This window comes from Xanthomonas sp. NCPPB 2922 (genome assembly GCF_041520885.1).
Taxonomy (GTDB): Bacteria; Pseudomonadota; Gammaproteobacteria; order Xanthomonadales; family Xanthomonadaceae; genus Xanthomonas; species Xanthomonas campestris.
In genome coordinates, this window is sequence record NZ_JBGOFY010000004.1 from 56,979 (window position 1) to 113,093 (window position 56,115).

Here is a 56,115-nt window from a genome sequence, read left to right on the forward strand (position 1 = left end):
GCCGCCGGCGTTGACGATTCCCATGTCCATGCCGGCCTTGATTGCATGGAACAGGAACACCGAGTGGATCGCCTGACGCACGCTTTCATTACCGCGGAACGAGAACGACACATTGGAGACGCCGCCGGAGATATGGCAATGCGGCAGGGTGCGTTTGATCTCGCGCGTGGCCTCGATGAAGTCCACCGCGTAATTGTCGTGCTCCTCGATGCCGGTGGCCACCGCAAAGATGTTCGGGTCGAAGATGATGTCTTCCGGCGGGAAGCCAACTTTTTCAGTCAGCACCTTGTAGGCGCGTGTGCAGATCTCCACCTTGCGCGCGCAGGTGTCGGCCTGGCCCACTTCATCGAAGGCCATCACCACCGCGGCGGCGCCGTAGCGCAGCACCTTGCGCGCCTGTTCGATGAACACCGCTTCGCCTTCCTTCAGCGAGATCGAGTTGACGATGCTCTTGCCTTGCAGGCACTTCAGGCCCGCTTCGATCACGGTCCATTTGGACGAATCCACCATCACCGGGATGCGCGCGATATCAGGCTCGGACATGATCAGGTTGAGAAAGCGCGTCATTGCCTTCTCGGAATCGATCAGGCCCTCGTCCATGTTGACGTCGAGAATCTGCGCGCCGTTGGCAACCTGTTGGCGCGCCACCTCCACCGCTTCCTCGTAGCGCTCTTCCTTGATCAGCTTGCGGAACTGCGCGCTGCCGGTGACGTTGGTGCGCTCGCCCACGTTGACGAACAGCAGGTCCGGGGTGATGACCAGCGGTTCCAGGCCGGACAGACGGGTGTAGCGGGGCTGTGCGTTCATGCGGGCATCTGCAAGGTGACGGGTCGGCCAGAGCACGCGTGCGTGTCAGGCCAGCAACGAAGACGGCGTGCGCAGGCCTGCATCATGCGGCTTGCTCCAGCGCGTTGGGCAGCTGGCGCGGCGGCAGGTCGGCCACGGCCTCGGCAATCGCACGGATATGGTCCGGCGTGGTGCCGCAGCAACCGCCCACCAGGTTGAGCAGGCCGGATTTGGCGAACTCGCGCAGCGTTTCGGCCATTTCTTCCGGCGTCTCGTCGTATTCGCCGAACGCATTGGGCAGCCCGGCATTGGGATGCGCGCTGACGTAGGCATCGGCGATTTGCGAGAGCGTCTCCACATGTGGGCGCAACTCCTTGGCGCCCAGCGCGCAGTTCAGGCCCACCGATAACGGCTTGCCGTGTGCGACCGAGGCGTAGAACGCTTCGGCGGTCTGCCCGGACAGCGTGCGCCCGGAGGCATCGGTGATGGTGCCGGAGATCATCACCGGCAGGCGGCCGCCACGCGCTTCGAACACTTCTTCGATCGCATACAGCGCAGCTTTGGCGTTGAGGGTGTCGAAGATGGTTTCCACCATCAAGGTATCGGCGCCGCCATCGATCAGGCCGTCGATGGCTTCGCGATAGGTTTCGCGCAGCGCATCGAAGCTGGTATTGCGGTAACCGGGGTCGTTGACGTCCGGGCTGATCGATGCGGTGCGGCTGGTGGGGCCGAGCACGCCGATCACAAAGCGCGGCTTGTGCGGTGTCAGCGCTTCGACGGCATCGCAACAGGCGCGTGCGACCTGGGCACCGGCCTTGTTCAACTCGTACACCAGATGTTCGAGGTGATAGTCGGCCTGACTGACCGAGGTGGCGTTGAAGGTATTGGTTTCCAGCAGATCCGCACCGGCATCCAGGTAGGCGCGATGAATGCCGGCGATGATCTCCGGGCTGGACAGCAGCAGCAGATCGTTATTGCCCTTCAGGTCATGCCCTTGCGGCGCGTGATCGCAGCCGGCGCCGTGCACGTGCCCCTGTGCGCTGTCGTACCCCTCGGCAAACCGCGTGCCGCGGTAATCGGATTCCTGCAGGTCGTGGCGCTGGATCATGGTGCCCATCGCACCGTCGATGATGAGGATGCGCTCGCGCAGCGCCGCGGTGAGCTTGGCCGCGCGCTCCGGGTGCAGCCATGGCAGGGAAAACGGGATGGAGGATTCGGCACTGGGGATTGGCAGGTATGTCATGCGCTGGCTCTCCGCGACGCGTTGCTCTTGCCTTCAACCAATCCCGACTCTCGATTCCCAATTCCCGGCTTCATCGCAATCAGCGAGATCACTTCGAAATGCGGTGGACGCTTTTCGCGCGTCACCGACTCCAGGCTGGACACGTCCAAGCCGGCTTTCTCAACGAACTTGCGCAGTTCCTTGGCCGCAAAGCCCAGGTTGACGTGGCCGTAGGCCTGCACCGCTGCGCGGTGCTCGTGCTTGGCCAGGCTGCACAGCAACAGCCGGCCGCCGGGACGCAGTACGCGCGCCGACTCGGCCACCGCCTGCGCAGGCTTAGCCGCATAGGTGAGGGCATGCATCAGCACCACCAGGTCGAAGCTGGCATCGGGGAAGGGCAGTGCATGCATGTCGCCTTCGCGCACTTCCACATTGCGCAGCTTGCGCAGGCGCTCGCTGGCCGCAGCGACCACGCGTGCGCTGGTGTCGATGCAGATGTAGCGGGTGGCGTGCGGCGCCACCAGCTCGGCGAGTACGCCATCGCCGGAGGCGATATCGAGCACGTCGCCGGTTTCCAGCAGCGGCAGCGCGGTGCGTGCCAGCGCTTCCCAGGTGCGCCCCGGGGAGTAATGCCGCTCCATGTCGCCCGCCACCGAATCGGCCCAGTTCTGGTCGGCAGCACGGTTGGCGAGCACGGCAGCCACGCGCTCGGCGTCCTGGCGCAGCAGCGGGTCGTCGCTGCCGGTGCTCAGCGCCAGCCACAGCGCACGCTGGGCCGGGTCCAGTGACACTTCGTCGAAGCGGTAATACGCCGACACGCCGGCGCGGCGGTCGCGCACCAGGCCGGCCTCCTTGAGCTTGGCCAGATGGGTGGACACGCGCGGCTGGGCGAGGCGGGTGATGGCCGACAGCTCGGCCACGGTGAGTTCTTCCTGTTCCAGCAAGGCCAGCAGGCGTACCCGGGTGGCGTCGGCAAACACTTTCAGGCGGGCCGACCAGTCTTCCAGATCCATGAATATCTCTATATCGCGATATGGAGATATTTTCGGCCGGGCGGGGTGTGGGGTCAACTACATACGCATGCGAATGGTTGTGGCTACAATGGCCGCTCAGCCAATACCCGGGAGGGGTCGAACGTGGATTTCAGCTTTACCGAAGAACAACTGATGATCCAGGACGTGGCCCGCCGGATCGCGCAGGAAAAGATCGCCCCCAGCGCCGAGCAGTTCGACCGCAGCGGCGAGTTTCCGCTGGAGAACATCCAGCTGCTGGGCGAGAACGGCCTGATGGGCATCGAGGTGCCGGCCGAGTACGGCGGCGCCGGCATGGACCCGATCAGCTATGCGCTGGCGATGATCGAGATCGCCGCCGCCGATGGCGCGCATTCCACCATCATGTCGGTCAACAACTCGCTGTTCTGCACCGGCATCCTGAAGAACGGCACCGAGGCGCAGAAGCAGCTGTACGTGCGCGCAATCGCCGAAGGCACGCACATCGGCGCATTTGCACTGACCGAGCCGCAGTCTGGTTCGGATGCCTCGGCCATGCGTTGCCGTGCGATCAAGCAGGGCGATGGCAGCTTCGTCATCAACGGCAAGAAGAGCTGGATCACCTCCGGCCCGGTGGCCAAGTACATCGTGTTGTTCGCGGTGACCGAGCCGGACAAGGGCTCGCGCGGCATCACAGCCTTCATGGTCGACACCGCGCGCGCCGGCTTCCATCGCGGCAAGACCGAGCCCAAGCTCGGCATCCGCGCCTCGGCCACCTGCGAGATTGAGTTCGCCGATTACGTAGCGCAGCCGGACGAGGTGCTGGGCGCGGAAGGCGAGGGCTTCAAGACTGCGATGAGCGTGCTCGATGCAGGCCGGATCGGCATTGCCTCGCAGGCAGTGGGCATTGCGCGTGCGGCCTATGAGGCCACGCTGGCGTATGTGAAGGAGCGCAAGGCGTTTGGCGCGGCGATCGGTACCTTCCAGATGACCCAGGCCAAGATCGCCGACATGAAGTGCAAGCTCGACGCGGCTTTGCTGCTCACTTTGCGCGCTGCCTGGCTGAAGGGGCAGGGGCAGAAGTTCGGCACCGAAGCGGCGGTGGCCAAGCTCACCGCCTCGGAAGCGGCGATGTGGATCACCCATCAGGCCGTGCAAATCCACGGCGGCATGGGCTATTCCAAGGAAATGCCGCTGGAGCGCTACTTCCGCGATGCCAAGATCACCGAGATCTACGAAGGTACCTCAGAGATTCAACGCCTGGTGATCGCGCGGGGCGAAACCGGCCTGCGCTGAGGTCGGCCGCGCTCCAGCGCTGCCGCGTGTGCGGCAACGCTGGAACGCTCTCCGCGATGCCAAGATCACCGAGATCTACGAAGGCACCTCGGAGATTCAACGCCTGGTGATCGCGCGTGGTGAAACCGGGCTGCGCTGAGGTCGGCCGCGCTCCAGCGCTGCCGCGTGTGCGGCAACGCTGGAACGCTCTCCGCGATGCCAAGATCACCGAAATCTACGAAGGCACCTCGGAGATTCAACGCCTGGTGATCGCGCGGGGCGAAACCGGCCTGCGCTGAGGTCGGCCGCGCTCCAGCGCTGCCGCGTGTGCGGCAACGCTGGAACGCTCTCCGTGATGCCAAGATCACCGAGATCTACGAAGGCACCTCGGAGATTCAACACCTGGTGATCGCGCGCGGCGAAACCGGGCTGCGCTGAGGTCGGCCGCAATCCAGCGCTGCCGCGTGTGCGGCAACGCTGGAACGCTCTCCGTGATGCCAAGATCACCGAGATCTACGAAGGCACCTCGGAGATTCAACACCTGGTGATCGCGCGTGGCGAAACCGGGCTGCGCTGAGGTCGGCCGCGTTTCGTCACGTGCCACCGGTCGAGGCCTATCCACATCAGGCGCGTAATAGTTTTGCTGGAATCGTGGTGTATCCGATCGCGATCAGGCTCCTCGTAGGAGCGCGCTCGCGCGCGATGAAGCGTTACCGAGAACGCCGCATCGCGCGCAAGCGCGCTCCTACAACGTCTGGGCTTGCAAGCCTGCATTTAGGCTTGAGCCGTTTCGGCTGCCGAGCCAAGACCACGTGCCACCTCTGATTGGTCATGTACCTATCGGAATCAGGCGCGCGATGGCCTTGCCGGTAGCGCGGCGTATCCGGTTGCGATACCCCGCCTCGTAGGAGCGCGCTTGCGCGCGATGAAGCGTTACCGATAACGCCACATCGCGCGCAAGCGCGCTCCTACGATGTCTAGGCTGCTCAGCCTGCACGGCGTCAGGCGCCGAGCCACCACCACAGCAGCGCCAAACCGCAGCCTCGCTGCGTACACGCTTGTCGTACGCCGCGCGCGCAGACCACAATCGCCGCATCTCCTGTCTCTGGTGCGCGCATGTTCCGGTCTTTGCACGCGGTGGTTTCCCGCCTTCCGCTGTCTGCCATTGCGCCCGCGCTGGTGTGCTGTGGGCTATTGCTGGTCTGCACTGCGGCCACTGCGCAGACGCCGCCACCGTCGATCGTGCCGACCGACCGGCTGCAGGAGCCTTGGTGGGCGCAACGGCATGCGCGGGTGCTGGAGCAGGCGAAGCAACACGCCGACACGCCGCTGCTGCTGATCGGCGATTCGATCACCCAGAACTACGACAAGGCCCAGGCGCCCGACGAGAATTTCCAGCCCACCTGGCAGACCTTTTACGGCAGCCGTGGTGCGCTCAACCTAGGCTTCAGCGGCGATGGCACCGAGCACGTGCTGTGGCGCCTGGCCAACGGTGAAGTGGATGGCCTGCATCCCAAGGTGGCCGTGGTGTTGATCGGCACCAACAACACCGGGCACCTGCAGCACACCGCCGAGCAGACCCAGCTGGGCATCGATGCGGTGGTCGCGGCGATCGAACAGAAGCTGCCACGCACGCACATCCTGTTGCTGGGTGTGCTGCCAAGTGCGGTCTCGGCCGAAAAGTCGCGCCGCGACGCGCAGGTCAACCAGGCCCTGGCGATGCGCTATGGCGATAATCCGCGCGTGACCTACCTGGATGTGGGGTCGATCCTCCTGCGCGACGGCGCGCTGCGCACCGAGCTGTTCTACGACACCCGCTTCCGCCCGCCGGCCGGTGCCCTGCATCCGGACACGCAGGGCCAGCGCATGCTGGCGGAAGCCATCGAGCCGACCCTGGCGAAGCTGCTGGGCGAGCCACCGGTCAAGCCGGTCGCCGAGCTCGGCCGCGACGTGGCAACCTCGCTGATCCCGGTCGATTGGCTGGAGCAGGACTCCTACGACTGGTACGCGCGCCACCACGCCGCACTGGCCACCGCACGCATCCTCAAGCCGGAAGTAGTGATGATCGGTGATTCGATCACGCATTTCTGGGCCGGCCCGCCGCAGGCCACGCGCGTCAGCGGGCCGGCGTCCTGGGCCTGGCTGTATGGCAAGCGGCCGGTGTTGAATCTGGGCTTTGGCTGGGACCGCACCCAGAACGTGCTGTGGCGCATTCGCCAGGGCGAACTCGATGGGCTCGATCCGCGCTGGGTGGTGCTGCATATCGGCACCAACAATCTCACCGGCACCGCGCAATCGCGCGCCAGTACACCCGCCGAGACCGCGCAGGGCGTGGAAGCGGTGGTTGCCGAAGTGCGCCAGCGCCTGCCCAACAGCAAGTTGATCCTGATGGCGATCATGCCCCGCGGCCATCACCCCGACAGCCCGCAGCGAGCGCCGATCGCCGAAACCAACCGCCTGCTTGCTGCACGCTTTGCCGGTGACCCGGCGGTGCGGCTGGTGGATATCGGGCCGCAAATGCTGCAACCCGACGGCGCCTTGCCCGAGGCGCTGATGCCCGACGGTACCCACCCCAGCGAGGCCGGCTATCGGATCTGGGCACAAGCCCTGCGCGCGGCAGGCATTACTGCCGCGCCTTGAGCTGCGGTGTTCAGGGGCGGCGTCGCCTGCGCCTGTGATCGTCGCTGCGATGCGCTGCGATGCAGTGCGGTCGCGATAAGGTGGGTCGAGTTGCGTAGGTCGAGTTGCTGTTGCGTCGCAGCTGGCGCACGGCGCGTCCGGTTTCGTCGACGCCAATCGCATGACGTCTATCGCCCTGATGCTTGACCCTTGCGATTGAGCAGCACTTCTACGCGCGCGGCGCACACATGAGTTCGTTCGGAAAGGCTGGGAGCAAGCAAGCCGTGGGGCAGGGCAGAAACCACGCAGTTGCCGTGCTTGTCAGAGTCCGTTGAACTGCACGGCCATGCAATAAACAGAGCAGGCTGAGGCTGCCTGCATCGAGGGCGCAAGCGGCAACGCATCGAGCAGGAAAAAACAGGGCTGGTTAGGCGCTTTCGCCACAAGCCGAGCGCAGCCGCGCGCCTCTGGCGCAAGGCCTGCATCACCGATCTCGCGCAGCGTGCAGTGCCCACGTCGCAGCATCTACCCGAAAAACCCAACCCCAGAAACCAGAAGACCCCCGATCGCTCGGAGGTCTTTTTAAACTGGTGCCCAGAAGAGGACTCGAACCTCCACGAAGTTGCCCCCGCTAGCACCTGAAGCTAGTGCGTCTACCAATTCCGCCACCTGGGCAGGTGAGCCGCGAATTTTGCAGACTCCTGGCGGGCTTGTCAACGGGTGATGTGAAGCAATTGCCAAGGGCCTGGCTGGCATTGCCGCCCACGTCAGGACCGCAAGGGGTACCATTAGGGTAATGACAAAGAAAAATACCCCCGATTCCGACCGGCCCAGCCGCCGCAAATCCGCCAGCCCGGGCGAGTCCAGCACCGCCGAGCAACAGAAACTGCCGGGCTGGATGCCGGACTTCCTGGTCCGCGCTGCGGCAGGTGCGTCCACCAATTCCGCCAACAAGCGCGCTGCGGCAAAGGCGTCGTCCGATCAGCCGGCACCTCCCGTCGAGCCTGCTGCGCTCCGCGCACCGCATCCTCGCAAGAGCGGCCCGCCTGCGCCGCCGCCGGAACGATTCCAGAAAGACCCCGTCCAGGCTGTTGCGGACGCCGGATTCAAGGACCCGCACGCCGACCGCGAAGCGCTGCGCTACGCCGAGCCGATTGCCAGCCGCGAAGCCATCCTGCAGTTGCTGGAAGACTGCGACGGCCCGCAGACGGCCGAAGAGATTGCCGAACAGCTGGGCTTGAGCGATCGCATCGATGCGCTGGGCAAGCGCCTGGCCGCGATGGTGCGCGAAGCGCAGCTGGTGCAGAACCGCCGTGGCGGCTATGCACCGGTGCAGCAGACCAGCCTGATTGCCGGCGTGGTGATCGCCAATCCGGAAGGCTTCGGGTTCCTCAAGCCGGACGAAGGTGGCGACGACCTGTTCCTGCCGCCGTTCGAAATGCGCAAGGTCATGCACGGTGATCGCGCACTGGCCAACGTCACCGGCATTGACCGCCGTGGCCGCCGCGAAGGCGCCATTGCGCGTGTGCTGGAACGGCGCATGTCGCGCATGATCGGGCGCTTCTTCTACGAGCACGGTGTGGCCTACGTCGACCCCGACGACAAGCGCGTGCAGCGCAATGTGCAGATCGCCCCGGACGGCATCGGCGAGGCCCGCGAAGGCCAGCTGGTGGTGTGCGAGCTGATCGCACCCCCGGACGCGCGCCGTCCGGCGATCGGCAAGATCATCGCGGTGCTGGGCGACAAGCTGACGCCGTCGCTGGTGGTGGAAATGGCCATCCATGGCCACGAGTTGCCGCATGAATTCCCGCAGGAAGTGCTCGACGAAGCCGCGGCGGTGCCGCTGGTGGTCGAGCCGCAGATGATCGGCGGGCGCGTGGATCTGCGGCAGATGCCGCTGGTCACCATCGATGGCGAAGACGCCAAGGATTTCGACGACGCGGTGTATTGCGAGCCCAATGCGGACGGTTTCCGTCTGGTGGTGGCGATCGCCGACGTGTCCAACTATGTGCGTCCCGGCACGCCGCTGGACGACGAAGCGCAAAAGCGCGCCACCTCGGTGTATTTCCCCGGGTTCGTGGTGCCGATGCTGCCGGAGACCTTGTCCAACGGCATCTGTTCGCTGATGCCCAAGGTCGACCGCATGTGTTTCGTCTGCGACATGCAGGTCGGGCGCGATGGCGAAGTGACCGGCTCGCGTTTCTACGAAGCGGTGATGAATTCGCATGCGCGCCTGACCTACAACCAGGTCTGGAAGGCGGTTGGCGAAGACGATGCCGATACCAAGGCGTTTATCGGCCCGTTGTTGCCGCAGGTGCAGCGTCTGCATCAGCTGTACAACGTGTTGTCGAAGGCGCGCACGCATCGCGGCGCGATCGAATTCGAAACCTCCGAAGTGCGCTTCGTGCTCGACAATACCGGCGAGGTCACCCAGGCCGGCATGCTGGTGCGTAACGACGCGCACAAGCTGATCGAGGAATGCATGATCGCCGCCAACGTCGAGGCAGCGCGTTATTTGTTGAGCATGCATGTGCCTGCGCCGTACCGCGTGCACGAGCGGCCGCCGGAGAGCAAGTTCGAAGACCTGCTGGAGTTCCTCAAGGAATTCCAGCTGAGCCTGCCGGCGTGGAGCAAGGTGCGCCCAGGTGACTACACCAAGTTGCTGAAGAAGGTGCGTGCGCGTCCGGATGCCGCGCTACTGGAATCGGTGCTGCTGCGCAGCCAGAGCCTGGCGGTGTATTCGCCGGAAAACAACGGTCACTTCGGTCTGGCACTGGAGGCGTACGCGCACTTCACCTCGCCGATCCGCCGTTATCCCGATCTGCTGGTGCACCGTGCGATCAAGCACGCGCTGACCGGCGCCAGCCCGGAAAAATACATCTACACCCCGCGCCAGATGGCCGCGTTGTCGCTGCAGTGTTCCGAGCGTGGCAGGCGTGCCGACGAGGCCGAGCGCGAAGTGGACGAGCGTTATCGCGCCGCCTGGATGGAAAAGCATGTCGGCGGCCAGTTCGACGGCGTGATCAGCGGTGTGACCAGCTTCGGCTTGTTCGTGGAATTGACCCAATCCAAGGTCAACGGCCTGGTGCACGTCACCCAGCTGCCGCAGGACTATTACCAGTTCGATCCGATCCGCAAGACGATGACCGGCGAACGCCGCGGTCGCGAATTCCGTCTGGGCGACCCGGTACGCGTGTTGGTGCTCAAGGCGAGCATGGAAGAACGCAAGATCGACTTCCGTCTGGCCGAAGATGGTGCGCCTGCAGAAGCACCGCTGCCGCCGCGTGAGAAGCCGGCCAAGCGCAAGAAAAAACCGTATTGATGCTGCGCGGCAGTGCGGGTGGCCGGCATGGCGGCCCGCACTGCTGAGCCGGAAAGTGCGGAGTGAGTGCCACCGCGCCGTGATGACGCGGTGGTTTGCCTAACACGCCGATCTGCGAGGCAAACGATGAGCGCATCTTCCGAATACAGCGGTGGCTGCCAATGCGGCGCGGTGCGCTTTCATGTGCGCGGCGTGCTGGACCACGCATCGATCTGTCACTGCCGCATGTGTCAGAAAGCGTTTGGGGCGTATTACGCGCCGCTGGTGTCGGTACGTGGCGCCGCGTTCCGCTAGACCCGCGGTGAGCCCAAGCGCTTCGCGTCGTCGACGCTGGTGCAGCGCGGTTTTTGCGCCGAGTGCGGCACGCCGTTGACCTATGAAGCACCCGATGGCGTGGCGATTGCCGCTGGTGCATTCGATACGCCAGAGCGGTTGCCCCCACATATTCAGTACGGGCTGGAGCGCAAGTTGCCGTTCGTCGATACCCTGACGCAGCTGCCGACACGCCCGAGCGAGGACGACGCGGCGGCATTGGCATTCCAGGCTGCGCTGGTATCGCATCAGCATCCGGATCACGACACCGGGCGGTGGCCGGTGTAAGCAGCGATCGGGCCTCGCCTTGCAGGTCCTCGCTGTGGTCAATCAGGCTGATGTCGGTCCACTACGGTTTGTTGCTGACGTCGGTGCGACTAGCGTTCAAGCGCTTGTCCACAGCGGTTCACCTTGCGCGGAAACAGTCCGGCGCACGGCTGCCGTTGCGGCATGCGCGCGGCGGCGAGCGGCGCATGACTCCCGCAGGTGCCAGCGGCGGCGCTGCAATCGTTTACCTGCATTGTCAGGCGATCGATGCCCCGGCCGTGACGTAGCAGGCCGCAAGCCCTACCATTCCCCCTCATTTCTTCGTATGCCCGCGCAATGAGCAAGCAGAACCAGTGGATCGTCGGCGTCAATGCTGTCGCCTCGTCCGTCGAGAACGACGCCGACAACGTGCGCGAGGTCCTGATCGAGGCCGGTAGCAAGAACCCGCGCCTGACCGAGATCGAAGAACAGGCGCGCCGCAAGGGCATCGACGTGCGCCGGGTCAACACCCAGGCGCTGGACGGCGTGGGCGGCCAGGTACGCCATCAGGGCGTGGCTGCGCGCTACGCCGCGGCGCGGCTCTGGGCAGAGAACGAACTGGAAGGCCTGGTGGAGGCTGCACAAGGGCGCGCGCTGGTGCTGATCCTGGACGGCGTGCAGGACCCGCACAACCTGGGGGCATGCCTGCGCAGCGCCGCTGCTGCCGGCGTCACCGCGGTGGTAATTCCCAAGGACAAGTCCGCCACGGTCAACGCCACCGTGCGCAAGACCTCGGCCGGCGCGGCCGACCGCATCCCCGTGGTGGCGGTGACCAACCTGGCGCGCTGCCTGCGTGATCTGCAGAAGCAGGGCGTGTGGCTGTATGGCCTGGCCGGCGAAGCAGAGGCTTCGCTGTACAGCGTGGACCTGCGCGACAATGTCGGCCTGGTTCTGGGCGGCGAGGGCGATGGCTTGCGTCGGCTCACCCGCGAGCATTGCGATGGCCTGGTCAAGATCCCGATGCCCGGCGACATCGAAAGCCTTAATGTCTCGGTGGCCACCGGCGTGACCTTGTTCGAGGCCGTGCGCCAGCGTCTGGGCGCCTGAGTCATGCGGTGCGCCGGCGCCGCAGTGCGCGGGCCGGGTACTGCCGCAGCGAGTTTATAAGCGCGCAGCGCCCATCGGTGGCTGCCGGCAACTCCGTACTCCTGCGCAATTGCAGCGCATCGCGCGGTGCGCTGGCCTTGTCCATGCACCGGCAAGCCCATTACACCAGGCCCTGGCATCGCGGCAGCGGCACTGGCGCGCGTTTTTGCCTACCATATCCGCAGCGAACGGCGTGTCGTGTGGGTGATGAAGCTTGGGGTGGGCGCTCGCAGCGCGGGCGATAGTGGGGATGGCGCAACGGCGTCGACACGAGGGTGGGGGCAGTGGCAATGCTGGCTCGCGGCCTGCGCGTGCGCGCTGTTGTGGATGTGCTCGCTTGTGGCACATGCTGACCCGGGCACGAGCGCACGCCTGCGCGACTACGCCATCGACAGCTGGAGTTCGCGCAACGGACTGCCGCATAACTCGCTGCGCGACATCGCCCAGACCGCCGATGGCTACCTGTGGTTCGCCACATGGGAGGGCCTGGTCCGCTACAACGGCCTGGAATTCACCGTCATCGATCGCAGCACGCGGCCCGGCCTGCCCGACAACGGCGTCGGCGCGCTGTACGTGGATCACGACGACGCCCTGTGGCTGAGTGATGCACGCGGCAATCTGGTGCGCCACGGTGCCGATGGTCACTGGCGGCAGTGGCCGCGCCGTGCCGATTGGCCACAGGCGCTGATCCACGGCATGACCATGGATGCCGATGGCCGGATGTGGCTGTTGTTCGAAGGCCATGGCCTGGGCTGCCTGTGGCCGGATGGGCGCTTCGACTATTTCCCGCCGCAGGCCGGCGTGCCGTTGCAAAGCAGCTTCCCGCGGATGGTGTTCGACGGCCGGGGACGGCTGCTGATCGGCACCTTGGATGGGCTGATCTACCGCGAGCCGGATGGCCGCATGCATCGCGCACCCGCAGCGTTCGGCCTGCCGCCGGGTCTGGCCTGGCCGTATCGGGCACCGGACGGCACGGTGTGGGTGGTCGCCGGCGAGCAGCTGTATCGCCTGCAGGGCGAACGTGCGCAGCTGGTGCACCAGGTGCCGGGGCAGGGCCACTTCACTGCGATGCTGCAGGATCGCCATGGCGACCTGTGGCTGGGCAGCGAGAGCCAGGGCCTGCTGCGCATCGGCAGCCACGGCGTGGAGCATCTGGAGGCTGGCCGTGCGCTGCCCACCGGGCGCATCGTCAGCCTGCGCGAGGATGCCGAAGGCAGCATCTGGGTGGGCGCCAACGGTGGGCTGTTCCGCCTGCGCGAAACCTTGTTCAGCAGCTACAGCCAGCGCGACGGGCTCAGTGGCGACTACGCGCGCGCGCTGCTGGAAGACCGCGACGGCAGCCTGTGGGTGGCCACCACCGCAGGCCTGGACCGCCTGCTGCCCGACGGCCGCATCGTGCCGGTGCCGGTGGCCACGCCGTCCGGGCGGCGGTTGTCGGTGCTTAGCCTGGCGCTGGATCGGCGCGGCGACCTGTGGGTGGGCACCTATGCCGATGGCGTGTTCGTGCTGCGCAACGGGCGTGTGCTGCGCCACTTCGGTGAGGCCGACGGCATTCCCAACGGGCACATTCGCGCAATCGTGATCGACGATGCCGACACCGTCTGGCTGGCGACCCAGCGTGGGGTGGTGCATCTGGTCGATGGGCGGCGTGCGCCGCTGGCCATCAACGGCCTGCCCGATGGTGTGGTGACTGCGCTGGCCAGCATCGATGGTGCGCTGTGGATCGGTTCGGTCGATGGCGCGGCCGTGGTCCGTGACGGTGTGCTGCAGCAACTGCCGCTGGAGCGGTTGGGCGGTGCGCGCAGCGTGTTTGGTTTCCAGCGCATTGGCGAAGATGTCTGGATCTCCACCGATCGTGGGCTGTACCGGGCACGTCATGGCGCGCTGGCACGCGTGGGGCTGGAGCAGGGCATGCCGGTGGACACCGTGTTCCAGCTGGTCGCCGATCGCCTGGGCAATGCCTGGATCAGCAGCAACCGCGGCGTGCTGCGAACTGAACTCAACACACTCAATGCAGTGGCCGAGGGGCGCGGCCGGCTCGGCATCGAACGCTACGGCGAAATCGATGGCATGGGCAACGCGCAGGCCAATGGCAGCTCTGGCCCGAGCATGATCGAACGTGCCGATGGCAGCGTGTGGGTGGTGACTGCCGGCGGCGTGAGCACCGTGGACCCGGCACGCCTGCAGCGCTTCCGCGAACGCCCCGCGCCGCCGCCGTTGATCGAAAACGTGCAGCAAGGCGGCCGGCCGGTGCCATGGCGGCAGCAGACCAAGCTGCCGGGCGGGCAGCGGCTGACGGTGTCCTATGTCGGCATGAGCTTCCTGCTGCCCGAACGCATTGAATACCGCACGCGCCTGGATGGTCTGGACAACACCTGGATCGAGCGCGGCCGGCAGCGCAGCGTGGAATTCATCGGCCTGCCGCCGGGGCGTTACAGCTTGCGCGTGGCCGCGCGCCACCCAGGTGGTGCCTGGAGTGCGCACGAAGCGGTCTGGGCGTTCGAGGTGCTGCCGCTGTGGTGGCAACGCCAGGACGTGCGGCTGGCCGGCGTGCTGGGCGCGCTGCTGTTGCTGGCGTTGCTGTATCGCTTTCTGTTGCGGCGCTACAAGACCCACAATGCGCGGCTGGCCGAACTGGTGCGCAAGCGCACCGAAGATCTGCAGCGGCAGGCGCAACGGCTGTTGCAGGCCAACCAGGAAAAGAGCGAGCTGCTGACGCGCTTGCGCATCAAGTCCGACGCGTTCGAACGCCAGGCCCACGAAGATGCGTTGACCGGCTTGCCGAACCGGCGGCATTTCGACGAGGCGCTGGCACGTGATTTAAGCCGGGCCCGCCGCAGTGGACGGCCGCTGGTGCTGGCGATTCTGGACATCGATCATTTCAAACGCATCAACGACCAGTATTCGCATGCCAGCGGCGATGCGGTGCTGCATGACGTGGGCGTGCTGCTCACGGCGGCGGCGCGTGCCTCGGACCTGCCCGCGCGCCTGGGTGGTGAGGAATTTGCGCTGCTGCTCAGCGACACCACGCTTGAGCAGGCGCACGCCTTGTGCCTGCGCATCCGCGCGCAGTTTCATGCACGGCACGACTGGGGCGGCGTAGAAGGCCTGCAGGTGACCTTCAGTGCTGGGCTGGCCGAACTGGGTGAGGAAGAGTCGGGTTCATCGCTGATGCAACGCGCCGACCATGCGCTCTACGAAGCCAAGAGCGCCGGGCGCGACCGGATCTGTATTGGTTAGGACGGGATTTGGGATTGGGGATTGGGGATTCGCAAGAGCGCGCTGTTTGGCGCTTTGCTGGTTACAACAAACGGCGTGGGATTTGATCGCGTCGTATGCAACGGTGTCGCCGACCAACGTCGTCTCAGAAACCGGGAACGCCGCTTTTGCGAATCCCCAATCCCGACTGCCCAATCCCGACTGCCCAATCCCCACCCACTCACCCCGCGCTGGCTGGCCCCGGCCACGCGTTGGCAATCTTGCAGAACAGGCGCGCGGTCTGTTCGGTGTCGTACACCGCGCTGTGCGCATCGGCGCTGTTCCAGTCCAGGCCGGCGGCCTGGGCGGCGCGCGCCAACACGGTCTGGCCGTATGCCACGCCGGCCAGGGTCACCGTGTCGAACACGCTGAACGGATGGAAGGGGTTGCGCTTGTGGCCAACGCGGGCAACTGCGGCGTTGAGGAAATTCAGATCGAAATGCGCGTTGTGGCCCACCAGGATCGCGCGCTGGCAGCCGTACTTCTTGACCGCTGCGCGCACCGGTGCGAACACATGGTCCAGCGCGTCCTTTTCCTGCTTGGCGAAACGGAACGGATGGTCGAGCACGATGCCGGTGATTTCCAGCGACTTCGGGTCGATCTCCAGCCCCGGCGCCGGCACTAGATGCGCACTGGCGGTTTCGCCCGGGAAGAAATGCCCCTGCGCGTCCATCTCGATCGGCACGCAGGCAATTTCCAGCAACGCGTGCTTGTTCCAGTCGAACCCGCCGGTTTCCACGTCCACCACCACCGGCAGATAGCCGCGAAAACGCCGCGACATGGGCAGCAGGGAGGGGGAGGGTTGCAGGTCGACCGGTTCGTTCATCGGCGTAGCCTAGCAGGTCGCATGGCCGGCCCGATCGGTCGCACAGCCGCCGTCCGTGCGCATGAGAAAGACGGCCAGACACGAAAAGGCCCGACCTGTGCTTGCACGGATCGGGCCTGCTGACGTCAGCTGCGGGGCGCAGATATCAGCGGCCGGCGACCACGCTGGCAATCAGGCCGGTCGCAACCGCGATCAACACGTAGGTGTTGTCCACACGGCGCCACTCGTGGCCACGCGGCGGCGTGTTCAGATGATGCTTGCGGTAGTCGGCCACGCGGTTGCCGCGATGGTCCGGTGCCAGCCGTTCGCCGCGGCGGTAGGGCGGGCCGTGGCGTTTGTTGCGGTGGTCGTTGGCGCGGCATTGCGGTGATCGTCGCGGCTGTCGTCGTGACGGTCAAGGCCACGGTTGTCATGACGTTGTGCAGACCGGTTGCGATCGTCGTCGTGGCCGCGGTTGTCGTGCTGCTGAGGTGCGGCAAACGCGCCGCCAGACGCCAGCAGCAACAGGGCCATGAAGGAACCAATGATGCGTTTCATCTGCGCGACTCCTGAGGTCACAGGGACTGCCTGTGTGATTTCACCCTAGGAGTCTAAAGATGAATACGTAATTAAATAAGGCTTTGCGGGCGATCTCCCGGCCATCCGCGGCGCCGCTGGGGGCAGGCGCTGGCCTCAGATGACGCCGGTAGTGCTGGTCTCGTCGCGCTTCAGTCGCGGCGGCAGCGGCTGCTCGCCATGCACCAGGAACCAGACGTTCTCGGCGATGTTGGTGGCGTGGTCGCCGATCCGTTCCAGGTTCTTGGCCATGAACAGCAGATGCGTGCACGGGGTGATATTGCGCGGGTCTTCCATCATGTAGGTGAGCAACTCGCGGAACAACGCGGTGTACTGCGCGTCCAGACGTGCATCTTCGTCGCGCACACGGATGGCCGCCTCGGCGTCCTTGTTGCGGTAGGCCTGCACGGCTTCGCGTACCGCATCGGCCGCCATCTGGCCGAGTGCACGCAAGCCCACCGTCTGCGGCAGCGGCGGCGCGGAATTGAGTGCGATCGAGCGCTTGGCCACGTTGGCGGCGTAATCGCCGATGCGCTCGATATCTGCAGGAATCCGCAGGCCGGCCAGGATCTCGCGCAGGTCGCGCGCCATCGGCCCGCGCAATGCCAGCCGCATCACGTCGTGGCTGATCGCATGTTCCAGCGCGTCGATGGCTTCGTCGTTGACCACGATACGGTGCGCGGCATTGTCATCACGGCGTTCCACCACATCCAGCGCCGCTTCCAGCTGCGCCACTGCGGTATCACCCATGCGCACGATTTCGGCGACAAGACGGTGCTGCTCCTCGTCGTAGCTTTTGACGATGTGGTCGTTGAGGTGCTGGTTCATCGTGTTCTCGATTCGTGGCAGTGGTGGATGTCCGTCCCTGCCCAGGCATGCGCATGCAGGTGGCGTCGCACGCGGCGGGGTGGCGGAGCTGCTTCAATGCGGTGATACGGCAGGCCTACATCAGCCGAAGCGGCCGGTGATGTAGTCCTCGGTCTGCTGCTTGGACGGCTGCGAGAAAATGGTTTCGGTGCGATCGTGTTCGATCAGGTCGCCCAGATACATGAAGGCGGTGTAATCGGACACGCGCGCGGCCTGCTGCATGTTGTGGGTCACGATCACGATGGTGTAATCGCGCTTGAGTTCTTCCACCAGTTGCTCGATACGGCTGGTGGAAATGGGATCCAGCGCGGAGGTCGGTTCGTCCAGCAACAGCACGTCCGGCCGCAGCGCCACCGCACGCGCGATACACAGGCGCTGCTGCTGGCCACCGGACAGACCCAGTGCGCTTTGGCCAAGCTTGTCCTTGACCTCGTCCCACAGCGCGCCCTGGCGCAGCGCGTGCTCGACGCGGTTCTGCATGTCGGCCTTGGACAGTTTCTCGTGGTGACGGATGCCGTAGGCCACGTTTTCGAAGATGGTCATCGGAAACGGCACCGGCTTCTGGAACACCATGCCCACCTTGCTGCGCAGGCGGTTCATCGGATATTTCGGCGAGAGGATATTTTCGCCATCCAGCAGCACTTCGCCACGCGCTTCCAGTTTCGGGTACAGCGCATAGATGCGGTTGAAGATGCGCAGCAGCGTGGACTTGCCGCAACCGGATGGCCCGATCAGCGCGGTGACGCGCTTTTCCGGGATTTCGATATTGATGCCCTTGAGCGCGTGGTACTTGTCGTAATAGAAGTCCAGATTGCGTGCGGCCACCTTCACCGGCGCCTGCGCCGTCGGCGCCCCCTTGGCGGCCGGAACAGCGATGCGATGCATCGGCTTGGCGTTTTGGAGATCGTTCATGTCGGGCGTCCGGAAAGAAAGGTCAGTCATTGGAAATCTTGTTACGCAACAGCAGCGCACGTGCGCCCAGGCTCACCAACAAGACGAACACGGTCAGTACCAGTGCACCCGACCAGGCCAGGGTCTGCCACGACTCATACGGGCTGCCGGCAAACTGGTTCATGATCACCGGCACGCTGGCCATCGGCTGGAAGATGTTGCTGTTCCAGTACTGGTTGCCGAAGGCAGTGAACAGCAGTGGTGCGGTTTCGCCGCTGATACGCGCCAGCGCCAGCAGCACGCCGGTGACGATGCCTGCAGACGCGCTGCGATACAGCACCTGCACGGTCACCTTCCAATGCGGAATGCCCAGCGACAGCGCGGCTTCGCGCATTTGCGAAGGCACCAGGCGCAGCATTTCATCGGTGGTGCGCACCACCACCGGCAGCACGATGAAGGCCAGCGACAGCGCACCGGCAAACGCGGAGAAGCGCCCGCCGGTCTGCATCACGTACAGCGTGTACACGAACAGGCCCAGCACGATGGACGGTGCCGACAACAGGATGTCGTTGACGAAGCGCACCACCACGCCGGTCTTGCGCGTATTGCCGTATTCGGCCAGCCAGGTACCGGCCGCCACGCCCAGCGGCGTGCCGATCGCGATTGCCAGGCCACACATCACCGCGCTGCCGAAGAAGGCATTGAGCAAGCCGCCTTCCTGCATCGGCGGCGGGGTCATCTTGGTAAACAGGTTGACGTCGATGCCGGGCACGCCCTTGGACAGCAACGTCCACAGGATCCAGCCGAGGAAGAACAGGCCGAACAATGCCGTGACGCAGGACAGCAGCAGCGCCACCACATTGGTGATGCGGCGCCGCGTGTAGAGGTGTTGCGAGACCGACGACATCAGTTGCCCTCCCGGCGCGACAGCTGCATCAGCATGAAGCGCGCAATGGCCAGCACGATGAAGGTCACGATGAACAACACGAAGCCCAGCAACAGCAGCGCGGAGCGATAGGTTTCGGTTGCCTCACCGAAATCGTTGGCGATCAATGCCGCAATCGTGGTGCCGGGTTCGAGCAGCGACGGCGACAGCCGCACCGTGTTGCCGACCACGAAGGCCACCGCCATGGTTTCACCCAGTGCGCGGCCCAAGCCCAGGAACACGCCCCCAATCACCGCAGACCGCGTGTAGGGCAGCACGATGTCCCAGCTGACTTCCCACTTGGTCGATCCCAGCGCGTACGCCGATTCCTTCAGGCGCGTCGGCACGGTCAGGAACACTTCGCGCATCACCGAGGAAATGAACGGGATCACCATGATCGCCAGCACAAAGCCGGCGGTCAGCAGGCCGATGCCCAGCGGCGGGCCCTGAAACAACTTGCCGATCAGCGGCAGCGTGCCCAGGTTGTCGTTGAGCCATGGCGTCACGTGCTCGGTCATCACCGGCACCAGCACGAACAGGCCCCACATGCCGTAGATGATCGAAGGAATGCCGGCGAGCAACTCGATTGCCGTGCCGACCGGGCCGCGCAACCAGCGCGGCGCCACTTCGGTGAGGAAGAAGGCGATTCCGAAACTCACCGGCACTGCAATCACCATCGCGATCAGCGCAGTGACCAAGGTGCCGTAGATCGGTGCCAGCGCACCGTATTTGTTCTCGACCGGATTCCAGTCGGCGGAATAGAAGAAGCTCAGGCCCTGCATCTGCAGCGCGTGGCGTCCGCCCCACAACATCGACAGCGCAGCGCTGCCCAGGGCCAGCAGGACGAAGACGACGGTTGCCGCCAATGCCAGTTTGAACAGGCGATCGGCACGCGCATCGCGCAGATCGCGGCCGCGCGGTGCGGTCATCGCTTCGGGAATGGCGGTGGCATTCATTCGATTGGGCTCGTCACCCGCGCAATCGCGGGAGCGTGAGATAGCAGGATCGACGCGGCGCCCTCAGGCACCGCGTCGCAGCGCAACCCGCCACAGCGGCGGGAGGCGAACATCACTTGAACTCGCTGCCCCAGTAGGCTTCGATCTGCTTCACCAGCTCCGGCGGCAGCGGCACGTAGTGCAGTTCGCTGGCCTGGGCCTGGCCGTTTTCCAGTGCCCACTTGAAGAAGTCCAGCGTGGCCTTGCTGCGGGCCGCATCCTTGGGCTGCTTGTGCATCAGCATGAAGTTGGTCGCGGTGATCGGCCAGGCCTTCTCGCCCGGTGCATTGGTGATCACCAGGTTGAAGTCCTTGGCATTGGTCCAGTCGGCGCTGGCCGCTGCGGCGCCGAAGCTTTCAGCGTTCGGCTCCACCCACTGGCCGGCAGCGTTCTGCATCGACGCGTACGGCATCTTGTTCTGCAGCGCGTAGGCCAGTTCGACATAGCCGATCGAGCCCTTGATCTGCTGCACGTACGAGGCCACGCCTTCGTTGCCCTTGCCGCCCACGCCGCCCGGCCACTGCACCGAGGTGCCTTCGCCGACCTTGGTCTTCCACTCCGGGCTGACCTTGGACAGGTAGTTGGAGAAGTTGAACGTGGTGCCCGAACCGTCGGAGCGATGCACCAGGTTGATCTTGGTCGCCGGCAGGGTCACGCCCGGGTTGGCCGCAGCAATCGCCGCGTCGTTCCACATGGTGACCTTGCCCAGGAAGATGTCGCCGAGCAGGGCGCCGGTCAGGCGCAGCTTGCCGGGCGCCATGCCTTCGATGTTCACCACCGGCACCACGCCGCCGATGGCCGAGGGGAACTGGCCCAGGCCGGCCTGCTGCAGCTCGGCGCTATCGAGCGGCTTGTCGGAGGAGCCGAAATCCACGGTGCCGGCCTTGATCTGCGCAATGCCGCCGCCCGAACCGATCGACTGGTAATTGACCTTGTTGCCGGTGGCGGCGTTGTAGTCGGCCGACCACTTGGACACCAGCGGGTAGATGAAGGACGCACCGGCGCCGGCGATCTCCGCACTCTTGCTCTCGCCGGCCGCCGCGCCTGCGTTGGCACCGCCTTGTGCGGGATCGCCGGACTGCGCGTCCTTGCCGGGCGAGCAGGCCGCCAGGGCAAGGGCGATGGTGAGGGACAGGGCGGTCAGGCTGGCCGACTGCAGTTTCATGGTGGCTCCGAGGCAGGATTGGCCGGGTGTCCGGCAGACGCAGCTATGAAATGATGTTTTTGTTACACGTGCATGACAGCGCCGTCCGGGCACTGGCATCACAAAAAAAGACGCGGACCCGAAAGTCCGCGTCCCGGTCCGGACGCCGGGAGAGAGACGGCGTCGGTCCTGTGCACTTAGCGGGGCAGGGTCTTGGCCCAGTAGGCTTCGATCTGGCTGACCAGCGTGTCCGGCAGCGGCACGTAGTCCAGCGCCTTGGCCTGCGCATCGCCCTTGCTATAGACCCAGCGGAAGAACTCCAGGGTGTTCTTCAGGCCGGCCGGATTCTTCGGCTTCTTCTGCACCAGGATGAAATTGGTGGCGGTGATCGGCCAGGCGTTGTCGCCGGCGGCATTGGTCATCACCAGGTAGAAGTCCTTGCTGCTGCCCCAGTCGGCACTGTTGGCGGCCGCGGCGAAGGTCTCATCGGACGGCTGCACGAACTTGCCGGCCGCATTCTTCATCGCGGTGTAGGCCATCTTGTTCTGCAGCGCATACGACAGCTCGACATAGCCGATGCCGCCCTTGATCTGCTTCACGTAGGCGGCCACGCCTTCGTTGCCCTTGCCGCCGATGCCGGTCGGCCACTGCACCGCGGTGCCTTCGCCGACCTTGCTCTTCCAGTCCGGATTGACCTTGGACAGGTAGTTGGTGAAGTTGAAGCTGGTGCCCGAACCGTCGGAGCGATGCACCACGGTGATCTTGCTGTCGGGCAGCTTCACGCCCGGGTTCAGCGCAACGATGGCCGCATCGTTCCAGGTGGTGACCTTGCCCAGGAAGATATCGCCCAGGGTCTTGCCGTCCAGCTTGAACGCACCGGCAGCGATGCCCGGCACGTTGATCACCGGCACCACGCCGCCGATCACCGAGGGAAACTGCGCCAGCCCGGCGGCAGCCAACTCTTCGGGCTTGAGCGGGGCATCGGAAGAACCGAAATCCACGCTGGCGGCCTTGATCTGCGCAATGCCACCGCCGGAGCCGATCGATTGGTAGTTGACCTGCTTCTTGGTGGCGGTGTTGTAGTCGGCCGACCACTTCGACATGACCGGGTAAATGAACGATGCGCCGGCGCCGGTGACATCGGCAGCCTGGGCGCCCATGGCCAGTGCGGCAGCGAGCACGCAGACAGCCAGACGGGATTTGATGGAAGAGATCACGGAACAGCTCCTTGTAGCGATAGGGATGACGTCCCGCAGGGCGCCATTGCAGGGCAACGGCGTGACTGCGCAATGTCGGGGAGATGACACGAAGATGACGGGACGGAAGTGGCGCCTGTCACAGCGACGCACAGGGCCACGTGCCGTCAATGCCGGCGGCAGGCGTCCGCAGACGCCGGCCGCTGCGATGGCTTACCAATAGAACTGCGCGCGTGCCTCGATGATCGACGGGTTGTCGTCGACCAGCCCGCGGGTGGCGCTGTTGTAGCGGGTGCTTTCGACCTTGGCGTAGTCGAGTGCGAACTTGAAGTTGGAGCGCCAGTACCAGTTGGCGCCGATGGTCCACACATCCATCTTGCCGCCCAGCACGCCATCGACGAACGGCGTGTTGCCGTTGGCGACCAGATGGCCGTCGTTGAGGTCCAGGGTGTCGTAGCGCACTGCCAGCTGCCACATGCCCGATGCCGGTTCGTTGGGCAGCGGGGTGGTCGGCACGCCGGCCTTGTAGCCCCAGGTCTCGCCGGTGATGTTCCAGACCCCGCTGACGTACCAGCCGTCACTCTTATAGTCGTTTGCGTTGGCACCGATGCGGTTGGCGTTTTCCTGGAAGTACTCGCTCTGCAGCTTGAACGGCCCGGTGATCCACATCGCTTCAGCGCCGGCCACGCCCACGTTGTCGACATTGGTGATGGCACCGCTGTCGATCAGGCGCACGGTGGTGAGGTCGGCGTCGGGGCGCGCGCGCAGGCGCAGGGTGTCGTCGTCGGTGTCGTAGGCCAGATAGCTGAGGCCGAAGTGCAGCACACTGCCGGTCTCATTGATCGGCGCCCAGGTGCCGCGTGCGCCGTAGCCGCTGCCGTGGGCCTGGTTGCGGGTCAGTTCGCGGCCGAACGCGCTGGCGGTCAGGCTCCAGTTGTTGTCGCCCATGCCGTACGCCACACCGAGCCGGCGCGAGATGCCGTAGGTATTGGTGACCGCGGCCTTGGACACGAAGTCATTGTTCTTGGTGCTGGACAGCTCTTCCAGGCTGTTGGGCTGCTTGAACTGGCCAAACTGCAGGTAGTTGTTGGCGTTGCCGCCGAACTTGTACTTGATGTTGTTGTCCAGGAAGCGCCCGGTGCTGCGGATGGTGGTGCCGCGCACAGTGACTTCCTTCAGCACGCTGGGGTCGTAGCCGGCGACCCATTCAAAGTTGCCCGGCCCCTTGCCCTTGAGCACCAGCTCGGCGCGGCGAATGCTGAATTCGGAATTGTCGCCGTTGGCGCCGATCGGGCCGTTGAGATCCTGCACGTCGTTGTGGAACCAGTTGCCATCGGCCTGGACCAGGCCTTCCAGCGACATTTCCGAGCCGCCGATCACATCGATGGCGATTTCGGCGTGGGCTGCCGGCGCGGCGAGCGCCATCAGCAATGCGGAGCCGAGCAGGGTAGGAGAAAGTTTCATGGTGCCTTGCGACCTGACGAGAAAGTGGGCGCAGGCTAGGCCGTGAAAGTTGCGTTAATGTGACAATTCCGCAACCGCTCGTCGGAACACTTTTTGTCAATCAAGACAAAGATTTACGCGTGTTTTGTCTTTGTCATTGTGTGTCATGAGTCTGAACGAAGTCGCGTTTATGACAGTTCTGTTGGGCGCTGAAACAGGGCGATTTGCGTGACTTAGTTAATGGCGAGCTGAACCGCAGTCTGCAAGTGGCGCGTTCCATCGCACTTTGTGCATCGCACCACTTGCGCTGCCGGGTTCTAAATTGTTAGTTTCGAGACCATGTTTCCGCGATTCCTCCAATTGCTGTTGGTTTGTCTGCTCGCGCTCACCGCGTGGTCGGCAGCCAATGCGCACACCCGCATCCAGAATGCGGTGGTGGGCGACGGCTTGGCGGTGATGGTGGATGCTGGCGAAGAACGCGATGCCCCCGAAGATCCGCAGGACGATGGGGACTCCCAGACCCAAGTCGATACACAGCCTGCAGACGATATCCCCTTGCTCTCCCAAGCATGGCCGGTGCTGGCGCGGTATTCACCCTCTTGGTACGCGCATCACGCGCCGGCAAATCACAAACGCGACCTGATCCCGCAACTGCGTCCTCCAAACGCCCTGCGCGCCTGATCCCAGCTGTCGCTGTACCCGGCGTTTCCGCCGGATTCTCTTTGATTTGTTCAATTTCGCAATTCGCGGTTTGCGCCGCGGATCGCTATCCGTTGCCTAGAGGTTATCTCCCATGGAAAGTTTGCTTGAAGGTTTTCGTCATTTCCGTAAGGAAGTGTATCCGCGCCAGAGTGCGCGCTTTCATGAACTCGCTGCCGGCCAGAAGCCGCACACGCTGTTCATCACCTGCGCCGACTCGCGCGTCATGCCGGAGCTGATCTTCTCCGCGCAGCCCGGCGAATTGTTCGTCTACCGCAACATCGGCAATGTGGTGCCGCCTTACTCGCAGCACGTCAGTGGTGTGGTTGCGGCGATCGAATACGCCATCGCTGTGTTGGGTGTGCGCCACATCGTGGTCTGCGGCCATACCGACTGCGGCGCCATGAAGGCCGTGCTCAAGCCCGAGTCGCTGGAAGATGTGCCGTCCGTGGCTGCCTGGTTGAAGCACACCGACGCAGCGCGTCACGTCACCGCCCACCATGGCCATGATCCGGCCAGCCAGGAGGCGCTGAGCTGCATGACCGAAGAGAACGTGGTCTCGCAGCTGGACCATCTGCGGACGCAACCGGTCGTGGCAGCACGCCTGGCGGCAGGCACGTTGCGGATCCATGGCTGGATCTACGATATCGCCCACGGAGAGATCCGCGCCTTCGATGCCGAAAAGGGGGGCTTCCGCCCGCTCCTGGGCGAGACGACTCCCGAAGCCACTCCTCGCCCGCGCTTGCAGCAAGCGGTGCGGGCTGAACTCGTCTGACGGAGCACACTCATGAACACAGCAGGTATCGGCGGATATTTCCGTCAGGGGCTGTTCGGGCGTGATTTGCTCGCGTCAGTGGTGGTCTTCCTTGTCGCGTTGCCCTTGTGTATGGGCATCGCGATCGCATCCGGCATGCCGCCGGCAACGGGTCTGATCACCGGCATCATCGGCGGACTGGTTGTTGGTTTTCTGGCGGGCTCACCGTTGCAGGTGAGCGGCCCGGCCGCCGGCCTGGCTGTGTTGGTGTTCGAACTGGTGCGCGAGCATGGCGCTGCCGCGCTCGGCCCGGTGATTCTGGTGGCTGGCGCGATCCAGCTGGTTGCCGGTCTGTGCCGGGCAGGGGTGTGGTTCCGGATGACGTCGCCGGCCGTGGTGGCCGGTATGTTGTCGGGCATCGGCATCCTGATCGTGGCTTCGCAGGCGCACGTATTGATGGATGCAGCGCCCAAGGCGCGTGGTCTGGAGAACTTCGCTGCACTGCCTGCCGTGTTGTGGCAGGCGATCAGCGAAGGCACCGGCCGCACCGCCTTGTTCGTGGGCCTGGCGACCATCGGCATCATCCTGGCGTGGGACAAGCTGCGTCCGCAGCGCCTGCGCTTCCTGCCGGGTGCGTTGATCGCGGTGGTGGTGGTAACGGCGACCGTGCAGCTGCAGGGACTGAACGTCAACAAGGTCGATGTGCCGACCAACCTGTTTTCGGCGATCAGCATTCCCAGCCTTTCCGACATCTTCGGGGTGTTCAACCACACCTTGCTGGTGTCGGCGGTGACCTTCGCCTTCATCGCCAGTGCCGAGACCTTGTTGTCGGCAGCGGCGGTGGATCGGATGCACCAGGGCGCACGGACGCAGTACGACCGTGAGCTGGCGGCCCAGGGCGTTGGCAACATGCTGTGCGGTTTCCTGGGTGCTTTGCCGATGACCGGCGTGATCGTGCGTAGTGCGGCCAATGTGCAGGCCGGTGCTGCCACGCGTGCGTCGACCATCCTGCACGGCAGCTGGCTGCTGGTGTTTGCGATGCTGCTGCCGTGGCTGTTGCGGATGACGCCGGTAGCCTGTCTGGCCGGCATCCTGGTCTACACCGGCGTGAAGATGATCAAGATCGGTCAGGTCAAGGAACTGGCGACCTATGGCCGCGGCACCGCGGCGATCTATCTGGCCACCACGTTTGCGATCGTGGCCACCGACCTGCTGACCGGTGTGCTGATTGGTTTCGGTCTGTCGCTGTTCCGTCTGGCCCTGCATTCCTCGCGCCTGAAGGTCGAGGTGCGCGAGCACGCCGACAAGAAGGACGAAATGCATCTGACCCTGCAGGGTTCTGCAACGTTCCTGAAGGTGCCGGCGATGGCGCGCACGCTGGAAAGCGTTCCGCCGAACACGGTGCTGCATCTGGACGTGGCCAAGCTGCATCATGTCGACCATGCGTGCATCGAGTTGCTGCGGGACTGGAGCCGCAATGCAGCGTCGCGCGGCTGCGAGCTGGCCGTGGACTGGAATGAGCTGGATCGTCGCGTGGAGGGCCAGCGCAAGGTGGATCCTGTGCCGACGCAGGAACCGCGCAAAGCGGCCTGACCCTGATAGCCACCCGGCGTTCGCGCCGGGTGTGTCCTGTCGTGACCGGATGATGCATGGCGCCGATAAGACGCATCATCCGGTCGCGATTTTTTTTGGGCCGGGATTGGGGATTTGCAGATTGGGGGCTCGCAATGGCGGCTTTCGGCTGCCGGTTATTGCGCGCAGCCCGATCCTTGCTTCCGCAATCTTCCTTTGGCGATCAGGCGGCCACGGTCTTGTCGCGGTAGCGGCATAGATCGTGGATCACGCAATTCGGGCAATCCGGTTTGCGTGCCTTGCAGACGTAGCGCCCGTGCAGGATCAGCCAGTGGTGGGCGTCGTGCAGAAATTCGGCCGGAATGACCTTGACCAATTTGTCTTCGACCACGCGCACGTCCTTGCCGGGTGCCAGGCCGGTGCGGTTGGCGACGCGAAAGATGTGGGTGTCCACGGCCATGGTGGGTTCGCCGAACGCGGTGTTGAGCACCACGTTGGCGGTCTTGCGGCCCACGCCAGGTAGCGCCTCGAGCGCGGCCCGATCATGTGGCACCTCGCCGCCGTAACGCTCCAGCAGGATGCGGCAGGTGGTGATGACGTTCTTGGCCTTGGCGTTGAACAATCCAATCGTCGAGATGTAGCGCTTCAGGCCTTCTTCGCCCAGGTCCAGGATGTCGCATGGCGTATTGGCAACCGGGTACAGCTTGCGCGTGGCCTTGTTGACGCCCACGTCGGTGGCTTGTGCGGACAACAGCACCGCAATCAGCAGTTCGAACGGCGTGGTGTATTCCAGCTCGGTGGTGGGATGCGGGTTGAGTTCGCGCAGCCGCGCAAACAGCTCCTGTATCTCCGGCTTACGCAGGGTGCTGCCGCGACGCGGGGGCGATGCGGGAAGTGCGCTGCTCATGTGGACGCTCCACCGCTGGCTTTGGCTTTCGCGCGCGCCAGGATCGCGGCGGCGAGCGGGGGCAGCGCTGGCGCTGCGGGTTGCGCGAGCGTGGGCGCAGGTGCGCGGCGCGCGTCACGTTCGGCCGCGCGTCGTTGCAAGCGCGCCATGCGTGCTTGATAGCGTTGACGCGCCGCCCATGCGGTCTGCAGGCGTTGCTGTGCGGCAAGCAGGGTGGCGGTCACAGCGGGATCCACTGCGTCGTGCTGTTCAGGGCAGTACTCCATCAGCCCGAGCGCCAGCGCGCCATCGAGATCGTCGGCCAGCACGCGTTCGAACAACTGCAAAGGCAGTGCATGCGGCGGGGAAACTGCATCGGCATTCATGGCGATGCGATCAGCGATTGCGGAACTGCGCGGGGCGCTTGTCGAGAAACGCACGTGTGCCTTCGCGCATGTCGTCGGTCGCAAACAGCAGGGCAAATTGTGCGGTTTCCAGCTGCAGGCCTTCTTCCATGCCGCATTCGCCACCCACCACCACCGCATCCAGGATGCCGCGCAGTGCGAGCGGTGCGGAGCCGGCCAGGCGCTCGGCCAGTGCGGTGGTTTCTGCCTGCAAGGCCTCTGGTTCGACCACGCGATTGACCAGGCCCAGTTGCAGGGCGCGCGCGGCATCGATCGGCATGCCGAGCAGGCACAGCTCCAATGCGGCGGCGCGGCCGGTGAGGCGGAGCAGGCGTTGCGTGCCGCCGAAGCCCGGGATCAGGCCCAGATTGATTTCCGGTTGCCCGATCCGTGCAGTGGCGGCGGCAATGCGCAGGTGGCAGGCCATCGCCAGTTCCAGCCCGCCACCCAACGCGAACCCGTTGACCATGGCGATCACCGGCTTGGGCATCCGCTCGATCCGGCGCATCAGCCGCTGCCCCAACAGTGAAAACTCGCGGCCCTGCATTGCGGAGAGCTCGCTCATCTCGGCGATGTCCGCGCCGGCCACGAAAGCCTTGGGGCCGGCGCCGGTCAGCACGACTACGCGCACGTCTTCTGCCGCTGCCGCCTCTGCAAATGCCGCATCCAGCGCCTGCATGATCTGCTGGTTCAAGGCGTTCAGTTTGTCCGGGCGATTGACCGTAATGGTCCGGACATTGGCGTGGTCTGCGATCAGAATGACGTGATTGGACATCGAACTTCCTGGCTAACGTAAAAAAAAAGTAAATGCGGAACTTCTGAAACCCTTGCTGGTCATTGGTTTCGTGATAAGTAGCGGTTCGCTATCGCGGCCGCTATCCTAGCGCGTCATCTCAGGCGGCAGACCCGTCCTGTGCCACCACCCTGGAGAATTGTTTGATGAAGTTGCGTTCGATCGCGGTCGCTGTGGCGGCCCTGGCCCTGACGGGCAATGCACTGGCCCAGGACACAACGTCCGAGAAGGGCAAGCTGAGCTACTACTTTGGTTATGACTACGGCAACAACCTTGCCGAGCTCACCGGACGTGGTGAACAGCTGGATATCAACTCGGTGGTGAAGGGTCTGCAAGACGCCTATGCCAAGAAGCAGCCGGCCATCACTGCCGACCAGCTGAAGCCGGCCGTGGAAGCGTTCCAGAAGCGTGAGCAGGGCCGTGCCCAGCAGGCCAAGGCCGAGTACGACAAGGCCGCTGCCGCCAACAAGACCAAGAGCGATGCGTTCCTGGCCAAGAACAAGAGCACCGCTGGCGTGCAGACGCTGCCGAGCGGCGTGCAGTACCGCGTGATCGAAGCCGGCAAGGGCGCCAAGCCGACCCAGGCCAGCACCGTGCAGCTCGAAGTCGCCGGTCCGTTCCCCTTCGGCGACCGCGAGAAGGCACGTCCTGCGCAGCAGATCCCGGCCATCAAGGTCAGCGAAGTCGAGATGCAGGCCATGCGCGATACGCTGCTGCAGATGCCGGCCGGCTCCAAGTGGGAAGTGACCCTGCCGCCGGAAAAGGCCTATGGTGCCGACCCGCGTACCCCGTTCCCGCCGAACGTGGCCGTGCAGTTCGAGATCAAGCTGGTCAGCGTCAAGTAATTGCGTTCGCTGTTGCTGTGACAACGCCGGCCACCAGGCCGGCGTTGTCGTTTCAGGTATCGGAAGGACATCACGCGCGGAGGCCGCACGATGCAGGGCGAGGATTCGAACAGCGGTGGCCTGGCCAGCCCGTGTATCGGTGTATGTTCGCTGGACGCGCAGGGGAGCTGTGTCGGTTGCCTGCGGAGCCTGGATGAAATTGCACGCTGGATGAGCATGAGTGACGGTGAACGCCTGGAATATCTGCAGACGGTGCTGCCCGCGCGCGCGTTGGCGGCGCAGCTGCCCGAGTGCGCGGCCTTGCAGCGTGCGCTGTATCCGCTGCACACCGCGCCGGACGGGCCCGGCTGGAACCATGCCGAGTTGATCGATCTCACCGAAGGTGGCGCCTCGGCGGAAGCTGCGGTGTTATGCGGACTGGTGCCGCGCACGCAGGGCACGATGGTGTTGCTGACGCGGCGCACCGACAGCCTGCGCCACCACGCCGGGCAGGTGAGTTTCCCCGGTGGCCGGATCGAGCCGTCCGATGCCGATGCGGCGGCGGCGGCCTTGCGCGAAAGCTGCGAGGAAATCGCGCTGGGCGCGCAGCAGGTGCACGCACTGGGCTATCTGGACCCGTTTCTGACCGTGAGCGGATTCCGCGTCACCCCGGTGGTGGCGGTGATCGACCCGGCCTTTGTGGCCGTACCGCAGCCGGACGAGGTGGCCGACGTCTTCGAGGTGCCACTGGCCTATCTGATGGACCCGGACAATCTGCGCAGCGTGGAGCTGGAGTACCGCGGCCGGCCACGTCGCGTGCTCGAATACGACTGGCCCGGTCACCGGATCTGGGGTGCCACCGCGGCCATTCTTCTCAATCTTCGCCGTCGTCTGGAGCAGAGTGCATGAGTGCCGAACCCGACTGGACCACGCTGGTGGACAGCGCCACCCTGGCAGCAGCGCTGCAGCACCCGCAGCTGCGTCTGCTGGATGCGCGGGCGGCACCGCCCACTGTGCCGGACCCGGGCGCCGCACAGCGCGACTACGCACAAGGACATCTGCCGGGTGCGCATTTCGCCGGTCTGCACGACGCGCTGGCGGATGTGTCGCGCCCTGGGCAAGGGCGTCATCCGCTGCCGCACAGTGATGTCTTCGCGGCCCAGCTCGGCCGCTGGGGGATCACGCCCGACAGCCAGGTGGTGGTCTATGACGCGGCCGACGGCAGCATGGCGGCCGCACGTGCGTGGTGGATGCTGCGGCTGATGGGCCATCGCCGCGTGGCGGTGCTGGATGGCGGCCTGGCCGCCTGGCGTGCGGCCGGGTTGCCCGAGACCACGGCAGTGCCTGTGCCGGTCGACAGCGGCGCGTATCCGGGCAGTTTCGATGCGGATGCGGTGGTGGACGCCGAGGCGATCCTGGCGCGCCTGGACGCGGCGCCGGGCTGGCTGCTCGACGCACGCGCCGGCGAGCGCTTTCGTGGCGAGGTGGAGCCCATCGATCCGGTGGCCGGGCATGTGCCGGGCGCGGTGAGTCGCCCGCTCGGCATGAGCCTGCGCGATGGGCGGTTCAAGCCGGCGGCGGAGTTGCGCGCCGAGCTGGGCGCGCTGCTGGGCGACTACGCACCGGAGCAGGCCGTGGTGATGTGTGGCTCGGGTGTGACCGCCTGCCATCTGCTGCTCGCGCTGGAGGTGGCAGGGCTCTCCGGTGCGCGCGTGTATGCCGGATCGTGGAGCGGCTGGTTGCAGGATCGCAGCCGCCCGGTCGCGGTCGCTAGCCGATTGCAGGCACAATAGGCGCAGGAAAGGTGGCCTGTGGGGACGCAGGCTCGCTGCGCGGAGCGCAGTTCTCGCAGTGTTGGGTGTGCTGATGCGGTGGCAGTTGCAGCGTGGCGCGATAGGCGTCGTGGGAATCGTGCTGGTGGTTGCATGTTCGGCCGGGTCGACCTCGCAGGGCAGTGGTGAAGCGGCTGAGCCGTCGAGCGCGCGTACCGATCGTGACGGCTACGCTGCAGCGCTTGCGCACGCACGTGCGGCGCGCCGTGCCCAATTGCATGCTCCGGATGGCTGGTTGAGCTACACCGGCTCCGGCCGCGTGCGCCCGGGCCGCTATCGGGTGGGGGCCGACCCGCATGCCGATATCGTGCTGCCGGCGGGGCCTGCGCAACTGGGCAACCTGACGCTGGGTCCCGAAGGCCAGCTGCGCTTCCAGGCCGCGGCCGGCACCGCAGTGACGCTGCACGGCGAGCCCGTGACAGAGGTGGCGCTGGCGCCCGAGCGGGCAGGGCAGCCGGGCGACCGTCTGCGCATCGATGCGCGCGAGTTCTATGTGGTGCAGACCGGCGCCTTGTACGGGTGGCGGTTTCGCGACCCGGCAGCGCTGGCGCAGTTCGGTGAGCTGGACTATTTCCCCACCGATGCGCACTGGCGTATCGACGCGCAGTGGCAGCCGTATGACGCGCCACGTGCCACCACGTTATTGACCTCGATCGGCACACCGTTGACGGTGCAGGTGCCGGGCGAAGCGGTGTTCACCCGCAACGGCCAACGCTATCGCCTGCGTCCGATCGCACAGGATGGCGATGCGCGGCTGTTCTTCGTGTTCGCCGACCGCACCAGCGGCAAGGAAAGCTACGGCGGTGCGCGCTATCTCTACACAGACGCACCGCGCGACGGCCGCGTTGTGCTGGATTTCAATCTGGCCGAGAACCCGCCGTGCGCGCTGACACCGCATGTAGTGTGCCCGATTGCGCCGCCGGACAATCGCCTGGATCTGGCGGTCAATGCTGGCGAGAAGACCTATCGCCCATCCGGTCGCTGAGCGCGGCGCTCAGCGCGGCGCGTGCACCCAGCGCACGGCAGTTTCGATGCGCTCCCACGGAAACAACGGCCCGGGGTCGCGCTTGCGCTGGATCTTGCGCGAGGGGTCGTCGCTGGCCGCTTCCTGGGTGGTGTCCAATGCCTCGTGGCCGGCAATCCGCCGTACCGACGGCAGCTGTTGCTGCAACCATTGCAGCAAGGTCACCAGCGCGTTGATCTGCGCGTCGGGATAGGGCTCGTGCATCTGCTGATGGCGCGAATCCAGCCAATGCGGATAACGCCCGCTGTTGACCAGTTCGATGCCCAGCGTGTGCGGATTGTGGCCGCGCACGTGGTGGGCGACGCGCTCCAGCGCCACGTATTGCTGAATGCTGCCATTGCGGTCGATGTAGTAGTGGCCGCTGTTGCCGGTGCCGCTGTCGTAAAGCACGCGTTCGCCGTATTCGCGCGCCATCGCCATGTCGGGCAGCTCGGTGCAATGGATGACCACCATGTCGATGTTGCGCAGCGTGCGCCGGGCCAGCCGCGATTCGTAGGACAACGGCGCGTAGGTGATCGGGGGCGACGGCAGGACGGCATCGGACATGGTGCGGATGCTAGCATTCGACGATGGCTTTGAATCCCGACAGCCCGCTGGGCAAATTGATGGCGACGCTGCCGCAGACCGGGCAGGTGACCTGGATCGGCGTGCGTCCTGCGCGTGATGTGGCAATGCTGGAAGTGGATGCGGCGCAGGCCACCACCGGTATTGGCTTGGTGGGCGATCGCTACAAGGGCGGCAGCGGCAAGCGCGGCATCACCCTGATCCAGGCCGAGCACCTGCCGGTGATTGCCGCATTGGCCGGCCAGGCGGCACTGGCGCCGGCAACCTTGCGCCGCAACCTGGTGGTGGCTGGAATTCCGTTGATTGCACTGAAAGGACGGCGGTTCCGCATCGGTGAGGTGGAGCTGGAAGGCACCGACCCTTGCGACCCGTGTTCACGCATGGAAGAGGCGCTGGGGCCGCGCGGCTATAACGCGATGCGCGGCCACGGCGGGCTGTGCGCGCGCATCCTGCGCGGCGGCGTGCTGCGCATCGGCGATACGGTGCAGGCGCTATGAGTCGCGGCCATTGCATCCTGGCGCATGGGTTCGAAAGCGGGCCCGATGCGCTCAAGGTCACCGCGCTGGCAGAAGTAGCCGAGCGCCTGGGATGGACGCATGAGCGGCCAGACTTCACCGACCTGGACGCGCGCCGCGACCTGGGCCAGCTGGGCGACGTGCGCGGCCGGCTGCAGCGTTTGCTGGAGATTGCGCGCGCCGCCGCCGAGAAAGGCCCGGTGGTGCTGGCGGGCTCCAGCCTGGGCTCCTACATCGCCGCACAGGTCTCGCTGCAGGTGCCGACACGCGCGCTGTTCCTGATGGTGCCGCCGACCAAGATGGGGCCGTTGCCGGCGCTGGATGCCGCAGCGGTGCCGATCTCCATCGTGCATGCCTGGCACGATGAACTGATTCCGGCCGCCGACGTCATTGCCTGGGCGCAGGCCCGTTCGGCGCGGCTGCTATTGGTCGATGACGGGCATCGTCTGGGTGCGCACGTGGAGGCCGCTTCGCGCGCCTTCGCCGAACTGCTGCAGAGCCTGTGATGCACGACGACCACGACATGCCTTCGGCGCAGACCGATGCGCCGATGAGTGTGCTGATCCGTGAGGCGAGCGACGGCGACGCCGCTGCCATCGAGGTGCTGACGATGGTGGCCTTCATGCGCGCCGAGCACAGCCGGCATGACGAGCAGCATGTAATCGCCGCGCTGCGTAACGACGATGCGCTGGCGCTGTCGTTGGTCGCCGATCACGACGGCTATGTGGTCGGCCATCTGGCGGTGTCGCCGGTGGCTTTGTCCGACGGTTCTTCCGGCTGGTTCGCACTCGGACCGCTGGCAGTGGGCCCAGGCCATCAACGTCAGGGGCTCGGCACGCGCCTGGTGCAGGCGGCCCTGGCCACCTTGCGCGAGCGCGGTGCGGCCGGCTGCGTGGCCTACGGCGAACCCGGCTTTTTCCGGCGGTTGGGATTTGCGGTGGAGCCGGGATTGAGCGTGCCCGACGCGCCTGCATCGGAATTGCAGGCGCTGGCCTTCGGCGACCGGCTGCTGCCGCTGGCCGATGTGGCCTATCACCCGGCTTTCGGGCTGGGCTGAGCTTTTCGCTGTGCTGTGGTCGCTGCGCACGGGTAATGGCGCAGCCGCGCTGCGCTCGCATCGTGCGCATTCGCTCGCCGGCATCTTGCCTCGCCCTTTGGGCCGCATCGCAGCGCCGCACGCGCCACCATGGCGGTAGACAGCGATTGGCGATTGCCAAAGGTGAACGATGCAACATGATGAGCAACCACCGCCGCAGACGGCACCGCACGGCCGGGTGATTTCGCATCTGGGCGAGACGGACACCGATGACGCGACCTTGCTCGCGTCGATCAAGACGCGGCTGCGTCAACACAACGATCGCTCTGCTGCAGAAATGGAGCATTTGCTGCAACTGGTCGATGCGCTGTGGGCGATGGAGCTGGGCCGGTTCCTGCTGCGCAACCGTGGCCTCAATGCGTATTGGACGCATCAGCTGGTGACGTATCAGGCAGGAACCCTGGTGCAGCAGACGACGCCTGCGCTGGAGTACGAACTCTTCGAAAAGGCGCCCGCCGTGCTCGCAACGCGCGAGCGCTTTGGCATCTTCCGTACGCAGTTGCAGGCATTGCTGCGGCCCGGCATGACGCTGGCCTCGCTGCCGTGCGGCTGGATGGGCGACGTGCTGAGCCTGGACTACGGGCAGTGCCCGGATGTGCGGCTGATCGGTATCGATCTCGACCCGCAGGCGTTGGACGGTGCATTGCGGCTTGCGCAGCATTATGGCCTGGAAGGCCAGTTGACGCTGCAACGTGAGGATGCGTGGGCGCCGGGCGAGCCGAACAGCGTGGATGTGTTGACCAGCAACGGCCTCAATCTCTATGAGCCGGACGATGCGCGTGTGATTGCGTTGTACCGCGCGTTTTTCGACAGGCTACGGCCGGGCGGCACGCTGGTGGCGAGCTTTCTCACGCCGCCGCCGAGCCTATGTGCCGAATCGCCCTGGAAACTGGACCTGATCGACGGCGCTGCGTTGGTGCTGCAGAGCCAGGTATTCAACGATGTGGTGCAGGCGCGCTGGGCGTCGTTCCGTACGCATGCGCAGACCCGCACACAGCTGGAGAGCGCAGGGTTTGCCGATGTGCGTTTCATCGATGATCGCGCAAGCATCTTTTCGACGGTGATTGCGCGGAAACCGATGGGCGACTGAGATGTAACTCCCGAGTGCAGGCCCTGGTTGCAGGTGCTTGAGCGTGTGCAACGTGGGTTTCGGTGTGTGCCTGGTCAACAGGCGGCGCGCGCTGATCTGCAAGATGGATCGCCTTGGGCATCCAACGCTGGGCGTTGGATGCGATGCGCACTAGCCGCTCTCACATGACGCACAAGTTGAACGGAATCAGCGGCGTAAACGTGCCAGAGGGTTCCGTCACGCCCACGCACCGGCCTACACTTGCACCATTGCTCACCGTTTGAGGGTTGGTCCAATGCGCCATTGATGCCGCCGTCGTGATGACGGCCGAACCCGCTGCCGTTCCGGTTGGATCGGCGCGCGTGCTGGCATGCAATGGAGTGACCAATGACCTGTCCTTCGCTGACGCTGGAAAGCGTTACGTATCTCCTGCCCGATGGCAGCCCGCTGTTTTCTGATCTCACCACGCGCATCGATCAGCGCCGCACCGGCCTGGTCGGTCGCAATGGCGTGGGCAAGAGTGTGCTTGGCCGCATCCTGGCCGGTGCGCTGGCGCCCAGTGCCGGGCGCTGCGTCCGTACCGGCAGCGTGCAGTACCTGCCGCAGCGGGTGAGCGCCGCGCCCGGGCAGAGCATCGCCGCGCTGGCCGGCGTGGCGCCGCTCCTGGATGCGTTGGACCGCATTGCGAACGGCAGCGTGGAAGCGGCTGATTTCGAACGGGTGGGCGAGCGCTGGACTGCGCATCACACATTCGCCGCTGCCCTGGAACAGCACGGCCTGGGCGGGCGCGATGCGCGTGCGCCGGCGGACACGCTCAGCGGTGGCGAGGCGATGCGGGTGGCACTGGCGGGCGCATGGCTGGCGCAGCCAGACTTTTTGATCCTGGACGAGCCGAGCAACCATCTGGATGACGTGCAGCGGGCGCGGTTGCAGGCCTGGACCGGCGGGCTGCTGGTGATCAGCCATGACCGCGCGTTGCTGGAGGCAATGCAGCGCATCCTGGAGCTGTCGCCGCAGGGTCTGCGCAGCTATGGCGGCAACTACAGCGCCTATGCCGCGCAGCGGGCGCTGGAACGGCAGGTCGCCTGCGACCTGCTGGCCAGCCGCAAGCTGGAGCGGCAGCGGGGCGAGCAGGCCCTGCGCAGCCAGCAGCAACGGCAGCAGCAGCGCCAGGCACGTGGCAGCCGTGCCGCCAGCCAGGCCAATCAGGCGCCGATCCTGCTTGGCCGGCAGAAGCAGTGCAGCGAGGCCAGCGCCGGGCGCCTGCACCAGCAGCACACCGCCGCGCGCGCACGCCTGGCTACTGCCGTCACCGATGCGGCATTGCAGGTGGAGCACGCGCAGGCGGTCGCGCTGCTGCCGCCGTCTTCGCCGGCCACCGCGGCGCACCGGCTCGCCACGTTGCAGCAGGTGGCGCTGGCGGATGGGCGGCTAGGTGGGCGGCGGCTGGACCTGCTGCTGCACGGCCAGCCGCGCATCGGGGTGGTCGGGCCCAATGGCAGCGGCAAGTCGTCGCTGCTGCGGCTGCTGGCCGGGCAACTGCTGCCGTCAGCGGGGCAGTGCGCGATCCACGTGCCAGTGGCCTATCTGGACCAGGGCCTGGCGCAGCTGGACCCGGTGCGTTCGGCCGCGCAGCACCTGCACGCTGCCGACCCCGATGGCCAGGCCCATTCGCAACGCTTGCGCCTTGCGCTGCTGGGCCTGGACCAGGCCCGTGCCGACCTGCCCACCGGCCAGCTCAGCGGCCAGCTCAGCGGCGGCCAGCGGCTGAAGGTGGCGCTGGCCTGTGCGCTGTACCGGGCCCGGCCGGCGCAGTTGCTGCTGCTGGACGAGCCAACCAACCATCTGGACCTGGCCTCGGTGGAGGCGGTGGAAGCGCTGCTGCAGGACTATCGCGGCGCCCTGATGGTGGTCTCGCACGACGCCGCCTTCCTGCAACGGCTGGGTCTGCAGCAGCGCCTGGACACGGCCCAGTCGCAGTGGCGGCTGGCGCCGTGGTGAACCGCGCACGGGCAGGGCAGGCCGTCGGGCTGGTAATGCCGGCCCCGATGGCCGACCATTTGCCCCCGCCCGCGGCGGCCACGGCAGCGCTTCACCGCCACCGGCCCGCTGTCCTGCTTCCACGGTCGCCGCCAGCTGCGCGGTCATCGTCTCCATCGATACCTGCCTACGTGAAATTCTTCGCATCCTGTGCCAAGGGCCTGGAATACCTGCTCGCCGACGAGTTGCTCGCGCTCGGTGCCAGCAAGGCCACCGCCACCATCTCCGGCGTCAACGTCGAGGGCGCCTTGCGCGATGCCCAGCGCGCCGTGCTGTGGTCGCGGCTGGCCAGCCGGGTGCTGTGGCCGCTGACCGAGTTCGATTGCCCGGACGAAGACGCCCTGTATGCCGGCGTTGCCGAGCTGCCCTGGCATGAGCATCTGTCCACCGGGCACACGCTGTCGGTGGATGCGCACGTGTCCGGCACCGCCATCACGCATGCACGCTATGCGGCGCAGCGCATCAAGGACGCGGTGGTGGACACCATCCGCCGGCAGGGGCTGGAGCGCCCGTCGGTGGACGTGGAAAGCCCGGATCTGCGCCTGAACCTGTCGCTGCGCAAGGGCCGCGCCACTATTTCGGTGGATCTGGGCGGCGGGCCGCTGCACCGGCGTGGCTGGCGCATGGCGCAGAACGAAGCGCCGTTGAAGGAAAACCTGGCCGCTGCCGTGCTGCTGCGCGCCGGCTGGCCGCGTGCCTATGCCGATGGCGGTGGCTTGCTGGACCCGATGTGCGGCAGCGGCACCTTGTTGATCGAAGGCGCGCTGATGGCGGCCGATGTCGCGCCCGGCCTGCAGCGCTACGGCAGCGACATTCCCAGCCGCTGGCGCGGATTCGACCGCGACAGCTGGCAGCAGCTGGTGACCGAGGCACGCGAGCGCGACAGAGTTGGCCGTGCTGCGCTCAAGCAGGTGATCCATGGCAGCGACATGGACCCGCATGCGATCCGCGCCGCCAAGGAAAATGCGCAGGTGGCCGGCGTGGCCGAAGCCATCTGGTTCGGCGTGCGCGAGGTCGGCGACCTGCAGACTCCGCCGCAGGCCACCGGCGTGGTGGTGTGCAACCCGCCGTATGACGAGCGCCTGGCCGCCGATGCCGCCTTGTATCGCAAACTTGGCGACACCCTGCAGCGCGTGGTGCCGCAGTGGCGTGCGAGCCTGCTGTGCGGCAATGCCGAGCTGGCGTATGCCACCGGCCTGCGTGCGGGCAAGAAATACCAGTTGTTCAATGGTGCGATCGAGTGCGCGTTGATCGTCTGCGACCCGATCGCGGTACCGCGCCGGACTCCGTTGGCGGCACCGACGGCGCTCAGCGAAGGCGCACAGATGGTGGCCAACCGCCTGCGCAAGAACCTGCAGAAATTCAAGAAGTGGCGCGCTCGCGAAGGCATCGAGTGCTTCCGCGTCTACGATGCCGACCTACCGGAATATTCCGCTGCCATCGACGTGTATCAGCAAGCCGATGGCGACCGCCGCATCTTCCTGCATGTGCAGGAATACGCCGCGCCGGCGACCATTCCCGAGGCGGATGTGCGCCGTCGCCTGGGCGAATTGTTGGCCGCTGCGCGCGAGGTGTTCGAGGTGCCGGCCGAACGTGTCGCGTTGAAGTCGCGCGAACGTGGCAAGGGCGGCAGCAAGTACGGCCGCTTCGAGCAGCGTAACGAAATCGTCAACGTGCGCGAGCACGGCGCGCTGTTGCGGGTGAACCTGTTCGATTATCTGGACACCGGCCTGTTTCTGGATCACCGCCCGTTGCGCGGCACCATGGCGCAACAGTCCAAGGGGCGACGCTTCCTCAACCTGTTCTGCTACACCGGCGTGGCCAGCGTGCAGGCGGCGGTGGCTGGCGCGAGCGCCACGACCAGCGTGGATCTGTCCGGTACTTATCTGCAGTGGTGCGCCGACAACCTGGCCTTGAACGGCCAGGCTGGCAGCAAGCACAAGCTGGTGCAGGCCGACGCGCTGGCCTGGCTGGAAGCCGAGCGTGCGCACTTCGACGTGATTTTCTGCGACCCACCGACGTTCTCCAACTCCGCGCGCGCCGAGGATTTCGATATCCAGCGTGAGCATGTGCGCTTGCTGCGCGCGGCGGTGGCGCGCCTGGCGCCGGGTGGCGTGCTGTATTTCTCCAACAACTTCCGCCGGTTCAAGCTGGATGAAGAAGCGGTGGCCGAGTTTGCGCAATGCGAGGAAATCAGCCCGCGCACCATCGACCCGGACTTCGAGCGGCATGCACGCATCCACCGCGCCTGGCGTTTGACCGCGTGATGACACGCCGCGCCAGCGGCGGATGACGGCGCAGCGCAGGGCTTGGACGACGTGCGGCAGATCCATCTGCACCTTGGCGGCGCGGCGGCCTGCCGCACCCAGCGGATGCCGCGCAGCAACGCATCCGCTGCGGCGCGCGCGCCGTGACAGCGGCCCACGCACAAGCCCACCACGGCGCTGCGGTATGCTGATTCGCATGCCCTGGAGTCAACGATGACCGCAATGCCCCGCATCGCTTTTCTTGCCAGCCCCGCCGAGCCGGCGGTGGCCGCACGCGCGCGCCTGGTGCAGCGCTACGGCGACCACGCCTTGCACGATGCCGACATTGTCTGCGCGCTGGGCGGCGACGGATTCATGCTGCAGACCCTGCACCGGCACGGTGCCGCCGATAAGCCGGTGTTCGGCATGAAGCTGGGCTCGGTCGGGTTTTTGATGAACCAGTACCGCGACGACGAGGACGACCTGCTGGCGCGCCTGCAACGCGCCGAGCCGGCCCACCTGCGTCCGCTGGAAATGCTGGTGCAGACCGAATCCGGCACCAGTGCCGGTTCGCTGGCCTATAACGAGGTCTCCTTGCTGCGGCAGACGCGCCAGGCCGCGCATCTGAGCGTGGATCTCAATGGCCAGACCCGCATTGCCGAGCTGATCGGCGACGGGGTGATGGTGGCAACCCCGGCCGGCAGCACCGCCTACAATTACTCCGCGCACGGCCCGATCCTGCCGCTGGGCTCGCACACGCTGGCCCTGACCCCGATCGCGCCATACCGGCCGCGGCGCTGGCGCGGCGCCATCCTCAAGGCCGATACCGAAGTGCGCTTTCGCGTGCTGGATCCGTACAAGCGCCCGGTCAGCGTGACCGCCGATTCGCATGAAATCCGCGACGTGGTCGAAGTGACCATCCGCGAATCCACCGAACGCCGCGTGACCTTGCTGTTCGACCCCGAACACAACCTGGAAGAACGCATCTTCAGCGAGCAGTTTGCGGTGTGAGGGGCGGGGATTGGATAGTGAAGATTCGGGATTGGCAACAGCAACAGCGCGGCATTCCGCGGTGCATAAGGTGGACACGGTAGGATGCAGCGCTGACGCTGCAGCAGAACCGCGCTGCCGCTTTGACCAATCCTGAATCCCAAATCCCCAATCCCGGCATTTAAATGGCTGACAACTCCCCCAGACTGCTGACCGTCGCGGTGACCTCCCGCGCACTGTTCGATCTCGAAGAAGGCCACGCGCTGTTCGAGGCCGACGGGGTGGAGGCGTACTCCGCGTTCCAGCGCGAGCACGAGGACGACATCCTGGAGCCGGGCGTGGCGTTTCCGGTGGTGCGCAAGTTGCTGGCGCTCAACCACGACACGCCGGAAGAAACGCCGCGCGTTGAAGTGATCCTGCTGTCGCGCAATTCCGCCGACACCGGTTTGCGCATCTTCAATTCCATCCAGCATTACAACCTGGGCATCGTGCGCGCGACCTTTACCTCTGGTCAGCCGACCTGGCCTTATGTCAAACCGTTCGGCACAGATCTGTTCCTGTCGGCCAATCCCGAGTCGGTGCGGCGCGCGCTCACCCATGGCATCGCAGCGGCCACCATCATGCCGCGCGCACCGGGCGAACGGGCCGAGGCGGCTGCGGCCATCGTCGACAACGACGACACCCGCTTGTCCACGCAGCTGCGGATCGCCTTCGACGGCGATGCGGTGATCTTCGGCGACGAGAGCGAGCGCATCTCGCGCGAACAGGGCGTGGAAGCGTTTGGCCGCCACGAGCGCGAGCGCGCACGCGAGCCGTTGTCGGTGGGGCCGTTCCGTAATTTTCTCTCCGCCCTGCATGCGCTGCAGGCGGCGTTCCCGCCGGGCGAAGCTTCGCCGATCCGCACCGCGCTGGTTACCGCGCGCTCGGCACCGGCGCACGAGCGGGTGATCCGCACCCTGCGCGAGTGGGGGGTGCGGCTGGACGAAGCGCTGTTCCTGGGCGGGCGCCACAAGGGCCCCTTCCTGGAAGCGTTTGGCGCGGACATCTTCTTCGATGATTCGCAACACAACATCGACAGCGCACGTCAGCACCAGCATGTGGCCGCCGGCCACGTGCCGCACGGCGTGGCCAACGACCCACCGATCGGATGAGCGGGCCGCAGCGCACGCCGGTCCGCGCCGCGCTGCGGATGAGCTGGCGCGCGGTGGAGCTGTCCTTCGCCGAGGACACCATCCAGACGCGCATGGCGCGCTGGGCGCCGCACCGGCTGGTGGTGCCCTATACGCGCGGCATGTTGGCGGCGTTGTGGCTACAGCCGCGCCCGCAGTGCATCGGCATCATCGGTCTGGGCGGCGGCGCGCAGGCCAAGTTCTGTCACCGGTATCTGCCCTGGGCACGTGTCGAAGCAGTGGAGGCCGATCCGCAGGTGCTGGCATTGCGCGATGTGTTCCGCCTGCCGCGCGATGACGCACGCCTGGAGGTCAGCCTGGACGATGGCGCGGCCTGGATCACCCAACGCCCCCAGCGTTATGACCTGTTATTGCTGGACGCCTACGACGCCGACGGCATTCCGCCGGCGCTGTGCACTACCGCGTTCTACGCGGCGTGCCAGGCGGCGCTGCGGCCCGGCGGTGTGCTGGTGTTGAACCTGTTCCAGGTGGCGACCGCCGAGCACCTGGGCACGCTGCGCGCGCTGTTCGATGGCCACATGCTGGTGCTGCCCGAGCCGGATCTGCGTAACCAGATCGTGTTTTGCTGGGACGGTAAACGCACGCCCGGCAGCGTCGCCGATGCACTGCGGCCGCTGCCGTGGTCAGCGGCGCGGCAGCTGCGTCCGTCCATGCAGCGCCTGCAGGCGGCGTGGACGGAGCGGGCCTGGCGATTCAGCTAAACGCTGCGTGCTGACCAATGTGCATGCTGGCGCGACTCAGCCGCCGGCAGGGGCGCTGCCTGCAGCATCGCGCAGCGGCAGTTGGATGTCGGTGAGCCGCCAACGCAGGCCCTGGCGACTCAGCACGAACACCACCGGCGCACCGCTGGCGGTGTGCGTGGTGGCGGTGAATCGGCGGGTCGATTCGAAGCGTTGCTCGGCGCCGTCCAGTGGTCGCGCAGGCGAGGGCGCTGCGTAGGTGTCCGGGCTGACGGTGTCGCCGGTCACGCGGTTCCAGACCTGATGGCCTTGCAGCAACGCGCTGATGCCTAACGGTGTCACCAGCGTATCCACGCCGGCGCCGCCGAGACGGCTGGCAAGCTGCAATGCAAAACCGCCCAGCAGGCTCGATTGCAGGCCGCTGCCGGCCTCGCGCACCACGTAGTCGTCCAGTTGCGCTTTCAGGTTGACCCGCAGCGTCGGGAAGTCCACGTGCCGCGCCAGCTGCGCTGTGTCGCGATTGGCCACCGCCTGGCTGATGCCGCGGATTGCCAGATACGGCCCGCCGACCACATAGCCTGCCAGTGCCAGCACGATCAACAGCGGGAGCAACCACCACCATTTTTTCATTGCCGCCACTCCTGGATTGATAGGCGCGTTACTGCGGGTGCACGTGTTGGAAGGCGTGGCGGATGTGCGCATTGCGGCAGGCCGTGCGCGGGCATGCATGGCGTGCCTGCGCTCAGAATTCCAGCTCCAGCGCGGCACACAGGTAGTCAACGAACGGCGCCAACACCACCAGATCAGCCGCAATGGTCTGGCGTAGCCGATCGCCGGTCATGGTGGCGTCGTCGAGCGGACGCAGGTAGGCCCAGTTGCGGTGCTTGAGATCGTCGATGAACTCGAAGTCGGCAGGGAAACCGCGCGGTGCACGCACCAGTTTTTCGCTGTCGTCGAGTGCGAATTTACGGGTCAGCTTGGGCGCGTGCGCGGCGGCTTTCCAGCTGCCCGGGTTATCGAAGATGAACTGCCGCAGCTTGCGTTGCGTCTCCGGCTCCGGATGCCATAACCCTGCGCCAACGAAACTCTCGCCGGGTTGCAGATGGATGTAGAACGACGGTGCCGGCAGCTCGCGCCGCCGCGAATGGAACAGCCGCGCGCCTTGCCAGTTTTTATAGGGCGATTTGTCGTTGGAAAAGCGTGCGTCGCGATAGATGCGGAACAGCGAGCCGCCCTGCGTTTTGGGATCGGCGCGATAGTGCTCGCTGACCTGCGCAAGGTCCGGTTGCAGGTCGGTGATGAGCTGCAGGAACGGCTGGCGCACATGCGCCTCGTACTGATGCCGATGGTCGTTGAACCAGGTCTTGTCGTTGTGGCGGGCCAGGGCGCGCAGGAACTTGAAGCTGGCGTCGGAAAAATAGGTGGTCATAGCGTGCGTTGGAGGTCCGAACCCCAGGCGGCGAGCTGGTCGAGCAGGGATTGCTTGGTAGCATCGTCGGAGTGAGCAAGCCGTAAATCGGCGATCTGCGCGTAGAACTGTTCCAGCGTGACCTCGCCCAGGCCGCGGTCTTCCAGCAAACGTTGACGGCGATAATCGTTCCAGCGTTGGTGCTCGTGCGGCGAAAGTGTCTGCGGCCAGTTGCGCGCCCGGTAGCGGAACAGCAGTTCGATCAGGCGTGGGTCGCGGAAGCGCGCTTCCATTGCGCCCAGTTCGCCCGGCGCGCTGCTGCGCACCTGCGTCAGCAGGCGCTTGTCGCCCTCGGCCAGGAAGCCGTCATACAGCGAGGCGTCGGCGTCGTTGACCGCTGCTGCCCCGGCGCGCTCGGCGCCGTAGACCTGGCGTACTTTTTCTGCCAGCTCCGGGCCCAGTTCGCGCAACCGCGCGGCCTTGGCTTCCACCGCGGCGCGGTCCACGCCCAGGCGCTGGAAGTCATCGCTACGCAGATGCTGCCAGGCCACCAGGGCGGGGGCCTTGTTCAGATGCACTTCCTTGAGCGGGATGCGCTGCTCGCCTTCGGGCAGATCGGCGGCGCGAATGTACAGGCGGTCGGCGATCTCGTCCGGGCTCAGGCGCAACAACGCATCCGGGTCGCCGTCCAGATCGAACACGATCACGCGGCTGTCGATGCGCGGATGACGGGTCAGCGGCAACACCGCCGCCGCGCACAGGCGCGTGGCCGGGTAGCGCTGCGAGATGTGCAGCACCGGCTGCATCGCAATCACGTCCAGCAAGCTGGCGGCAAAGCGCTTGTCGCGCAGACGCAGCGCGTAGTCCCACAGTTTGGGTTGGCTCTGCTGGAACTTGCGCGCCATGCCGATGGTGGCGTACACGTCCGACAGGGCTTCATGTGCATCGCCTTCGCGCACGGCATTGGCATCGGCCAGATGCTCCAGCTTGAACGAGGTGGCGCCATCCTCGCGCTGCGGCCACACGATGCCGTCCGGGCGCAGTGCATGCACCAGCCGCAGCACGTCGAGCAGATCCCAACGCGAGTTGCCGCCACGCCACTCACGCTCGTAGGGATCATAGAAATTGCGGAACAGGCCGCAGCGCACGAACTCATCATCGAAGCGGATCGAGTTGTAGCCCAGCGTGCAGGTCTGCGGGCGGCCCATCTGCTCGGCGATGCGCGCGAATGCCGCGGCCTCGTTCACGCCCTCGCGCAGCGCGTGCTGCGGAGTGATGCCGGTGACCATGGTGGCGTAGGGCGAGGGCAACAGATCGTCGGCCGGCTGCACGAAGAAACTGATCGGCTCTTCGATCACGCGCAGTTGCGCATCGGTGCGCACCGCGGCGAACTGCGCGATGCGGGTGCGTCGCGGATCCTGGCCGAAGGTTTCCAGGTCGTAGAAGAGAAAGCTGTCAGGCATGCCGTATCACAATCCAAAGCTGCGGCGCGCTGCAAGGCGCCGCCGGTGCTGCTTAGTATCCCTCATCCTCCCGTCGCCTCGCTGAGGCGCGGCTGTGCGGGGGGCGCTGTCAGGTGCAGTGGAATACGCCGCATGCTTCACGCGCGGCAGAGAGGCGCTGTGCGCCCGCTGATGCCAGTGGGTGCGGGCAAACGGCTGACGTCATGGCCCAGCGCTGCTGCCCGTGCGCCGCACGCGAGATAGCGACCACGGCGCGCATACATGTCATGCGACGGTCGCGGCCGCGGCGTCGCTCGGATCGTGGCCGCTTGCGCGTCACGGCGCTGTCGCTACGTCATCGGCAGCGCCGCATCCCTGCGCTCAGTGCGCGCCTTCCAGCGGCTCCAGGCGGGCATGCACCACCGTTTCGAGTGCCGCCCAGTCGATCCGCGACAGATCGGTGTGGCCGTGGGTGGCTTCGACCAGGATCTCGCGCTGGATCTCGCTGCGTGCCAGGGCGATCGCGTAGCGCGTGCGCAGGAAGGTGACCATGGTGTAGTGCGGGACGAAGCGGGTGGGCCAGCGTGCCTGCAGTTCCTGTTCGAGCGCGCGCTGCAGCAGGAATTGCGCATCGCCCACGCGATCGCGCATCTCCAGATAGTTTTCCAGTGCCATCTGCTGGATCGCGGCTGCATCGTCGCGGCGCGCGGCTTCGAAGGCCGCGAACGCCTCGCCCAGGTCGCTGTGTGCATCCAGCTGTTCGGCCAGCGCCACGCAATCTTCGAACGCGCAGTTCATGCCCTGGCCGTGGAACGGCACCATCGCATGCGCGGCATCGCCCAGCAGCACGGCGCGGCCATCCAGATGCCAGCGCTCGCGGGTCAGGGTGCCCAACAGGCCGGGCGGGTGCTCTTCCCAGTGTTCCTTGAGCTGCGGGATCAGCGGCAATGCATCGGGAAAGTCGCGGGCAAACAAGGCCAGCGCTTCGTCACCGCTGCGGGTGGTGGCAAAGCTCGGCGTGCCTTCGTTGGGCAGGAACAAGGTCACCGTGAAGGTGCCGCCGTCGTTGGGCAGGGCGATGCACATGTAACGCCCGCGTGGCCAGATGTGCAGCGCATTGCGTTCGATGCGGAAACCGCCATCCGCCCGCGGCGGAATCTCCAGTTCCTTGTAGGAATGATCGAGAAAGGCGATGTGTTCGCCCACCGGCGCCTTGCGCTGCATGGCCGCGCGCAAGGCCGAGCCGGCGCCGTCGCTGCCGACCAGTGCCTGGAAGTGGATCTCGTGCGGCTGGTCGTCGCGGTCGTCGATGAAACGCGCATAGCCGGCGTCGAAATCCACCGTGTGCAGGCGCCGATAGAAATGCACGCGCGCGCCGGCCTGTTCGGCCAGATCGAGCAGGGTGACGTTCAAGGCGGCGCGGTGGATTGACCAGATCACCTCGCTGTCGTCGCGCCCATAGCGCTGCAGCTGCGGCTCGCCGCTGACCGGGTGGATCATTCGCCCGCGCATCATCACCGCCTTGGCCATCACCGCGTCTTCGGCGCCGGCCTGGCGCAAGGCATGCCGGCCACGTTCGGCCAAGGCGAGGTTGATCGAACGCCCGGACTCGTAGCCCTTGATGCGCGGGTCGCCACGGCGTTCGTACAAGGTGATCTGCCAGCCGCGCCGCGACAGCAGGATGGCCAGCAGGCAACCGGCCAAACCGGCGCCGATCAGGGTCAGGGAACGAGGGGAGGCAGCAGCGCTCAATGCGGTATCCGGCAGCGGCCGGACAGGGGCGCCGGCAAGGAGGAAGGGCTCAGGCAGCGGCCCAGGTTTCCACGTGCTCCACCAACTGGTGCAGATCGCAGAAGCGGTTGTACAGCGGCACCGGCGCGATGCGGATCACATCCGGCTCGCGCCAGTCGCCCAGCACGCCCACCGATTGCAGGTGCTCGAACAGGGCGCGGCCCTGCGTTCGGCCACCGGCCACGCGCAGCGACAGCTGGCAGCCACGCTGTGCGGGATCGGCCGGGGTGACGATCTGCAGCACCTGCGGCACGCGCGCTTGGATCAGCTGTTCCAGATGCCCGGTGAGCTGCTCGGATTTGGCACGCAGCGCCGGCATGCCGGCCTGGTCGAACAGCGCCAGCGACGCGCGTAGCGGCGCCAGTGCCAGCACCGGCGGATTGCTCAGCTGCCAGCCTTCGGCACCGGGCGAAGGCACGAACTGCGGCTCCATGCGGAAGCGTGTGGGTTGTTCGTGGCCCCACCAGCCGGCCATGCGCGGCAGGTTGCTATGCGCATGCCGCGCATGCACGAAGCAGCCGCCCACCGCACCCGGGCCGGCGTTGAGATATTTGTAGTGGCACCACACGGCGAAATCGACGCCATCGTCGTGCAGGCTGAGCGGGATGTTGCCCACCGCGTGCGCCAGGTCGAAACCCACCGCTGCGCCCTGGGCGCGCGCCAGCCGCGCAATCTCGCCCAGCGCGAACGCCTGGCCGGTGCGGTACTGGATCCCCGGCCACAGCACCAGCGCCAGCCGCGGGCCATGCTGCGCAATTGCTTCAGCGATCGCGTCCATCGACAGCGTGCCGTCGGGTGCGTCGGGCTCCACTTCGATCAGGTAGGTGTCCGGGTCCAGCCCGTGCAGGCGCAGCTGCGACTCAACGGCGTGGCGGTCTGACGGAAACGCGCCGGCTTCGATCAGGATCGCGGCACGCTCGGCGCTGGGCCGGTAGAAGCTGGCCATCATCAGGTGCAGGTTGACGGTGAGCGTGTTCATCGCCACCACCTCGTCCGGCTGTGCGCCGACCACCCGTGCCAGCCCGTCGCGCACCAGCTGGTGATAGGTGAGCCATTGGGTGGGGCCGGTGAAGTGGCCTTCCACCGCGAGCGCGCCCCACTGGTCGAGCACTTCGGACACCATCGCACGCGCCTGGCGCGGTTGCAGGCCCAGTGAATTGCCGACGAAATAGGTCTGATCCTGGCCGCCATGTTGCGGAAACACGAACGCATCGCGGAGCGCGCGCAGCGGGTCGGCAGCGTCCAGTGCGGCAGCATGGGAGCGGGACAGTGGATCGGTCATCATCGGCTCGCGGCGCAGGTCAATGCCGCAGTTTACCTGCCGGCGCCCTGTGCGCCGTCATGCACGGCCTGGGCTTCGGCAGTGGCGCGGCGGGCGGGGCGCAACAGGTGGGTCAGGGTGCCGATGCTGTCGGTGATACGGTCGATGGTGTCGGCCAGCGCCGCCGCTGCGGGCAGCCCATCGGGCAGCGCCGTCAGCGCATCGGACACCCCGCGCTCGGCGGTGCGCAGCGTGGCCGGCGCCGGCACGCGCCCTTCGCGCAGACAGGCGCTCAACTCGGCCAGGGCCTGATCGGCCTGCTCTGCGAACGCAGGCAATCCATCCAGTGCCGGCAGCGGGTGGCCATCGCGCAGCACCGCTTCCAGTGACAGCGTGGCGCGGATCAAGCGGTTGCCATTGGCCAGCAGTGATTCGGCGCGCTTGAGCTCGTCCAGGTTGCGCCGGCTGCGGGGCTCTCCGCGCAGCCGTTCGATCGAGGCCTGGGTATTGGTGCGCGCCACACGCGCGGCGGCGCGGCTGTCGCTCAAGGCATCCAGCTGGCCGAGCAGCAGGTTGCGCAGGTGCGCGCGGTAGGCATCGAGCAATTGCGCCAGCGAGGCGCGGATCTGCCGGCGTTCGCGCGTGGGCCACAGTGCGTAGGCAATCAGCGCCAGTGCGCTGCCGGCCACGGTGGCCTGCAGACGCGCGCCGACTGCCTCGCCCGGCGACACCCCTTCGAACGACAGCAGCAGCACCAGCATGCCGGTCAAAAACGCCACGCCGATGCCGTAGTTGACCTGTGTCAACAGGCGAAATCCCAGGCAAAACAATGCCAGCAGGCTGAGGCGGATGCCGGCACCGTCCATCGCCAGATGCGCAAGCAGCGTGGCCAGCAACAAGCCGACGAAGGTGCCGGCGACCCGCAAGGCGCCAAAGCTGAAGGTGCCGCCGAAATCCGGCTTGAGCACGATCGCGGTGGTCATCGGGATCCAGAAGCCGTGCGGAATCTGCTGCCAGCGCTGGAAGGCGATCGCCAGGGCCAGGCACACGCCGCAGCGCAACGCATGACGAAACGCCACCGAAGACAGGTCCAGGTTCGCCCGCAGCGTGGCCCAGGTGGCGGCCGGGCGCAGCGCCGCAGGCAGCCGTGCTTCGGCCAGCTGCGCCTGGATCTCGCCGCGGCTGCTGGCCCAGTGCGCATTGCGGACCAGGGCGCGCAGCTGGCCGCCGAGGCCTTGCGCGCGCGCCACCGCCACGCGCGCCAGGCGGCGCTCGCGGGTATCGGCGTTGTCGTGCTGGAACTGCGCCAGCGCCGCCACCAGATCGTCGAAGCCGGTCATCGAGGCCGTGGCGGCGGCGGGGTCTTCCCCCACGGTCATCGCGTGGGCAAGTTGTTCCAGCACGATGGCGCTGCGCTCAAGCACGCGTTCGATCGCCGGCCGCGCCTGTAACTGACCCAGGCGGGTATCGGCATCGGCCAGCGACAGCAGCTCCAGGCGCACGCGGTCGCACAGCTCGGCAATGATGCGGAAGCTCTGCACCGCGATTGCGCGCGAACGGTGCTCGCCATGCAGCATGACCATGGCGTCGAGCACTTCCTGCGTGGCCGGCGGCGGCGCGGTGGCTTCCGGGCGTTGCCGCGCAATGCTGGCCAGCTGCCGCATCAGCTCTGCCAATGCGAAGCGCTCGGGCCGGTAACGCTGCAGGGGCCATGCAGCCAGCGCCAGCAGGACCTGCAGCACGCCGCCGGCAAAGATCAGCAGCGCAACGCCTGGCGCCTGCGCCACTGGCAGGCGCATGTCGGCGCTGACCACCAACAGGATCATGCTGGTCAGGCCCACCCGCGCCGCCACCGGGCCCAGTGCGACCAGCAGGCCGCCGCCCAGGCCGAGCACCAGCCCGGCGAGCACCAGGGCGGGGGTGTTATGGCCGACCCAGATGCCCAGCAGCGCGGCGCCACCGGCCGCCAGCGCCGCCATCAGCATGCGCTGCAGGCGCGCCCGATACGGGCCGGGCTGATCGGAGAACATGGTGTTCAACGCACCGCTGCACACCGCCAGGCCGGCCGCAACATGCCCCGTCGCCACGCCGATCAGCAGCGGCAACACCACCGCGGCGGTGTTGCGCAGTGCAACGCGCAATGGCACGTCGCGCGGCTTGAGGTCGATCAGTGCGCGCAGCATGGCGTGGAGGTCAGCAGAAACAAGATGGTTGGCAAATGCAGTTACAACTCACGGCCCGCGGCTCAGGCCTCGACGGCGGCATAGCGTTCCGGTGCAGGGTGCACATGCCCGCACTGTGAGCAGGTGCGCAGCGCAAGCGAACGATAGAAATGATCGAACACCGGCGGGAAGTCGGTTTCGATATTTTCCAGCGGGAACATCGCTTCATACAATTTGTGGTTGCACTGCGGGCAATACCACTGCAGACCGTCCTGCTCATGCGGCAGGCGCTCACGCTCGATCACCAGGCCGATCGATCCGGCGGCGCGTTGCGGCGAATGCGGCACCTTGGGCGGGAGCAGAAAGATCTCGCCGGCACGGATCGGGATGTCGCGTGCGGTGCCGTCGTCCTGCACCTTCAGCACCATTTCGCCTTCGAGCTGGAAAAACCACTCCGGGCCTTCGTCATAGTGATAGTCGGTGCGCGCGTTCGGCCCGCCGACGATCATGATGATGAAGCCGTCCTGCTGGATGCACTTGTTGCCGACCGGCGGCTTGAGCAGGTGGCGGTGCTGCTCGACCCAGGCGTGCAGGTTGATCGGCGGGACCAGCATCGGCGTTCCTTGGCGAAGAAGACGCCCAGCATAGCCAACCGGCGGCACCGATGGGTGCCGCGCGGCCGGCTGCGCTCAGCGTTCGCTATGGTCGGCCTGGATCTGCGCCAGCGCCGCGTCGTAGCGCTCTTGCAGGATGTCCGCACGATCGACCGACATGCGCAGATCGTGCGCCCGCCCGTCGCGCAGGCTGTAGACCCAACCGTGCACGCGCAGGTCCTGGCCGCGGTCCCAGGCGTCGCGCACGATGGTGGTGCGGCAGACGTTGACTACCTGTTCCAGCACATTGAGCTCGCACAGGCGTGCGTGCTGCACCGACAGGTCGCCGGCCTGGTGCAGGCAGGCCTCGTGCTTGTCGGCCACATCGGTGACGTGGCGGATCCAGTTGTCCACCAGGCCCATGCGCTTCTGGGTCAGGCTGGCGAACACGCCGCCGCAGCCGTAATGGCCGACGACCAAAATGTGCTTGACCTTGAGGACGTCGACGGCGAACTGGATCACCGACAGGCAATTCAGATCGGTATGCACCACCACATTGGCGATGTTGCGGTGGACGAACACTTCGCCCGGCGCCATGTCGATGATCTGGTTGGCCGGAACGCGTGAATCCGAACAGCCGATCCACAGATATTCCGGGGATTGCTGGGTGGACAGCTTGGCAAAGAATTCCGGGTCTTCGCGATTGATGCGATCGGCCCAGGCGCGGTTGTTTTCAAGCAAATGGTTGAGCTCGTTCATGCGCGCAGTATTCCAGAACGTGGGGAAGGGAGCGTAGGTGCCACCGCAGTGGCGTAAAGCCGTGGTGCAGGAACGCCAAGCCGACGGCGCTGCTCAGTCATGGCTGCTGCGCGCCTGCAGTGCATCGCGCATCAGCGCGGCCACCGCCTGCGTCTCGGCAGAGGCCTGGGCGGCCAGCGCAGCGCTGACGGCACGCACATTGGCCACCGGGTGATTCTGACTGAGCTTGAAGGTGAGTTCGATGCGGCTGGGCACGAAGCGGAATGCCACCAACCCGCGCAGCTGGCGCCGATGGCTGTCGCGGTCCATCTCGAACAGCCAGTCGCTGCCGATGCTGTGTTCGAACTGCGCGCTCATGCGCCCGATCAAGTCGCCGACCGCCACCTCGTCCTCGACCACGCTGCACTGGCCATGCAGATGCGCCACCGCGTAGTTCCAGGTGGGTACGCGCGCGGCGGCTTCCTTGTCCGGATACCAGGTGGGCGACACATAGGCATGCGGGCCGTGCACGAGCATCACTGCATCGCCATGGTGGCGCGCCTGCGGATTGGGGCGGGCCCAATGCCCTTCGATGACGATCGCCTCCGCATCGCGCCGGTACAGCACCGGCAGATGCGAGATGACCGGTTGCCCGGTCTCGCCCGGCGTGATCAAGGTGACGAACGGGTCATGCGCGATCAGGCCGTCCAGCAACGCCAGATCGGTCTGTGCGAACGCGCGCGGTGCGTACATCTCAGGCGCGGCCGCCCATCGTCACCACCATGCGCTCGCGCAGGTCGGCATCGCTGTCGCCGCGCGGTGGCGACACCTCATGCAGCGAAAAACCGCGCATCAGCGCGTCTTCTTCGTCCAGCCCGTCCAGTGCCACGAATTCGGCATCGAACAAGGCCGCGCGTGCGGTGTCCTCGCTGTCGTAGGCCAGCGTCTTGCCATCGCTGTCCAATACTTCGGCAGTGCCGGCTTCCTTGATGCGCAGGCGCGCCCAGATCAGGGTGCGGCCGATGGTGGCCAGCCACCACTGATCGTGGCTGCCAGAGCTGTGCGCTGTGTCGATATCGATGATGCTCATGTCAGTACCTTGGAAAGCAGCCCGAGCAGGGCCGCCATGCCCAGGCCGAAAAAAATGGTCAGCAGCGAGAGCCAGGCGGGTGTGGCCAGACCGGACAGCGCACTGTCGCGGTAGCTGCGGTAGCGGCGCGCCAACAACCAGCGCCACGCGGTGGGGCTGATGAAGGCCGGGTCGCCGAAGCTGTCCAGCGCATCCGGGTGGCGGTCGCGCAGGTGCACCAGGGTGAGTGGCCAGAAGATCAGCAGGGCGGTCAGCCCGGCGACCGCAACACCCACGAAACACAGTGCGAAGAACAGGGTCATGTGTCCGCCATCAGCAAGGCCAGCTTGGGAAGGACTGCGCCAACCAGCAGCGCAGCAATGGTCCACCACAACGGGCGCACTGCGTGGCTGATCGCCTTGCGTGCGGGCCCGCTTTGCCACCATGCAGCGGAATCCACTTGCACGGCTAACCGCCGCGCCAGTCGTACGCCCCGCACGCCGGCAATGCCGGCTGCCAGCAATGCCAGCACGAAGGCCAGCACCTGCAGCGTGGAGGCGGCCAACAGGCTCACATCAGAACTCCGCGCTGCCCGGCGCGCGCGGGTAGGGGATCGCGTCGCGGATATTGCTCAAGCCGCACACGTAAACCACCAGGCGCTCGAACCCCAAGCCGAAGCCGGCATGCGGCACCGAGCCGTACCGGCGGAAATCGCGGTACCAGCTGTAGTGCTCCTTATCCAGGCCGAACTGCGCCATGCGCGCGTCGAGCACGTCCAGGCGTTCTTCGCGCTGGCTGCCGCCGATGATCTCGCCGATGCCCGGTGCCAGCACGTCCATCGCCGCGACAGTCTTGCCGTCGTCGTTCAGGCGCATGTAGAACGCCTTGATGTGCTCGGGATAGTTGGTCACCACCACCGGGCGGCCGATGTGTTCTTCGGTCAGCCAGCGCTCGTGCTCGGTCTGCAGGTCCAGGCCCCATTCGACCGGGAAGTCGAACTTCTTGCCCGCGTTCTGCAGCAGCTTTACCGCCTCGGTGTAGTCGATCTGCTCGAACGGCGCATTGATGAAGGCTTCCAGCTTGCCGATGGCGTTCTTGTCCACGCGCTCGGCCAGGAAGGCCAGATCGTCGCCACGTTCGTCCAGCACGGCGCGGAACAGGTGCTTGAGGAACTGTTCGGCCAGGCGCGCGTCTTCGGCCAGATCGGCAAAGGCGATTTCCGGCTCGATCATCCAGAACTCGGCCAGATGGCGGGTGGTGTGGCTGTTTTCGGCGCGGAAGGTCGGCCCGAAGGTGTAGACCTTGCTCAGTGCCAGGCAGTAGGCCTCCACGTTGAGCTGGCCGGACACGGTCAGGAAGGTTTCCTTGCCGAAGAAGTCGCGGCTGAAATCCACCTCGCCCTGCGCGGTGCGCGGCAGGTTCACCATGTCCAGCGTGGAGACGCGGAACATCTGCCCGGCGCCTTCGGCGTCGGAGGTGGTGATGATCGGCGTGCTGATCCAGTTGAAGCCGTTCTGGTGGAAGAAGCGGTGCACCGCCTGCGCCAGGCAGTTGCGGATACGCGTGACCGCGCCGAACAGGTTGGTGCGCGGACGCAGATGCGCCACTTCGCGCAGGAATTCCGGCGACATCGGCTTGGGCTGGATCGGGTAGGTCAGCGGGTCTTCGACCCAGCCGACGATCTCCACGCCGCTGGCCTGGATCTCGAACGATTGCCCCTTGCCTTGCGACTTCACCAGCACGCCCTTGGCGATCAGCGAACAGCCACTGGTCAGCCGCTTGATCTCGTCGAAATTGGGCAGCGTGTCGGTGGCCACGACCTGGATCGGCGCGAAGCAGGAGCCATCGGTGACGTTGATGAAGGCCAGTCCGGCAGACCCGCGCAGCGTGCGCACCCACCCGCGTACCGTAACTTCGCCGCCTTCCGGGATCTTCCCCGCAAGCGCATGTTCAACGCTGACCACCGTCATGACTATTCCTCGCCGTAGCGACCTTGGAGTGACCTACGAGTTTACTGGCTGCGACCGCGCCGGCGCGAGCACCTGAACAGGCGCAGGCGCGCCGCGCTTGTCTGCGGGCAACGCTGGCCCCATCTGGGCTGCATGCCGATCGCGCCGGTCGGCCTCTATACTTGCCGCTATTGTGTTGGAGTGCCCGTATGACCATCAGCCTCACCCCCGCCGCGCTGGAGCGCGTGCAGCGTTTCGTGCAGCAGACCCCGGGTGCGCTGGGGCTGCGCTTTGGCGTGACCAAGACCGGTTGCTCCGGCTGGGGCCACATCACCGACCTGGCGCGCGAAAAGCGTGACGACGACGCGGTATTCGAGCAGGGCGGGGTCAGCATCTTTGTCGACCCGACCAGCCTGCCGCTGGTGGACGGCACCTGCATCGACTTCGGCAAGCACGGCCTGAGCGAGACCTTCACCTTCAGCAACCCCAATGCCACGGCCGAGTGCG

At 66.1% G+C, this 56,115-nt stretch carries 52 protein-coding genes, 1 tRNA gene and 4 pseudogenes (2 of these 57 running past the window's edge); 27 read left to right on the top strand and 30 right to left on the bottom strand.

Translation table 11 applies throughout. The features are described from left to right. The 3 genes from metH to ACD584_RS06905 form a co-directional block, all read right to left on the bottom strand. On the bottom strand, positions 1-807 hold the start of the coding sequence (gene metH / locus ACD584_RS06895) for a methionine synthase (RefSeq protein ID WP_076036001.1). 1,950 nt of this gene lie to the left of the window's left edge; the window shows 807 of its 2,757 coding nt (coding positions 1-807); its start codon is at positions 805-807; its stop codon lies beyond the left edge, outside the window. 82 nt (positions 808-889) lie between these two features. Next, entirely contained in the window at positions 890-2,029 is a 1,140-nt protein-coding gene (locus ACD584_RS06900; protein WP_076036000.1) for a homocysteine S-methyltransferase family protein, read from the bottom strand. After that, positions 2,026-3,021, bottom strand: a complete 996-nt coding sequence (locus ACD584_RS06905; RefSeq protein WP_175611511.1) for a metalloregulator ArsR/SmtB family transcription factor — start codon at positions 3,019-3,021, stop codon at positions 2,026-2,028. The genes ACD584_RS06900 and ACD584_RS06905 overlap by 4 nt, the downstream gene beginning before the upstream one ends. 123 nt (positions 3,022-3,144) lie before the next feature. Between ACD584_RS06905 and ACD584_RS06910 the strand changes: the two genes are divergently transcribed. From ACD584_RS06910 to ACD584_RS06935, 6 genes and pseudogenes are all read left to right on the top strand, one after another. After that, positions 3,145-4,293 carry an acyl-CoA dehydrogenase family protein gene (locus ACD584_RS06910; protein ID WP_012438705.1) on the top strand — a complete coding sequence of 383 codons (1,149 nt, stop codon included), beginning with the start codon at positions 3,145-3,147 and terminating at the stop codon, positions 4,291-4,293. Positions 4,294-4,321: 28 nt separating this feature from the next. Next, positions 4,322-4,432 (top strand): acyl-CoA dehydrogenase family protein, encoded by a 111-nt coding sequence (locus ACD584_RS06915; protein WP_011269903.1) that lies wholly within the window; start codon positions 4,322-4,324, stop codon positions 4,430-4,432. Between the two features lie 52 nt (positions 4,433-4,484). After that, positions 4,485-4,571: pseudogene (locus ACD584_RS06920) on the top strand (acyl-CoA dehydrogenase family protein); the annotation flags it as partial. A 52-nt stretch (positions 4,572-4,623) separates the two neighbouring features. Continuing rightward, positions 4,624-4,710, top strand: a pseudogene (locus ACD584_RS06925) (acyl-CoA dehydrogenase family protein); the annotation flags it as partial. 28 nt (positions 4,711-4,738) lie between these two features. Next, positions 4,739-4,849 carry an acyl-CoA dehydrogenase family protein gene (locus ACD584_RS06930; RefSeq protein ID WP_012438703.1) on the top strand — a complete coding sequence of 37 codons (111 nt, stop codon included), beginning with the start codon at positions 4,739-4,741 and terminating at the stop codon, positions 4,847-4,849. Between the two features lie 539 nt (positions 4,850-5,388). After that, positions 5,389-6,912 carry a platelet-activating factor acetylhydrolase IB subunit gene (locus ACD584_RS06935; RefSeq protein ID WP_175611510.1) on the top strand — a complete coding sequence of 508 codons (1,524 nt, stop codon included), beginning with the start codon at positions 5,389-5,391 and terminating at the stop codon, positions 6,910-6,912. Positions 6,913-7,479: 567 nt separating this feature from the next. Here the strand turns inward: ACD584_RS06935 and ACD584_RS06940 are convergent. Beyond that, positions 7,480-7,566: transfer RNA gene (locus ACD584_RS06940), tRNA-Leu, on the bottom strand. Positions 7,567-7,687: 121 nt separating this feature from the next. Here ACD584_RS06940 and rnr point away from each other — a divergent pair. The 4 genes and pseudogenes from rnr (at position 7,688) to ACD584_RS06960 (ending at position 15,157) form a co-directional block, all read left to right on the top strand. Next, complete coding sequence (rnr, locus tag ACD584_RS06945) at positions 7,688-10,213, top strand: ribonuclease R (RefSeq protein WP_076035997.1); 2,526 nt, start codon at positions 7,688-7,690, stop codon at positions 10,211-10,213. 126 nt (positions 10,214-10,339) lie between these two features. Continuing rightward, a pseudogene (locus tag ACD584_RS06950) lies at positions 10,340-10,813 on the top strand (GFA family protein). Between the two features lie 315 nt (positions 10,814-11,128). Next, positions 11,129-11,878 (top strand): 23S rRNA (guanosine(2251)-2'-O)-methyltransferase RlmB, encoded by a 750-nt coding sequence (gene rlmB, locus ACD584_RS06955; protein WP_076035996.1) that lies wholly within the window; start codon positions 11,129-11,131, stop codon positions 11,876-11,878. A gap of 246 nt (positions 11,879-12,124) precedes the next feature. Continuing rightward, positions 12,125-15,157, top strand: a complete 3,033-nt coding sequence (locus tag ACD584_RS06960; protein WP_076035995.1) for a ligand-binding sensor domain-containing diguanylate cyclase — start codon at positions 12,125-12,127, stop codon at positions 15,155-15,157. Positions 15,158-15,356: 199 nt separating this feature from the next. On the opposite strand, the gene rnt is transcribed toward ACD584_RS06960, so the two are convergent. The 9 genes and pseudogenes from rnt to ACD584_RS07005 form a co-directional block, all read right to left on the bottom strand. Continuing rightward, positions 15,357-16,001 carry a ribonuclease T gene (gene rnt, locus ACD584_RS06965; RefSeq protein ID WP_029217206.1) on the bottom strand — a complete coding sequence of 215 codons (645 nt, stop codon included), beginning with the start codon at positions 15,999-16,001 and terminating at the stop codon, positions 15,357-15,359. Positions 16,002-16,146: 145 nt separating this feature from the next. Continuing rightward, positions 16,147-16,538 (bottom strand): annotated as a pseudogene (locus ACD584_RS06970) (RcnB family protein). Positions 16,539-16,673: 135 nt separating this feature from the next. Further along, a complete protein-coding gene (gene phoU, locus ACD584_RS06975) occupies positions 16,674-17,384 on the bottom strand; it encodes a phosphate signaling complex protein PhoU (RefSeq protein ID WP_011036708.1) in 711 nt (236 codons plus the stop codon). Positions 17,385-17,504: 120 nt separating this feature from the next. Beyond that, complete coding sequence (pstB, locus tag ACD584_RS06980; protein WP_011036709.1) at positions 17,505-18,335, bottom strand: phosphate ABC transporter ATP-binding protein PstB; 831 nt, start codon at positions 18,333-18,335, stop codon at positions 17,505-17,507. Between the two features lie 22 nt (positions 18,336-18,357). Next, positions 18,358-19,221, bottom strand: a complete 864-nt coding sequence (gene pstA / locus ACD584_RS06985; RefSeq protein ID WP_076035994.1) for a phosphate ABC transporter permease PstA — start codon at positions 19,219-19,221, stop codon at positions 18,358-18,360. Next, positions 19,221-20,195 carry a phosphate ABC transporter permease subunit PstC gene (gene pstC, locus ACD584_RS06990; protein ID WP_011036711.1) on the bottom strand — a complete coding sequence of 325 codons (975 nt, stop codon included), beginning with the start codon at positions 20,193-20,195 and terminating at the stop codon, positions 19,221-19,223. Before pstC ends, pstA begins: the two co-directional genes overlap by 1 nt. A 112-nt stretch (positions 20,196-20,307) precedes the next feature. Continuing rightward, positions 20,308-21,399, bottom strand: coding sequence for a phosphate ABC transporter substrate-binding protein PstS (gene pstS, locus ACD584_RS06995; RefSeq protein WP_011036712.1), 1,092 nt, complete (start codon positions 21,397-21,399; stop codon positions 20,308-20,310). Between the two features lie 176 nt (positions 21,400-21,575). After that, entirely contained in the window at positions 21,576-22,595 is a 1,020-nt protein-coding gene (gene pstS, locus ACD584_RS07000) for a phosphate ABC transporter substrate-binding protein PstS (protein WP_175611509.1), read from the bottom strand. A 192-nt stretch (positions 22,596-22,787) separates the two neighbouring features. Next, on the bottom strand, positions 22,788-24,038 hold the full coding sequence (locus ACD584_RS07005) for an OprO/OprP family phosphate-selective porin (protein ID WP_076035992.1): 1,251 nt from the start codon (positions 24,036-24,038) through the stop codon (positions 22,788-22,790). A gap of 339 nt (positions 24,039-24,377) precedes the next feature. Between ACD584_RS07005 and ACD584_RS07010 the strand changes: the two genes are divergently transcribed. The 3 genes from ACD584_RS07010 (at position 24,378) to ACD584_RS07020 (ending at position 27,063) form a co-directional block, all read left to right on the top strand. Continuing rightward, positions 24,378-24,698 (top strand): hypothetical protein, encoded by a 321-nt coding sequence (locus ACD584_RS07010; RefSeq protein WP_175611797.1) that lies wholly within the window; start codon positions 24,378-24,380, stop codon positions 24,696-24,698. A gap of 112 nt (positions 24,699-24,810) precedes the next feature. Beyond that, positions 24,811-25,491 (top strand): carbonic anhydrase, encoded by a 681-nt coding sequence (locus ACD584_RS07015; RefSeq protein WP_011036715.1) that lies wholly within the window; start codon positions 24,811-24,813, stop codon positions 25,489-25,491. Between the two features lie 12 nt (positions 25,492-25,503). Further along, on the top strand, positions 25,504-27,063 hold the full coding sequence (locus ACD584_RS07020; RefSeq protein WP_070692868.1) for a SulP family inorganic anion transporter: 1,560 nt from the start codon (positions 25,504-25,506) through the stop codon (positions 27,061-27,063). A 202-nt stretch (positions 27,064-27,265) separates the two neighbouring features. Here ACD584_RS07020 and nth read toward each other — a convergent pair whose 3' ends face one another. The 3 genes from nth to ACD584_RS07035 are packed head-to-tail and all read right to left on the bottom strand — an operon-like array spanning position 27,266 to position 29,107. Continuing rightward, positions 27,266-27,949 carry an endonuclease III gene (nth, locus tag ACD584_RS07025; protein ID WP_076035990.1) on the bottom strand — a complete coding sequence of 228 codons (684 nt, stop codon included), beginning with the start codon at positions 27,947-27,949 and terminating at the stop codon, positions 27,266-27,268. After that, positions 27,946-28,314: a hypothetical protein gene (locus ACD584_RS07030; RefSeq protein WP_070692872.1), complete on the bottom strand. Its 369-nt coding sequence runs from the start codon at positions 28,312-28,314 to the stop codon at positions 27,946-27,948. The genes nth and ACD584_RS07030 overlap by 4 nt, the downstream gene beginning before the upstream one ends. 10 nt (positions 28,315-28,324) lie before the next feature. Next, positions 28,325-29,107 (bottom strand): enoyl-CoA hydratase/isomerase family protein, encoded by a 783-nt coding sequence (locus ACD584_RS07035; RefSeq protein WP_076035989.1) that lies wholly within the window; start codon positions 29,105-29,107, stop codon positions 28,325-28,327. A gap of 164 nt (positions 29,108-29,271) precedes the next feature. On the opposite strand from ACD584_RS07035, the gene ACD584_RS07040 reads away from it, so the two are divergent. The 4 genes from ACD584_RS07040 (at position 29,272) to ACD584_RS07055 (ending at position 32,766) form a co-directional block, all read left to right on the top strand. Further along, a complete protein-coding gene (locus ACD584_RS07040) occupies positions 29,272-29,970 on the top strand; it encodes an FKBP-type peptidyl-prolyl cis-trans isomerase N-terminal domain-containing protein (RefSeq protein WP_004429231.1) in 699 nt (232 codons plus the stop codon). A gap of 90 nt (positions 29,971-30,060) precedes the next feature. Next, on the top strand, positions 30,061-30,858 hold the full coding sequence (locus tag ACD584_RS07045) for a CoA pyrophosphatase (RefSeq protein WP_011036720.1): 798 nt from the start codon (positions 30,061-30,063) through the stop codon (positions 30,856-30,858). Then, positions 30,855-31,742, top strand: coding sequence for a sulfurtransferase (locus tag ACD584_RS07050; RefSeq protein WP_076035988.1), 888 nt, complete (start codon positions 30,855-30,857; stop codon positions 31,740-31,742). The genes ACD584_RS07045 and ACD584_RS07050 overlap by 4 nt, the downstream gene beginning before the upstream one ends. A gap of 73 nt (positions 31,743-31,815) precedes the next feature. Beyond that, the gene (locus ACD584_RS07055; RefSeq protein WP_076037731.1) at positions 31,816-32,766 is read left to right on the top strand and encodes a DUF1684 domain-containing protein; all 951 of its coding nucleotides are present in this window, start codon (positions 31,816-31,818) and stop codon (positions 32,764-32,766) included. Between the two features lie 9 nt (positions 32,767-32,775). Here ACD584_RS07055 and ACD584_RS07060 read toward each other — a convergent pair whose 3' ends face one another. Continuing rightward, positions 32,776-33,351, bottom strand: coding sequence for an N-acetylmuramoyl-L-alanine amidase (locus ACD584_RS07060; protein ID WP_042598805.1), 576 nt, complete (start codon positions 33,349-33,351; stop codon positions 32,776-32,778). Positions 33,352-33,374: 23 nt separating this feature from the next. On the opposite strand from ACD584_RS07060, the gene ACD584_RS07065 reads away from it, so the two are divergent. The 9 genes from ACD584_RS07065 to ACD584_RS07105 all read left to right on the top strand — a co-directional run bounded on the left by ACD584_RS07065 (position 33,375) and on the right by ACD584_RS07105 (position 43,216). Then, positions 33,375-33,866, top strand: coding sequence for an MOSC domain-containing protein (locus tag ACD584_RS07065; RefSeq protein WP_076035987.1), 492 nt, complete (start codon positions 33,375-33,377; stop codon positions 33,864-33,866). Continuing rightward, positions 33,863-34,390 (top strand): alpha/beta hydrolase, encoded by a 528-nt coding sequence (locus ACD584_RS07070; protein WP_042598807.1) that lies wholly within the window; start codon positions 33,863-33,865, stop codon positions 34,388-34,390. Before ACD584_RS07065 ends, ACD584_RS07070 begins: the two co-directional genes overlap by 4 nt. A gap of 44 nt (positions 34,391-34,434) precedes the next feature. After that, positions 34,435-34,941, top strand: a complete 507-nt coding sequence (locus ACD584_RS07075) for a GNAT family N-acetyltransferase (RefSeq protein WP_029217208.1) — start codon at positions 34,435-34,437, stop codon at positions 34,939-34,941. A gap of 169 nt (positions 34,942-35,110) precedes the next feature. After that, positions 35,111-36,070: a cyclopropane-fatty-acyl-phospholipid synthase family protein gene (locus ACD584_RS07080; RefSeq protein ID WP_076035986.1), complete on the top strand. Its 960-nt coding sequence runs from the start codon at positions 35,111-35,113 to the stop codon at positions 36,068-36,070. Between the two features lie 366 nt (positions 36,071-36,436). Further along, positions 36,437-38,050 carry an ATP-binding cassette domain-containing protein gene (locus ACD584_RS07085; RefSeq protein ID WP_076035985.1) on the top strand — a complete coding sequence of 538 codons (1,614 nt, stop codon included), beginning with the start codon at positions 36,437-36,439 and terminating at the stop codon, positions 38,048-38,050. 170 nt (positions 38,051-38,220) lie between these two features. Further along, entirely contained in the window at positions 38,221-40,356 is a 2,136-nt protein-coding gene (gene rlmKL, locus ACD584_RS07090; protein WP_076035984.1) for a bifunctional 23S rRNA (guanine(2069)-N(7))-methyltransferase RlmK/23S rRNA (guanine(2445)-N(2))-methyltransferase RlmL, read from the top strand. 213 nt (positions 40,357-40,569) lie between these two features. Continuing rightward, complete coding sequence (locus tag ACD584_RS07095; RefSeq protein ID WP_011036730.1) at positions 40,570-41,346, top strand: NAD kinase; 777 nt, start codon at positions 40,570-40,572, stop codon at positions 41,344-41,346. 164 nt (positions 41,347-41,510) lie between these two features. After that, positions 41,511-42,476 (top strand): 5'-nucleotidase, encoded by a 966-nt coding sequence (locus ACD584_RS07100; protein WP_012438679.1) that lies wholly within the window; start codon positions 41,511-41,513, stop codon positions 42,474-42,476. Continuing rightward, positions 42,473-43,216 carry a fused MFS/spermidine synthase gene (locus tag ACD584_RS07105; protein ID WP_076035983.1) on the top strand — a complete coding sequence of 248 codons (744 nt, stop codon included), beginning with the start codon at positions 42,473-42,475 and terminating at the stop codon, positions 43,214-43,216. The genes ACD584_RS07100 and ACD584_RS07105 overlap by 4 nt, the downstream gene beginning before the upstream one ends. Before the next feature lie 36 nt (positions 43,217-43,252). Here ACD584_RS07105 and ACD584_RS07110 read toward each other — a convergent pair whose 3' ends face one another. The 13 genes from ACD584_RS07110 to asnS form a co-directional block, all read right to left on the bottom strand. Then, complete coding sequence (locus ACD584_RS07110; RefSeq protein ID WP_014507386.1) at positions 43,253-43,825, bottom strand: DUF2939 domain-containing protein; 573 nt, start codon at positions 43,823-43,825, stop codon at positions 43,253-43,255. Between the two features lie 112 nt (positions 43,826-43,937). After that, entirely contained in the window at positions 43,938-44,624 is a 687-nt protein-coding gene (locus ACD584_RS07115) for a DUF2461 domain-containing protein (protein ID WP_076035982.1), read from the bottom strand. Further along, on the bottom strand, positions 44,621-46,066 hold the full coding sequence (gene sbcB / locus ACD584_RS07120) for an exodeoxyribonuclease I (RefSeq protein WP_076035981.1): 1,446 nt from the start codon (positions 46,064-46,066) through the stop codon (positions 44,621-44,623). The genes ACD584_RS07115 and sbcB overlap by 4 nt, the downstream gene beginning before the upstream one ends. A gap of 360 nt (positions 46,067-46,426) precedes the next feature. Beyond that, complete coding sequence (locus ACD584_RS07125) at positions 46,427-47,797, bottom strand: NAD(P)/FAD-dependent oxidoreductase (protein ID WP_076035980.1); 1,371 nt, start codon at positions 47,795-47,797, stop codon at positions 46,427-46,429. A gap of 49 nt (positions 47,798-47,846) precedes the next feature. After that, positions 47,847-49,118 (bottom strand): kynureninase, encoded by a 1,272-nt coding sequence (gene kynU, locus ACD584_RS07130; RefSeq protein ID WP_076037730.1) that lies wholly within the window; start codon positions 49,116-49,118, stop codon positions 47,847-47,849. Positions 49,119-49,150: 32 nt separating this feature from the next. Further along, a complete protein-coding gene (locus tag ACD584_RS07135) occupies positions 49,151-51,280 on the bottom strand; it encodes an FUSC family protein (RefSeq protein WP_076035979.1) in 2,130 nt (709 codons plus the stop codon). Positions 51,281-51,342: 62 nt separating this feature from the next. Beyond that, on the bottom strand, positions 51,343-51,873 hold the full coding sequence (locus ACD584_RS07140; RefSeq protein WP_042598817.1) for a 3-hydroxyanthranilate 3,4-dioxygenase: 531 nt from the start codon (positions 51,871-51,873) through the stop codon (positions 51,343-51,345). 75 nt (positions 51,874-51,948) lie between these two features. Beyond that, on the bottom strand, positions 51,949-52,611 hold the full coding sequence (gene can, locus ACD584_RS07145) for a carbonate dehydratase (protein ID WP_011036740.1): 663 nt from the start codon (positions 52,609-52,611) through the stop codon (positions 51,949-51,951). Between the two features lie 93 nt (positions 52,612-52,704). Then, positions 52,705-53,343, bottom strand: coding sequence for an FMN-binding negative transcriptional regulator (locus ACD584_RS07150; RefSeq protein WP_076035978.1), 639 nt, complete (start codon positions 53,341-53,343; stop codon positions 52,705-52,707). 1 nt (position 53,344) lies between these two features. Next, positions 53,345-53,680, bottom strand: a complete 336-nt coding sequence (locus ACD584_RS07155; RefSeq protein WP_076035977.1) for a hypothetical protein — start codon at positions 53,678-53,680, stop codon at positions 53,345-53,347. After that, positions 53,677-53,982 carry a hypothetical protein gene (locus ACD584_RS07160; protein ID WP_040941484.1) on the bottom strand — a complete coding sequence of 102 codons (306 nt, stop codon included), beginning with the start codon at positions 53,980-53,982 and terminating at the stop codon, positions 53,677-53,679. Before ACD584_RS07160 ends, ACD584_RS07155 begins: the two co-directional genes overlap by 4 nt. Next, positions 53,979-54,233 carry a hypothetical protein gene (locus tag ACD584_RS07165; RefSeq protein WP_175611508.1) on the bottom strand — a complete coding sequence of 85 codons (255 nt, stop codon included), beginning with the start codon at positions 54,231-54,233 and terminating at the stop codon, positions 53,979-53,981. Before ACD584_RS07165 ends, ACD584_RS07160 begins: the two co-directional genes overlap by 4 nt. A 1-nt stretch (position 54,234) precedes the next feature. After that, positions 54,235-55,629, bottom strand: a complete 1,395-nt coding sequence (gene asnS, locus ACD584_RS07170; RefSeq protein ID WP_070692896.1) for an asparagine--tRNA ligase — start codon at positions 55,627-55,629, stop codon at positions 54,235-54,237. 188 nt (positions 55,630-55,817) lie between these two features. Between asnS and ACD584_RS07175 the strand changes: the two genes are divergently transcribed. Next, positions 55,818-56,115 carry the 5' portion of an iron-sulfur cluster assembly accessory protein gene (locus tag ACD584_RS07175; protein ID WP_014507399.1) on the top strand. The gene runs 41 nt beyond the window's last position, so only the first 298 of its 339 coding nucleotides appear in the window; its start codon is at positions 55,818-55,820; its stop codon lies off the right edge, out of view.

Excerpts from the sequence above, each read along its gene's own strand:
- ACD584_RS07040 (WP_004429231.1), top strand. The coding sequence starts at position 29,272 with ATGAAGTTGCGTTCGATCGCGGTCGCTGTGGCGGCCCTGGCCCTGACG.
- ACD584_RS07085 (WP_076035985.1), top strand. The coding sequence starts at position 36,437 with ATGACCTGTCCTTCGCTGACGCTGGAAAGCGTTACGTATCTCCTGCCC.
- ACD584_RS06900 (WP_076036000.1), bottom strand. The coding sequence starts at position 2,029 with ATGACATACCTGCCAATCCCCAGTGCCGAATCCTCCATCCCGTTTTCC.
- ACD584_RS06935 (WP_175611510.1), top strand. The coding sequence starts at position 5,389 with ATGTTCCGGTCTTTGCACGCGGTGGTTTCCCGCCTTCCGCTGTCTGCC.
- ACD584_RS06905 (WP_175611511.1), bottom strand. The coding sequence starts at position 3,021 with ATGGATCTGGAAGACTGGTCGGCCCGCCTGAAAGTGTTTGCCGACGCC.
- ACD584_RS07155 (WP_076035977.1), bottom strand. The coding sequence starts at position 53,680 with ATGAGCATCATCGATATCGACACAGCGCACAGCTCTGGCAGCCACGAT.
- ACD584_RS07050 (WP_076035988.1), top strand. The coding sequence starts at position 30,855 with ATGAGTGCCGAACCCGACTGGACCACGCTGGTGGACAGCGCCACCCTG.
- ACD584_RS07100 (WP_012438679.1), top strand. The coding sequence starts at position 41,511 with ATGGCTGACAACTCCCCCAGACTGCTGACCGTCGCGGTGACCTCCCGC.
- ACD584_RS07105 (WP_076035983.1), top strand. The coding sequence starts at position 42,473 with ATGAGCGGGCCGCAGCGCACGCCGGTCCGCGCCGCGCTGCGGATGAGC.
- ACD584_RS07110 (WP_014507386.1), bottom strand. The coding sequence starts at position 43,825 with ATGAAAAAATGGTGGTGGTTGCTCCCGCTGTTGATCGTGCTGGCACTG.
- ACD584_RS07035 (WP_076035989.1), bottom strand. The coding sequence starts at position 29,107 with ATGTCCAATCACGTCATTCTGATCGCAGACCACGCCAATGTCCGGACC.
- ACD584_RS07135 (WP_076035979.1), bottom strand. The coding sequence starts at position 51,280 with ATGCTGCGCGCACTGATCGACCTCAAGCCGCGCGACGTGCCATTGCGC.
- kynU (WP_076037730.1), bottom strand. The coding sequence starts at position 49,118 with ATGACCGATCCACTGTCCCGCTCCCATGCTGCCGCACTGGACGCTGCC.
- ACD584_RS07015 (WP_011036715.1), top strand. The coding sequence starts at position 24,811 with ATGGAAAGTTTGCTTGAAGGTTTTCGTCATTTCCGTAAGGAAGTGTAT.
- ACD584_RS07140 (WP_042598817.1), bottom strand. The coding sequence starts at position 51,873 with ATGCTGGTCCCGCCGATCAACCTGCACGCCTGGGTCGAGCAGCACCGC.
- ACD584_RS06960 (WP_076035995.1), top strand. The coding sequence starts at position 12,125 with ATGAAGCTTGGGGTGGGCGCTCGCAGCGCGGGCGATAGTGGGGATGGC.
- ACD584_RS07005 (WP_076035992.1), bottom strand. The coding sequence starts at position 24,038 with ATGAAACTTTCTCCTACCCTGCTCGGCTCCGCATTGCTGATGGCGCTC.
- nth (WP_076035990.1), bottom strand. The coding sequence starts at position 27,949 with ATGAGCAGCGCACTTCCCGCATCGCCCCCGCGTCGCGGCAGCACCCTG.
- pstA (WP_076035994.1), bottom strand. The coding sequence starts at position 19,221 with ATGTCGTCGGTCTCGCAACACCTCTACACGCGGCGCCGCATCACCAAT.
- ACD584_RS07065 (WP_076035987.1), top strand. The coding sequence starts at position 33,375 with ATGGCTTTGAATCCCGACAGCCCGCTGGGCAAATTGATGGCGACGCTG.
- ACD584_RS07045 (WP_011036720.1), top strand. The coding sequence starts at position 30,061 with ATGCAGGGCGAGGATTCGAACAGCGGTGGCCTGGCCAGCCCGTGTATC.
- phoU (WP_011036708.1), bottom strand. The coding sequence starts at position 17,384 with ATGAACCAGCACCTCAACGACCACATCGTCAAAAGCTACGACGAGGAG.
- ACD584_RS07030 (WP_070692872.1), bottom strand. The coding sequence starts at position 28,314 with ATGAATGCCGATGCAGTTTCCCCGCCGCATGCACTGCCTTTGCAGTTG.
- pstC (WP_011036711.1), bottom strand. The coding sequence starts at position 20,195 with ATGAATGCCACCGCCATTCCCGAAGCGATGACCGCACCGCGCGGCCGC.
- ACD584_RS07055 (WP_076037731.1), top strand. The coding sequence starts at position 31,816 with ATGCGGTGGCAGTTGCAGCGTGGCGCGATAGGCGTCGTGGGAATCGTG.
- can (WP_011036740.1), bottom strand. The coding sequence starts at position 52,611 with ATGAACGAGCTCAACCATTTGCTTGAAAACAACCGCGCCTGGGCCGAT.
- ACD584_RS07160 (WP_040941484.1), bottom strand. The coding sequence starts at position 53,982 with ATGACCCTGTTCTTCGCACTGTGTTTCGTGGGTGTTGCGGTCGCCGGG.
- ACD584_RS07115 (WP_076035982.1), bottom strand. The coding sequence starts at position 44,624 with ATGACCACCTATTTTTCCGACGCCAGCTTCAAGTTCCTGCGCGCCCTG.
- ACD584_RS07060 (WP_042598805.1), bottom strand. The coding sequence starts at position 33,351 with ATGTCCGATGCCGTCCTGCCGTCGCCCCCGATCACCTACGCGCCGTTG.
- pstS (WP_011036712.1), bottom strand. The coding sequence starts at position 21,399 with ATGAAACTGCAGTCGGCCAGCCTGACCGCCCTGTCCCTCACCATCGCC.
- ACD584_RS07080 (WP_076035986.1), top strand. The coding sequence starts at position 35,111 with ATGCAACATGATGAGCAACCACCGCCGCAGACGGCACCGCACGGCCGG.
- rnr (WP_076035997.1), top strand. The coding sequence starts at position 7,688 with ATGACAAAGAAAAATACCCCCGATTCCGACCGGCCCAGCCGCCGCAAA.
- pstB (WP_011036709.1), bottom strand. The coding sequence starts at position 18,335 with ATGAACGATCTCCAAAACGCCAAGCCGATGCATCGCATCGCTGTTCCG.
- ACD584_RS07150 (WP_076035978.1), bottom strand. The coding sequence starts at position 53,343 with ATGTACGCACCGCGCGCGTTCGCACAGACCGATCTGGCGTTGCTGGAC.
- ACD584_RS07095 (WP_011036730.1), top strand. The coding sequence starts at position 40,570 with ATGACCGCAATGCCCCGCATCGCTTTTCTTGCCAGCCCCGCCGAGCCG.
- asnS (WP_070692896.1), bottom strand. The coding sequence starts at position 55,629 with ATGACGGTGGTCAGCGTTGAACATGCGCTTGCGGGGAAGATCCCGGAA.
- ACD584_RS07075 (WP_029217208.1), top strand. The coding sequence starts at position 34,435 with ATGAGTGTGCTGATCCGTGAGGCGAGCGACGGCGACGCCGCTGCCATC.
- rlmB (WP_076035996.1), top strand. The coding sequence starts at position 11,129 with ATGAGCAAGCAGAACCAGTGGATCGTCGGCGTCAATGCTGTCGCCTCG.
- rnt (WP_029217206.1), bottom strand. The coding sequence starts at position 16,001 with ATGAACGAACCGGTCGACCTGCAACCCTCCCCCTCCCTGCTGCCCATG.
- sbcB (WP_076035981.1), bottom strand. The coding sequence starts at position 46,066 with ATGCCTGACAGCTTTCTCTTCTACGACCTGGAAACCTTCGGCCAGGAT.
- ACD584_RS07070 (WP_042598807.1), top strand. The coding sequence starts at position 33,863 with ATGAGTCGCGGCCATTGCATCCTGGCGCATGGGTTCGAAAGCGGGCCC.
- ACD584_RS07020 (WP_070692868.1), top strand. The coding sequence starts at position 25,504 with ATGAACACAGCAGGTATCGGCGGATATTTCCGTCAGGGGCTGTTCGGG.